This window comes from Microvirga arvi (assembly GCF_016892765.1).
Taxonomy (GTDB): Bacteria; Pseudomonadota; Alphaproteobacteria; order Rhizobiales; family Beijerinckiaceae; genus Microvirga; species Microvirga arvi.
This window is the reverse complement of sequence record NZ_JAFEMD010000019.1, coordinates 56703-112630: the sequence shown is the minus strand read 5'-3', so window position 1 is coordinate 112630 and position 55928 is coordinate 56703. Positions and strand designations below refer to the sequence as shown.

59 protein-coding genes (2 of these 59 cut by a window edge) are annotated in these 55928 nt (G+C 58.6%); 34 read left to right on the top strand and 25 right to left on the bottom strand.

Annotated features, from left to right (window positions below; all coding sequences use genetic code 11):
* Positions 1-1011 carry the 3' portion of an IS256 family transposase gene (locus tag ILT44_RS14075; protein ID WP_204240224.1) on the top strand. The gene continues 189 nt to the left of window position 1, outside the view, so only the last 1011 of its 1200 coding nucleotides appear in the window; its start codon lies off the left edge, out of view; the stop codon is at positions 1009-1011.
* Positions 1012-1735: 724 nt separating this feature from the next.
* Here ILT44_RS14075 and ILT44_RS14070 read toward each other — a convergent pair.
* Positions 1736-2443: a GntR family transcriptional regulator gene (locus ILT44_RS14070; RefSeq protein WP_204240223.1), complete on the bottom strand. Its 708-nt coding sequence runs from the start codon at positions 2441-2443 to the stop codon at positions 1736-1738.
* A gap of 195 nt (positions 2444-2638) precedes the next feature.
* Here ILT44_RS14070 and ILT44_RS14065 point away from each other — a divergent pair, with 195 nt between their 5' ends.
* From ILT44_RS14065 to ILT44_RS14015, 11 genes are all read left to right on the top strand, one after another.
* Positions 2639-3298 carry an aspartate/glutamate racemase family protein gene (locus ILT44_RS14065; protein WP_204240222.1) on the top strand — a complete coding sequence of 220 codons (660 nt, stop codon included), beginning with the start codon at positions 2639-2641 and terminating at the stop codon, positions 3296-3298.
* Positions 3295-4659, top strand: coding sequence for a dihydroorotase (locus ILT44_RS14060; RefSeq protein ID WP_204240221.1), 1365 nt, complete (start codon positions 3295-3297; stop codon positions 4657-4659). The genes ILT44_RS14065 and ILT44_RS14060 overlap by 4 nt, the downstream gene beginning before the upstream one ends.
* 11 nt (positions 4660-4670) lie before the next feature.
* A complete protein-coding gene (locus tag ILT44_RS14055; protein WP_204240220.1) occupies positions 4671-5069 on the top strand; it encodes a VOC family protein in 399 nt (132 codons plus the stop codon).
* A 47-nt stretch (positions 5070-5116) separates the two neighbouring features.
* On the top strand, positions 5117-6685 hold the full coding sequence (locus tag ILT44_RS14050; protein ID WP_204240219.1) for an ABC transporter substrate-binding protein: 1569 nt from the start codon (positions 5117-5119) through the stop codon (positions 6683-6685).
* Positions 6686-6775: 90 nt separating this feature from the next.
* On the top strand, positions 6776-7741 hold the full coding sequence (locus ILT44_RS14045) for an ABC transporter permease (RefSeq protein WP_204240218.1): 966 nt from the start codon (positions 6776-6778) through the stop codon (positions 7739-7741).
* 7 nt (positions 7742-7748) lie between these two features.
* Positions 7749-8621, top strand: coding sequence for an ABC transporter permease (locus ILT44_RS14040; protein ID WP_204240217.1), 873 nt, complete (start codon positions 7749-7751; stop codon positions 8619-8621).
* A gap of 20 nt (positions 8622-8641) precedes the next feature.
* The gene (locus tag ILT44_RS14035; RefSeq protein WP_204240216.1) at positions 8642-9622 is read left to right on the top strand and encodes an ABC transporter ATP-binding protein; all 981 of its coding nucleotides are present in this window, start codon (positions 8642-8644) and stop codon (positions 9620-9622) included.
* The gene (locus tag ILT44_RS14030) at positions 9619-10647 is read left to right on the top strand and encodes an ABC transporter ATP-binding protein (protein WP_204240215.1); all 1029 of its coding nucleotides are present in this window, start codon (positions 9619-9621) and stop codon (positions 10645-10647) included. The genes ILT44_RS14035 and ILT44_RS14030 overlap by 4 nt, the downstream gene beginning before the upstream one ends.
* The gene (locus ILT44_RS14025; protein WP_204240214.1) at positions 10647-12116 is read left to right on the top strand and encodes an ABC transporter substrate-binding protein; all 1470 of its coding nucleotides are present in this window, start codon (positions 10647-10649) and stop codon (positions 12114-12116) included. Before ILT44_RS14030 ends, ILT44_RS14025 begins: the two co-directional genes overlap by 1 nt.
* Positions 12113-13558 (top strand): amidohydrolase family protein, encoded by a 1446-nt coding sequence (locus ILT44_RS14020; RefSeq protein ID WP_204240213.1) that lies wholly within the window; start codon positions 12113-12115, stop codon positions 13556-13558. Before ILT44_RS14025 ends, ILT44_RS14020 begins: the two co-directional genes overlap by 4 nt.
* An 11-nt stretch (positions 13559-13569) precedes the next feature.
* Positions 13570-14499 (top strand): dihydrodipicolinate synthase family protein, encoded by a 930-nt coding sequence (locus ILT44_RS14015; protein ID WP_204240212.1) that lies wholly within the window; start codon positions 13570-13572, stop codon positions 14497-14499.
* Here ILT44_RS14015 and ILT44_RS14010 read toward each other — a convergent pair.
* The 6 genes from ILT44_RS14010 to ILT44_RS13985 all read right to left on the bottom strand — a co-directional run bounded on the left by ILT44_RS14010 (position 14491) and on the right by ILT44_RS13985 (position 19441).
* A complete protein-coding gene (locus tag ILT44_RS14010) occupies positions 14491-14697 on the bottom strand; it encodes a transposase (RefSeq protein ID WP_372441164.1) in 207 nt (68 codons plus the stop codon). The two genes, ILT44_RS14015 and ILT44_RS14010, sit on opposite strands and share 9 nt — an antisense overlap.
* Positions 14698-14884: 187 nt before the next feature.
* Positions 14885-15601 (bottom strand): ABC transporter ATP-binding protein, encoded by a 717-nt coding sequence (locus tag ILT44_RS14005; protein ID WP_204240210.1) that lies wholly within the window; start codon positions 15599-15601, stop codon positions 14885-14887.
* Positions 15601-16317, bottom strand: coding sequence for an ABC transporter ATP-binding protein (locus ILT44_RS14000; protein WP_204240229.1), 717 nt, complete (start codon positions 16315-16317; stop codon positions 15601-15603). The genes ILT44_RS14005 and ILT44_RS14000 overlap by 1 nt, the downstream gene beginning before the upstream one ends.
* A complete protein-coding gene (locus ILT44_RS13995; protein WP_204240209.1) occupies positions 16295-17248 on the bottom strand; it encodes a branched-chain amino acid ABC transporter permease in 954 nt (317 codons plus the stop codon). Before ILT44_RS13995 ends, ILT44_RS14000 begins: the two co-directional genes overlap by 23 nt.
* Complete coding sequence (locus ILT44_RS13990; RefSeq protein WP_204240208.1) at positions 17245-18129, bottom strand: branched-chain amino acid ABC transporter permease; 885 nt, start codon at positions 18127-18129, stop codon at positions 17245-17247. Before ILT44_RS13990 ends, ILT44_RS13995 begins: the two co-directional genes overlap by 4 nt.
* Before the next feature lie 121 nt (positions 18130-18250).
* A complete protein-coding gene (locus tag ILT44_RS13985; protein ID WP_204240207.1) occupies positions 18251-19441 on the bottom strand; it encodes an ABC transporter substrate-binding protein in 1191 nt (396 codons plus the stop codon).
* 226 nt (positions 19442-19667) lie between these two features.
* Between ILT44_RS13985 and ILT44_RS13980 the strand changes: the two genes are divergently transcribed.
* Positions 19668-21059 carry an amidase gene (locus ILT44_RS13980; RefSeq protein ID WP_204240206.1) on the top strand — a complete coding sequence of 464 codons (1392 nt, stop codon included), beginning with the start codon at positions 19668-19670 and terminating at the stop codon, positions 21057-21059.
* Positions 21060-21169: 110 nt separating this feature from the next.
* Here the strand turns inward: ILT44_RS13980 and ILT44_RS13975 are convergent, their stop codons facing one another.
* Positions 21170-21682, bottom strand: a complete 513-nt coding sequence (locus ILT44_RS13975) for a DUF6641 family protein (protein WP_307826498.1) — start codon at positions 21680-21682, stop codon at positions 21170-21172.
* A 403-nt stretch (positions 21683-22085) separates the two neighbouring features.
* Between ILT44_RS13975 and ILT44_RS13970 the strand changes: the two genes are divergently transcribed.
* The 10 genes from ILT44_RS13970 to ILT44_RS13925 all read left to right on the top strand — a co-directional run bounded on the left by ILT44_RS13970 (position 22086) and on the right by ILT44_RS13925 (position 30789).
* Positions 22086-22769, top strand: coding sequence for a GntR family transcriptional regulator (locus tag ILT44_RS13970; RefSeq protein WP_204240204.1), 684 nt, complete (start codon positions 22086-22088; stop codon positions 22767-22769).
* A gap of 73 nt (positions 22770-22842) precedes the next feature.
* Entirely contained in the window at positions 22843-23823 is a 981-nt protein-coding gene (locus ILT44_RS13965) for a sialic acid TRAP transporter substrate-binding protein SiaP (RefSeq protein WP_204240203.1), read from the top strand.
* A 51-nt stretch (positions 23824-23874) separates the two neighbouring features.
* The gene (locus tag ILT44_RS13960) at positions 23875-24366 is read left to right on the top strand and encodes a TRAP transporter small permease (RefSeq protein ID WP_204240202.1); all 492 of its coding nucleotides are present in this window, start codon (positions 23875-23877) and stop codon (positions 24364-24366) included.
* Positions 24367-24381: 15 nt separating this feature from the next.
* On the top strand, positions 24382-25662 hold the full coding sequence (locus ILT44_RS13955; protein ID WP_204240201.1) for a TRAP transporter large permease: 1281 nt from the start codon (positions 24382-24384) through the stop codon (positions 25660-25662).
* Between the two features lie 12 nt (positions 25663-25674).
* Entirely contained in the window at positions 25675-25989 is a 315-nt protein-coding gene (locus tag ILT44_RS13950; protein WP_204240200.1) for a UxaA family hydrolase, read from the top strand.
* Positions 25986-27185: a UxaA family hydrolase gene (locus tag ILT44_RS13945; protein WP_204240199.1), complete on the top strand. Its 1200-nt coding sequence runs from the start codon at positions 25986-25988 to the stop codon at positions 27183-27185. The genes ILT44_RS13950 and ILT44_RS13945 overlap by 4 nt, the downstream gene beginning before the upstream one ends.
* Positions 27186-27197: 12 nt before the next feature.
* On the top strand, positions 27198-27851 hold the full coding sequence (locus tag ILT44_RS13940; RefSeq protein ID WP_204240198.1) for an RraA family protein: 654 nt from the start codon (positions 27198-27200) through the stop codon (positions 27849-27851).
* Positions 27852-27853: 2 nt separating this feature from the next.
* Positions 27854-28963, top strand: coding sequence for an enolase C-terminal domain-like protein (locus ILT44_RS13935; RefSeq protein ID WP_204240197.1), 1110 nt, complete (start codon positions 27854-27856; stop codon positions 28961-28963).
* A gap of 40 nt (positions 28964-29003) precedes the next feature.
* Positions 29004-30011 carry a zinc-binding alcohol dehydrogenase family protein gene (locus ILT44_RS13930; protein ID WP_204240196.1) on the top strand — a complete coding sequence of 336 codons (1008 nt, stop codon included), beginning with the start codon at positions 29004-29006 and terminating at the stop codon, positions 30009-30011.
* On the top strand, positions 29998-30789 hold the full coding sequence (locus ILT44_RS13925; RefSeq protein WP_204240195.1) for an SDR family NAD(P)-dependent oxidoreductase: 792 nt from the start codon (positions 29998-30000) through the stop codon (positions 30787-30789). Before ILT44_RS13930 ends, ILT44_RS13925 begins: the two co-directional genes overlap by 14 nt.
* A gap of 314 nt (positions 30790-31103) precedes the next feature.
* Here the strand turns inward: ILT44_RS13925 and ILT44_RS13920 are convergent, their stop codons facing one another.
* The 9 genes from ILT44_RS13920 to ILT44_RS13880 all read right to left on the bottom strand — a co-directional run bounded on the left by ILT44_RS13920 (position 31104) and on the right by ILT44_RS13880 (position 39316).
* The gene (locus ILT44_RS13920) at positions 31104-31940 is read right to left on the bottom strand and encodes a fumarylacetoacetate hydrolase family protein (protein ID WP_204240194.1); all 837 of its coding nucleotides are present in this window, start codon (positions 31938-31940) and stop codon (positions 31104-31106) included.
* A gap of 23 nt (positions 31941-31963) precedes the next feature.
* Entirely contained in the window at positions 31964-32695 is a 732-nt protein-coding gene (locus ILT44_RS13915) for an SDR family oxidoreductase (RefSeq protein ID WP_204240193.1), read from the bottom strand.
* A gap of 18 nt (positions 32696-32713) precedes the next feature.
* Positions 32714-33166 (bottom strand): MaoC/PaaZ C-terminal domain-containing protein, encoded by a 453-nt coding sequence (locus ILT44_RS13910; RefSeq protein WP_204240192.1) that lies wholly within the window; start codon positions 33164-33166, stop codon positions 32714-32716.
* 365 nt (positions 33167-33531) lie between these two features.
* A complete protein-coding gene (locus tag ILT44_RS13905; protein ID WP_204240191.1) occupies positions 33532-34074 on the bottom strand; it encodes a MaoC family dehydratase in 543 nt (180 codons plus the stop codon).
* Between the two features lie 20 nt (positions 34075-34094).
* The gene (locus ILT44_RS13900) at positions 34095-35237 is read right to left on the bottom strand and encodes a CaiB/BaiF CoA transferase family protein (protein WP_204240190.1); all 1143 of its coding nucleotides are present in this window, start codon (positions 35235-35237) and stop codon (positions 34095-34097) included.
* A gap of 12 nt (positions 35238-35249) precedes the next feature.
* Positions 35250-36431 (bottom strand): ABC transporter substrate-binding protein, encoded by a 1182-nt coding sequence (locus tag ILT44_RS13895; protein WP_204240189.1) that lies wholly within the window; start codon positions 36429-36431, stop codon positions 35250-35252.
* Between the two features lie 19 nt (positions 36432-36450).
* A complete protein-coding gene (locus ILT44_RS13890) occupies positions 36451-37749 on the bottom strand; it encodes a TRAP transporter large permease (RefSeq protein WP_204240188.1) in 1299 nt (432 codons plus the stop codon).
* Positions 37746-38276, bottom strand: coding sequence for a TRAP transporter small permease (locus ILT44_RS13885; protein WP_204240187.1), 531 nt, complete (start codon positions 38274-38276; stop codon positions 37746-37748). The genes ILT44_RS13890 and ILT44_RS13885 overlap by 4 nt, the downstream gene beginning before the upstream one ends.
* A gap of 56 nt (positions 38277-38332) precedes the next feature.
* Positions 38333-39316 carry a C4-dicarboxylate TRAP transporter substrate-binding protein gene (locus ILT44_RS13880; protein ID WP_204240186.1) on the bottom strand — a complete coding sequence of 328 codons (984 nt, stop codon included), beginning with the start codon at positions 39314-39316 and terminating at the stop codon, positions 38333-38335.
* A 130-nt stretch (positions 39317-39446) separates the two neighbouring features.
* Here ILT44_RS13880 and ILT44_RS13875 point away from each other — a divergent pair, with 130 nt between their 5' ends.
* Complete coding sequence (locus tag ILT44_RS13875) at positions 39447-40307, top strand: IclR family transcriptional regulator (protein WP_204240185.1); 861 nt, start codon at positions 39447-39449, stop codon at positions 40305-40307.
* A 36-nt stretch (positions 40308-40343) separates the two neighbouring features.
* Positions 40344-41129 (top strand): SDR family NAD(P)-dependent oxidoreductase, encoded by a 786-nt coding sequence (locus ILT44_RS13870; protein ID WP_239468223.1) that lies wholly within the window; start codon positions 40344-40346, stop codon positions 41127-41129.
* Between the two features lie 347 nt (positions 41130-41476).
* Here the strand turns inward: ILT44_RS13870 and ILT44_RS13865 are convergent, their stop codons facing one another.
* From ILT44_RS13865 to ILT44_RS13835, 7 genes are all read right to left on the bottom strand, one after another.
* On the bottom strand, positions 41477-42256 hold the full coding sequence (locus ILT44_RS13865; RefSeq protein WP_204240183.1) for an SDR family NAD(P)-dependent oxidoreductase: 780 nt from the start codon (positions 42254-42256) through the stop codon (positions 41477-41479).
* Positions 42257-42276: 20 nt separating this feature from the next.
* Entirely contained in the window at positions 42277-42774 is a 498-nt protein-coding gene (locus tag ILT44_RS13860; protein WP_204240182.1) for a 2,4'-dihydroxyacetophenone dioxygenase family protein, read from the bottom strand.
* A 17-nt stretch (positions 42775-42791) separates the two neighbouring features.
* On the bottom strand, positions 42792-44288 hold the full coding sequence (locus tag ILT44_RS13855; protein ID WP_204240181.1) for a tripartite tricarboxylate transporter permease: 1497 nt from the start codon (positions 44286-44288) through the stop codon (positions 42792-42794).
* 6 nt (positions 44289-44294) lie between these two features.
* Positions 44295-44768 (bottom strand): tripartite tricarboxylate transporter TctB family protein, encoded by a 474-nt coding sequence (locus tag ILT44_RS13850; RefSeq protein WP_204240180.1) that lies wholly within the window; start codon positions 44766-44768, stop codon positions 44295-44297.
* A gap of 100 nt (positions 44769-44868) precedes the next feature.
* Positions 44869-45840 carry a Bug family tripartite tricarboxylate transporter substrate binding protein gene (locus ILT44_RS13845; RefSeq protein WP_204240179.1) on the bottom strand — a complete coding sequence of 324 codons (972 nt, stop codon included), beginning with the start codon at positions 45838-45840 and terminating at the stop codon, positions 44869-44871.
* Positions 45764-46582: a FadR/GntR family transcriptional regulator gene (locus ILT44_RS13840; protein ID WP_204240178.1), complete on the bottom strand. Its 819-nt coding sequence runs from the start codon at positions 46580-46582 to the stop codon at positions 45764-45766. The genes ILT44_RS13845 and ILT44_RS13840 overlap by 77 nt, the downstream gene beginning before the upstream one ends.
* 7 nt (positions 46583-46589) lie before the next feature.
* A complete protein-coding gene (locus tag ILT44_RS13835) occupies positions 46590-47237 on the bottom strand; it encodes an RraA family protein (RefSeq protein ID WP_204240177.1) in 648 nt (215 codons plus the stop codon).
* A 119-nt stretch (positions 47238-47356) separates the two neighbouring features.
* On the opposite strand from ILT44_RS13835, the gene ILT44_RS13830 reads away from it, so the two are divergent.
* Complete coding sequence (locus tag ILT44_RS13830; RefSeq protein WP_204240176.1) at positions 47357-48274, top strand: dihydrodipicolinate synthase family protein; 918 nt, start codon at positions 47357-47359, stop codon at positions 48272-48274.
* A gap of 208 nt (positions 48275-48482) precedes the next feature.
* On the opposite strand, the gene ILT44_RS13825 is transcribed toward ILT44_RS13830, so the two are convergent.
* Positions 48483-49268, bottom strand: a complete 786-nt coding sequence (locus tag ILT44_RS13825) for a GntR family transcriptional regulator (protein WP_204240175.1) — start codon at positions 49266-49268, stop codon at positions 48483-48485.
* 280 nt (positions 49269-49548) lie between these two features.
* On the opposite strand from ILT44_RS13825, the gene ILT44_RS13820 reads away from it, so the two are divergent.
* The 8 genes from ILT44_RS13820 to ILT44_RS13780 all read left to right on the top strand — a co-directional run.
* Positions 49549-50244, top strand: a complete 696-nt coding sequence (locus ILT44_RS13820; protein WP_204240174.1) for a fumarylacetoacetate hydrolase family protein — start codon at positions 49549-49551, stop codon at positions 50242-50244.
* A gap of 4 nt (positions 50245-50248) precedes the next feature.
* Positions 50249-51136: a polysaccharide deacetylase family protein gene (locus tag ILT44_RS13815; protein ID WP_204240173.1), complete on the top strand. Its 888-nt coding sequence runs from the start codon at positions 50249-50251 to the stop codon at positions 51134-51136.
* 3 nt (positions 51137-51139) lie between these two features.
* On the top strand, positions 51140-52000 hold the full coding sequence (locus ILT44_RS13810; protein ID WP_204240172.1) for a branched-chain amino acid ABC transporter permease: 861 nt from the start codon (positions 51140-51142) through the stop codon (positions 51998-52000).
* Positions 52000-52962 carry a branched-chain amino acid ABC transporter permease gene (locus tag ILT44_RS13805; RefSeq protein ID WP_204240171.1) on the top strand — a complete coding sequence of 321 codons (963 nt, stop codon included), beginning with the start codon at positions 52000-52002 and terminating at the stop codon, positions 52960-52962. The genes ILT44_RS13810 and ILT44_RS13805 overlap by 1 nt, the downstream gene beginning before the upstream one ends.
* An 18-nt stretch (positions 52963-52980) precedes the next feature.
* Positions 52981-54240: an ABC transporter substrate-binding protein gene (locus ILT44_RS13795; protein WP_255549723.1), complete on the top strand. Its 1260-nt coding sequence runs from the start codon at positions 52981-52983 to the stop codon at positions 54238-54240.
* A 71-nt stretch (positions 54241-54311) separates the two neighbouring features.
* Complete coding sequence (locus tag ILT44_RS13790; RefSeq protein ID WP_204240170.1) at positions 54312-55070, top strand: ABC transporter ATP-binding protein; 759 nt, start codon at positions 54312-54314, stop codon at positions 55068-55070.
* Entirely contained in the window at positions 55063-55767 is a 705-nt protein-coding gene (locus ILT44_RS13785; protein ID WP_204240169.1) for an ABC transporter ATP-binding protein, read from the top strand. Before ILT44_RS13790 ends, ILT44_RS13785 begins: the two co-directional genes overlap by 8 nt.
* A gap of 31 nt (positions 55768-55798) precedes the next feature.
* A protein-coding gene (locus ILT44_RS13780; RefSeq protein ID WP_204240168.1) for an aldehyde dehydrogenase crosses the window boundary here: on the top strand, positions 55799-55928 show its start. The gene runs 1367 nt beyond the window's last position; only the first 130 of its 1497 coding nucleotides appear in the window; the start codon lies at positions 55799-55801; its stop codon lies beyond the right edge, outside the window.

The following is a 55928-nucleotide window of genomic DNA, read 5'->3' as shown; positions in this document are numbered from 1 at the left end:
TGGCACACCCGCGCCGGCACGGTGGAGCTGCGCATCCCCAAGCTGCGCACCGGCTCCTACTTTCCAGGCTTTCTCGAGCCGCGCCGCATGGCCGAGAAGGCGCTCACCGCCGTGATCCAGGAGGCCTACATCCAGGGCATCTCCACCCGCTCGGTCGATGATCTCGTCAAGGCTTTGGGCATGACCGGCATTTCCAAGAGCCAGGTCTCGCGCCTGTGCGAGGAGATCGATGAGCGGGTCAATGCCTTCCTGGAACGGCCGATCGAGGGTGAGTGGCTCTACCTGTGGATCGATGCCACTTACCTGAAGGTGCGCCAGAACGGTCGCATCGTCTCGGTGGCGGTCATTGTAGCGGTAGGCGTCAACAGCGATGGCCGGCGCGAGGTGCTGGGCCTGGACATTGGCCCCTCGGAGGCGGAACCCTTCTGGACCGCGTTTCTGCGCAAGCTCACCCGGCGGGGCTTGCGCGGCGTGAAGCTGGTGATCTCGGACGCGCATGAGGGGATCAAGGCCGCCGTGTCCAAGGTGCTCTGTGCCACCTGGCAGAGGTGCCGGGTGCACTTCATGAGGAATGCCTTGGCGCATGCCGGCAAGAATGGCCGGCGGGTGGTGTCGGCCTTCATGGCCACGGCTTTTGCCCAGAACACGCCCGAGGCGGCTCGACAGCAGTGGCGGCAAGTCGCCGACCAACTGCGTCCCAAGCTGCCGAAGCTGTCAGCCCTGATGGATGAAGCCGAGACGGATGTGCTGGCCTACATGGGCTTTCCTGCTCCGCACCGGACCAAGCTGCATTCGACCACCCCGCTCGAGCGGCTCAACGGTGAAATCAAGCGCCGGACGGATGTGGTGGGCATCTTCCCGAACGAAGCGGCAATCCGGCGACTGGTGGGCGCGATCCTGCTGGAGCAGAACGACGAGTGGGCCGTGCAGCGCGCCCGCTATCTGACACTGGAAACGATGGCGCCGATGAGCGATGATCTCTTGGTCAGCTTGCCTGCCGTGGCAATCTGATCATCCCGGCTCTGGCCGGGGATCGTGGTGATCCGACTTCAGTTACACCACGCCAAGGGACACGATCCAGCTGGTGCCCTTGGCACAGGCGGCTGGTCTACACCAAGCCGCCCAGGGGTGGGACGAAGACCGGGAAGGGATTTGTCGTTCAGAAGCTTTGGTAACCACTGCAAGACAGGAATGCCGGTACCGGTGTCCTGCGCTTTGCCTAGCCAGACGCTAACCCGGCCGGCAGATATCGGTCCAGCGGGCTCCGGCTGAGGATTCAAGAGCGGCATGGCTGCGCTTGGCGCATGCCAGCTCAGCTTTCGGCCGGGTGACACACGCCAGTTCGGCTCACCATCTCGGTGAGGACGCGACCATTCCTCCCGCTCGCGTCGTTCCCTCTGGAAGGACGTATGTCCCACCTTCGGGCCGCTGATCCATCGGCGGCCCTTTTTCTTAGTCCGGCTCGACATCGGTAACCAGGCTATCCGCTTCACATACGTTGCGGGAGCAGGACATTCTAACTTTGCGGCTACAAAGGCAAAGACCGGTAACAAAGATTAAGGAACTTAGGTTTATATAATTCTTTGTTCCCGAATGATTTCAGAAGTTCCAAGACGCCAGGTTTATGGAACTTGGTCAGACGTATCCGGCCGCAACGATCAATTCAATTCTCGAATGACATTCGGTTTACTTCCAAGAAGTGCCACCTCTAGACCTTGAGTCATTGTCCCTTACGTCAGATAGTGAGTGCAGTAGTATTGCTTGAGATCAGAGCTTTTAGAATACCCTGTTGTGTATGCTCGCTGTGCTCCACCATGGCCGCCCGTGCCTGCTCCGGATCACGTAGGCGCAAAACGCCCACGATGTGCCGGTGGTCGTTACTGGTTTCAGGGTTCACGTCACGGCTGAGCGCGCCGAGATAGAAGAGTCGTGTACACTCGTCGAGAAAGGCGGCGACCATCGCCAGCAGGCGCGGGTTGTTGGCACCTTCGGCAATAGCAATATGAAAATCGCGATTGGCTTTCAAGAATGACTGCACGCTCTCACCTTGGGAGGGATCATACCGAGCCTCCGCCAGCGTCTCCAGCCGGTCGAGATCGGCGGGTGTTAGGTTCAGCGCTGCCATCGACGCAGCCGTCCCCTCAGTCATGGCACGAATGGCAAACAGGTCATTGATATCCTTGACGGTCACTGGAGTGACTCTGTAGCCCCGGCGCGGAAACGCTTCGATCAACCCTTCGGCAACCAACCGTCCGAGAGCCTCGCGAACCGGCGTCTTGCTCATCGAGAGCTGATCGGCAAGTTCCGACTCAGAAAACTCGGCACCGGGGCGCAATTCTCCTGAGAGCACCCGTGCCCGCAAGGCTTGGTAGGCTGTCTCAGTCAGCGACAGTTTCTTGCTAGGGGCACCTGTGCCATCGCGCATGGAAATGAGGGTCTGCAACCTGGCGCACTCCTACCGTCGAAGCGTGCGGACCGCATTCAGCACATTCGCTGCAACAGCCCTCCCCGCTTATCTCATCCTTCTCCCTCGGATTTGTTCTTCATGCAAGAGAGTGACACTCGACATGACATATTTTGTAGTATATCACTAGAAATATCACCGGGATCGGACCGAAAACTTCGGTTGGAGGGGCGTTTGGCAGAAGTACTCGTGATCAACCCCAACAGTTCGAAGGCGGTTACCCGATCCATGGAGGGATGCCTCGGTGTGTTTGATGGCAATGGACATCGAATCCGCTGCATGGAGCTGGAAAATGCGCCTCCCGGTATCGAGACCGACGATCATGTGTCCGAGGTGATCCCCCTCCTTCTTGATGCCGCTGTCGATGCCCGCGCCGACGCCATCGTTATCAGTTGTTTCTCGGATCCCGGCATAGGCCGGGTCCGCGCCGCGACACCGTTGCCGGTAATCGGCATCGCCGAGGCCGCCTACTTGGCGGCGCTTGGTCTCGGGGATCGTTTCGGCATCGTTTCCCTCGGGCCCTCGTCCATTGTTCGGCACCGCCGCTATCTCGAAGCCCTGAAGCTCGAGCACCGGCTTGCAGGCGACCGCTCCCTTGACATGACAATCGTCGAGCTTGTCGCGACGAATGTGGTGCAACGGGTCGCGCGCATCGGGGCGGCGCTCCGCGATGAGGACGGGGCCGATGTCATCATCCTGGGATGTGCCGGTCTCGGCGCCTATCGCGCCGCGCTGCAAGCCGAGCTCGGCTTGCCCATCGTCGATCCGGTTCAGGCCGGCGTCGCACTCGCCTGCACCCACGCCGAACTCGGCTATCTGGGGAGGGGCAAATGAGCGTCGATCTTGTCATTCGAGGGACGGTCGTCACCCCTGATGCCACATTGAAGAATGGCTGGGTCGCCATCGAGGGCTGTACCATCCATTCCGTCGGTACTGGAGAAGCTCCAGATGCAAAGGACACGCACAATGGCGGTGACGCCTATATCCTTCCGGGTGTCATCGATGGGCAAACCCATGCTGGCAGCTATCTGGGACTGCCCGGCATCGAGCCTACGACGCGCTCGGCCATTGCGGGCGGTGTCACAACGCTCGTCGACATGCCCTACGATAACCCGGAGCCTTTGAGTTCGAGCACGCAACTCTCCGCGAAGATCGAGGCGATCCACCGCTATGCCCACGCGAACGTGGCCCTTTACGGCACCGTCATGCCCGGCCAGCCGCTGGACGAGGTATTACGACTAGCGGAATGCGGTGTCATCGGCTTTAAGATATCTGCCTTCGAGAGCAGTCCGACCCGGTTTCCTCGCATCGACGCAGCCATGACCCTCGATCTGCTTGAAGTGCTCGCTGCGACCGACTTGCCACTCGGTCTTCACAACGAAGACCAGGAAATTGTCCGCGCTCGCGTGGCGCGGGCCCGCGCGGCTGGAAGCAATGGCATCGCTGCCCATTCGCCAAACCGGCCGCCGGCCGCCGAGCTGGCCTCAACAGCCCATTTCCTTGAGCTCGCCGCAAGCGCTGGCGCCCACGCGCATATCGTTCACATCAGCGTGCCGCGGGGCTTCCAGTTAGTCGATCACTATGCCCGTGACGGATATCGGGCGACAGGCGAACTCTGTGTCCATTATCTTTGGTTCGATCCGGAGCGCGATGGCGAAGAGCTTGGGGCGCGCATGAAGGTCAATCCGCCTATCCGCCCTGGCCAGATCGACGCTCTCTGGCAGGAGTTGGTCGAGGGGCGGGTTGCCTTTGTCAGTTCGGACCACTCGAGCTGGCCCATCGACAATAAATTCACCGACAGCATCTTCGATGCCGGCGCTGGAGTGCCAGGCATGGAAACACTGCTGCCAGCTTTTTTCACGATAGCCAAAGACCGTGGTGCCGATCCCGCTCGAATGACAGCCGACCAGCTCTCGGCACGTCCAGCCCAGTTCTTCGGACTCTACCCGCGGAAGGGTGTGCTCCAGGCCGGTGCTGACGCTGACATTGCGATCTTCGAGGAAGCTGAAACGGTGTGGGACTCCTCGCGCGCCAAGGATGGGCTGCACTGGAGCCCATACGATGGACGTCGCTTTGCCGGACGGGTGGCACGCACCTATCTCGGCGGCGAACTCGCCTATGACGGCAAGTCTGTCATCAACACGCCCGGTGCCGGTCGCTTTGTCGCTCGTGGCACTTCCAGATGGTTTCAATAGGACAAAGCCCGATGAGCGAAGCTACCCTCAGCCGCCCCGATAACGGCGTCGTGGAGAAGGCGATCACCTTCCTCTACTACGTCGACCTAGACAGGGCCTTCGCTTTCTACACGCAGGTGCTGGGCTTTCCGCTGGAGATCGATCAAGGTTGGTCGAAGATCCTGCGCATAGCGGATCATGCCTATGTAGGGCTCGTGGACGAGACCCGTGGCATGCACCGCGCCCATCCCGTCAAGCCCGTGCAGATCTGCATCCGTGTGCCGGACGTCGACGCTTGGCACCACTACCTCTCCGCCCACAAGGTCGCGGCTCTGACCGAGCCAAAGGATAGCCAATCTCTCGGGATCAGAGCATTCGTGCTCGAGGATCCCGAGGGCTACCAGATCGAGGTGCAGACCGCACTTCGATAAATTCCATCGTAGGCAACAGATCGACAAATCAACAAAGGGAACTGAAAATGTTGAACTTACGCATGATCAACGGCCGGAACGCTCTCTTTGCGGCCACCGTATTCCTCGCTTCCACGGCGCTGACCGGCATCGTCGACGCCAAGGCTCTCAAGGTCGGGCTGACATCGGATGCGGTGAACCTCGATCCGCAGGCCGGTGAGGAGCTGTCGAGCAACATTCTCTTCTATCATATCTACGATCCGCTGGTTCGCCGGCAGGCCGACCTGTCGTTCGGGCCCGGCCTGGCGGAAAGCTGGGAGCTGACGGACCCGACCACTTGGGTATTCAAGCTCCGGAAGGGCGTGAAATTCCACAATGGTACGGAGTTCAAGGCATCGGACGTGGTGTTCACGCTCGACCGGCTCAAGAAGTCGTTGATGGCCAACCTCGGCGCCAACATCTCAGCTTTCAAGGCACTTGACGACTATACGGTCGAAATCAAGACGCCCCGTCCCTACGCTGTTCTTCCGAACGATCTTGCCGCTGTCCTTATCCTCAGCGAGAAATACGCAAAGGAAGTTGGCAACGAGAAGGTCGACCTGAAGCCAATCGGCACCGGCCCCTACAAGCTGGTCGAGTGGATCAAGGAAGATCATATCACTCTTGAAGCCAACAAGGACTATTTTGCCGGTGCTCCGAAGATCGATACGGTGACGTTCCGTCCGATCACCAACGGCGCCACCCGCACCGCAGCCCTCTTGACTGGCGAGGTCGATGTTATCCAGGACCTCAACGTGCGTGACGTCAGCCGCGTCAAGTCCGATGAGCGCTATAAGGTTCTCACGCAGCCGAGCCTCCTGAACGTTGTTATCTCGATCGACAACCGCCCCAAGAGCCCGACCATTTCGCTCGACAAGAACCCGATGATGGACCGCCGCGTCCGCGAGGCGATGATACGCGCCATCGATACCGGTGCGATCAACAAGATCATCATGAATGGCCTGTCGACCCCGTCCGACCAGTATGTTCCGGCATCCCATACCGGCCATGTGGATGGCGAGAGCTTCCGCAAGATGTACCCCTTCGATCTCAAGAAGGCGGGTGAGCTGATGGCTGAGGCGGGCTATGCCGATGGCTTTACAGTCACCCTGGACACGACCAACAACCGATACGTGAATGACCAGCAGATCGCCCAGGCATTGGCCTCGATGCTGGGCAAGATCAAGATCGACCTCAAGCTCAACCTGATGCCGAAGTCCAACTTCTTCGGCTACATTCGCGTGCCGAGCAACCAGTCGAGCCTGATCATGAGCGGCTGGGACGTCCCGTCCGGCGACGGCGGCTCGATGTACAGCGTGATGTTCTACTCGCGCGGCAAGAAGGAAGGCTATGGCCAAGTCAATCGCGGCTCCTACTCGAACCCAGAGGTCGACGCCCTGATCGACAAGGCCGACGGGACCGCGAAGCTTGAAGAGCGCGATGCGCATCTTCAGGCGGTCACGAAAATCCTGATGCGGGACATTCCGATGATCCCGATCCACTACGAGCAGGATCTATATGCCGCCAAGAAGAACGTCGATCTGACTCCTCGCGCCGATAAGTTCCTCTGGGCTTACGAAATCGACGTCAAGGAATAAGGCCCGCTGCCTTTTCCATCACATGCGCCGCCGGCCACTCTCGCTGGCGGCGCCTTGTCTTTCCTCTCGGCAACCGATGGAATTACCGTCTTGATTGGTTACCTGATAAAGCGGCTCCTGCAGATGGCGCTGGTACTCTTTGCAGTATCCGTCATCGTCTTCCTGATGATGAGTTTCACCGGCGATCCCGTGTTCATGGTGATTCCGATCGATTCAACGGCGGCTGAAATCGAGCAGGCACGGCGCCTTCTCGGCTTGGACCGTTCTCTCCTCAGTCAATACTGGATCTTCGTGACCAATCTTCTGCAGGGCGACTTCGGTCGTTCATATGTCTTCCGGCAACCTGCAATGGACCTCATCCTCGAGCGCCTGCCTGCGACTATCGAAATGGTCCTGGTGGCAATCACACTGGCAACGGTCATTGCCGTTCCTCTTGGCGTCTTTGCGGGCGCAAATCCGAACCGTCCAATCTCACGCGGCATCATGGCCGGCTCGCTGCTCGGCATTTCCCTTCCGGGCTTCTGGGTCGGCATGATGCTGATATTTTTCTTTTCGGTCCGGTACCAGTTCCTGCCTTCCTCCGGACGCGGCGAAACGGTCCAGTTTCTGGGATTGCGCTTGTCCATTCTAACCGGCGACGGCTGGTCTCATATTATTCTTCCCGCCGTCACCCTTGCCCTAGCGACCCTTGCCATCATCTTGCGCATCACCCGCGCCGGCATGATGGAAGTGATGCGGCAGGACTACATCCGTTTCGCCCGCGCGAAGGGTGCCTCGCGGTGGCATATCCTGTTTGGCCACGGCTTGAAAAACGCGCTCATCCCTGTGGTGACGATCTTCGGCCTTCAACTCGGCGACCTGATCGCTTTTGCCACCATCACCGAGACTATCTTCGCCTGGCCTGGCACCGGCAAGCTTCTGATCGACTCGATCTATCGCGGCGACCGTCCGGTGATTGTGGTCTATCTGATGCTGACCGCCTTCATCTTCGTCGCCATCAATTTCATCGTCGACATCGTCTACACGATGATCGACCCGCGCATCGCCGTGAAGTGAGGATGACATGACCCCGTTCCTCTCCTCGGAATTTGCCTTCAACTATCGCAGAAACCTTCCGGCGGTCCTCGGAAGCGCCCTGTTGGCCGTTTTTGCCCTCATGGCCGTTCTTGGCCCGCTGCTCGTGCTCCAGGACCCCTACGACGTGTCGCAGCTTGAGCTGATGGACAGCTTCAAGCCGCCAGCTTGGCTGGAGGGGGGCGATGGCCGCTACCTTCTCGGGACGGACGGTCAGGGCCGAGACGTATTGGCGTCCATCGTGTACGGCGCGCGCATCTCCGCATTCATCGGGCTCACCGCGATGGCCTTATCTTGCATGATCGGCACCACTCTCGGATTGCTGTCGGGATACTACGGCGGCACGGTCGACAGCGTGATCATGCGCGTTGCCGACATCCAGCTCTCGTTTCCCTCAATGCTGATCGCGTTATTCATGATGTCGGCCTTCGGCACCGGAATCGTCATGGTCTTGATTGCCCTGACGGCCGTTGGCTGGGTGGTCTATGCCCGCACGGTTCGGGGATCGACATTGAGCGAAATCCAGAAGGAATACATCCAGGCCGCCCGCGTCGCCGGGCTCAGCGATCTGCAGATTATCGTGCGGCACGTCCTGCCGAACGTCATGACGCCGCTCATCGTGGTGTCCACCATCCAAGTCGGCACCTTCATCCTCATCGAAGCCTCCCTGAGTTTCCTCGGCGTCGGCGTTCCGATCACCGAACCCTCGTTGGGACTGTTGGTGAAAGAAGGATTCGACGTCCTGTTCTCCGGGATCTGGTGGACCTCTGCCTTTCCTGGCCTGTTCATCATGTTTCTCGTTTTCGGCATCAATCTGTTCGGCGATTTCCTGCGCGACGAACTCAATCCCCGTCTGCGGTGAAGGATGAAGAGAGATGCGCGATGAGTGAAACGCTGCTCGATATCCGTGGGCTGAAAACCCATTTCCATACCTTTAGCGGCTTGGTGAAGGCGGTCGATGGCGTGAGCTTCGACGTGAGGAAGGGCGAGGTCGTCGGCCTTGTCGGTGAGTCCGGTGGCGGAAAGTCGGTAATCGGTTTCTCGATCCTGCGGCTGATCGAGCCGCCTGGCCGGATCGAAGCCGGCGAAATCCTTTTCGACGGCGAGGACCTTACCAAGAAGAGCGAGGTTGAGATCCGCGCGGTACGCGGTGGCGAAATCGCCATGGTGTTCCAGGATCCGATGACATCCCTCAACCCGGTCTACACTATCGGGCGCCAGATGGATGAGATGCTCCAGCTCCATACCGAGCTCGCAGAACCCGCCCGCCGGGCGCGCTGCATACGCATGCTGGAGGACGTTGGAATTTCCGAAGCGGAAAGCCGGCTTAATGCCTATCCGCACCAGTTCTCCGGAGGCATGCGTCAGCGTGTTGTGATCGCCATTGCTTTGTTGGCCGGCTCACGGCTGATCATTGCCGACGAACCGACCACGGCGCTTGACGTGACCGTGCAGTCGCAGATCCTCAAATTAATGCGGCGCCAGATCTCCGAGCGGGGAGCTGCAATGATCCTCGTCACCCACGATCTCGCCGTGGTGTCGGAAATGGCCGACCGGATCGTGGTTCTCTATTGTGGCAGGGTGGTTGAGCGGGGCCGCACCGAAGACGTAATCGCCCATCCGGCTCATCCATATACCCGCGGCCTGCTGGACAGCATTCCCCGCATCACAGACCGCCAGCATCGACTGCGGCAAATCCCAGGCACGGTCCCTGACATCCGCGAGCTTGGATCGGGATGCAGTTTTCGGGAGCGCTGCTTCCGTGCCCAGCCACTCTGCGCGGAAAAGACGCCGGAGCTTGCCCCGGTTCGGCAGACGCTTGACGCCGCCTGCCATTTTCCACTTGAGGAGACCAAGGCATGACGACACCCGTTTTGGAGGTTCGGGGCCTTGTGAAAGCCTTCCCCGTCGGCGGGGGAATTTTCGAAAGACTGCGCTTCAGAAAAGGGCAGCTATTGGCGCCTCAAAAGATCCTTCGTGCAGTCAACGGCGTGAACCTGTCGATCGCACCCGGGGAGGTGATGGCGCTGGTGGGGGAGTCAGGCTGCGGTAAGTCGACGGTCGCCAAAACCATCGCGCGGATCTACGAGCCGACGGCTGGCGAGATCCGCATCGACGGCCAGGATGTGTCGCATCTGGGTTTCCGGGAGATGCGTCCCGTGCGCCGCAAGCTGCAGATGATCTTCCAGGACCCCTATGCTTCCCTCGATCCCCGTCAACGAGTGAAAGACATTGTGATCGAGCCCCGGCGGGCTCAGACTGGGCGCACGATGAGCCGCAAGGCTCTTGAGGAAGAGGCGGTGGCGCTCCTTGCCCGTGTCGGCCTCAACGCCGAGCAGGCGAACCGATACCCGCATCAGTTTTCCGGCGGACAGCGGCAGCGCATCGGCATTGCGCGGGCGCTCTCGGTGCGTCCAAAGCTCATCATCGCCGATGAGCCCGTTTCCGCGCTCGACGTCTCGATCCAGGCCCAGATTCTCAACCTGATGATGGATCTTCGGGACGAATTCGGCCTGTCTTACCTGTTCGTCTCCCATGACCTGTCGGTCGTTCATCATATCGCCGACAAGATCGGCGTGATGTATCTCGGCTTTATGGTTGAGACCGCCAGCCGCGACCAGTTGTTCAACCAGCCGAAACATCCCTACACGAAGGCCCTTCTTTCGGCCGCGCCGACAGTTGACAAGGCTCTGCGCAAGCCGGAGATCGAGATCACCGGCGAGGTTCCAAGCGCCCTGCGCCTCCCTCATGGCTGTTGCTTCCGCACCCGTTGTCCACTCGCTTTCGACCGCTGCGCTGCGGAGCGCCCTGCCCTCCAGGCACAGCCCGACGGCAGTTCCGTCGCCTGTCACCTCCACGACCAGACATCCGTAGCTCGGAGTGCATAATGACCCCCACCGTCACGATACTTCAGCCGCGCCTTCGATTAGACGATCCCCATGACTGCACCGACGCGAACGACGTGCTCGCCGTCTTCGACGCGATTTTCGACGGGTTGGTTCGACACGGTCATGATGGCGGCTTCGTTGCCGGATTGGCAGACAAGTGGCAGGTGAGCGCTGATGCCCGGCACTGGACGTTCACCCTCCGAGACGGGCTGACATTTCACGACGGCTCTCCGTGCGATTCGGAAGCCGTTTGTCTTTCCCTGCGCCGCATGGCCCGTCCGGACAAGGGTTATACCCTTGGCGCACCCGGTGTCTGGCACCAGTACCTCGGCAATGCCGCTATAGAGGCGCCTGACCGGTTGACCGTCGAGATCCATCTGTCGAAGCCGATTGCCGACCTGCTCGATGTTCTGGTCTACGGATATGTGGTCGCTCCGTCGGCGTTCGGCCATTACGAATCCGACGATACCACGCTGCCGGTCGGAACCGGGCCCTATCGCGTGACCGAGGTGGTCGAAGGCCAGGAAATCCGGTTGCAGCGCTTTGACGGCTGGTATGGCGTTGCGCCAGCCAATGACTCGATTTGCTTTAAGCTGGAGCCGGATGCCTCAAAGCGCCTTGCCTTGCTGCAAGCAGGGGAAGCCCAGGTCGCAAACAGTCTTGATTTTCGAGCCTCCAAGGCTCTGGAGGATCATAGTGGCTTCACGCGAACTGTGTCGCTGGTCCCGGTAGCGATCATTTATCTCTTCAACGCGGCACGTGGCCCCCTCGCGGATCTCCGGATCCGTCAGGCGCTCAATCTTGCAGTCGACCGGCACACTCTGATCGCCAACGTCGTCCATGGTGCAGCCCAACCGCTGACAGGCTTCGTGAGCCCTGCTCACTTCGGAGGCATGCCACCGGCCGATGCCGGCCCCGATCTCGAAGCAGCGCGGCGCCTCATCGTAGAGGCCGGCTATGCGGATGGTCTTGTCATCGAAGTCGATTGCCCGACACGACTGCCCGATGAGGCCGTCGCTCTGACGGCCGCGGTAGGAGAGCAACTATCCACCATCGGTGTATCGCTGAACGTACACTTCCATGAAGATCGCGAGGCTTATGCCCACGGAGTGCGGCGGAAGAAGGTGCGTGACATGTGCGTCTTCGATTCAAGCCCGTTGAGCACCTTCCGGGTGCTGGCCGAGAAGATCGATGCCCGCGTGGAGGGCTCCTGGTGGCTCGGTTTTCACAACGGTGAAGTCGAAGGGTTGCTCGATGAAGGTCGGCGGACGCCCGACGATGCAGCGAGGGAAGGCATCTACCGTCAGGCTTACCAAGAACTTCAGGCCGATCCGGCTTGGCTGTATCTCTACAATCCCCTGCGGGTAACAGGATTGTCTGGATCTCATCCTGACTGGCGAATGCGCTCGGATGGTGTGCTCGACGTTACCGCCCTGCCCGCCTTCGCCCATCGGGAGACGCAGGTATGATCCAAGTTGATTTGGTTATCACCGGCGGAACAGTCATCTCGATGGATGCTACGCGGCGGATCATCGACCGAGGTGCCATGGCGATCTCCGGCGACCGGATCGTAGAGGTGGCCGCAGCTGACGAGATCGCCGCTCGCTACACTGCGCCTAAAACCATCGATGCGTCCGGCAAGGTCGTTATACCCGGCCTCATCGACGTGCATGCCCATGCCGGCCATGGGCTGATCAAGACCATGGGCATGGAACAGGCCGGCGATTGGGAGGACATTTGCAACGCTGCCTACACAACAGGTTCGAACCCGGAGTTTTGGTACGCGGAAGCAAAGCTCGCGGCGCTGGAACGCCTACATTTTGGCGTGACAACCGGCGTATCGCTGCTCGGTGGCGGCGACACCATTATGCGCACCGACGATATAGCCTATGGCCGCGCTCATTGTGAAGGCGTGACCGAGATAGGAACCCGGTCCGTCGTAGCCGTAGGACCCACGCGCCCGCCGCATCCCCTCACCTATGGAACCTGGACCGAGGGACATCGTTCCAACCGCCCAATCAGCTTCGAAGACCAGTTCGCGGTCAGCCGCGCCCTGCTTCGTGAATGGCACGGTACCAGCCGCATTCGTATCGCGCTTCTATCCCCTGTGCTGCGCGACGAGCATGAAGACAAGATGTCTGCAGAGGACTATGCGCAGGCAATCCATCAAACCCAGATTGTACGCGGACTTTCCCGTGAGGCAGGCGTCGTGTTCACCCAGGATGGGCACTGGCGGGGCTCGGTGAAACGGGCTCACGCTATGGGCATTCTAGGGCCTGACGCGCTGCTCTCGCATGCTATCGACATCACGCTGGAAGAAGTCAGGATCATTGCCGATACAGGCACGCGTATTGCTCATAATCCAAGCGCTATCGCATCGATCATGGGACGCTGCCCTGCGGTCGAGTTGATCGAAGCCGGTGCTATAGTCGCTATCGGCTCCGATGCCACCGCTCCGGACCGCTCCGGCGATATGTTCCGCCACATGCAGCAATGCATGCATTACCACCGCACTCATTTCCGGGATCCGAGAGTGTTGCCGCCAGGCAAGGCCTTGGAGATGGTGACGATCGATGCAGCAACAGCTCTTGGTCTCGATGCCGAAATCGGGTCACTGGAAGCGGGAAAGAAGGCGGATATCGTCTTGGTCGACATGGCGCGGCCTCATCTCGCGCCCTTCCATATGCCGGCGTTCCATCTCGTCTATTTCGCCAATGGCAACGATGTTGACACTGTGATTGTCGACGGCGAGGTGCTCCTGGCGGGAGGTCGGCCGCTGCGCACCGACACTCGCGCCGTTATTGATGAGGCCAATCGTGAGGCCGAAGCTCTGGTCGCCCGCATGGGGCTCCAGGCAGTGATTGGCCAGCCGGATGGTTTTTTCAGCCATAGCCGTTATCCGACACACTAGAGGAGGCAGGAATGCCCAGACTGACCGAGGACGCCAGGGGCGTCTATGTGATAGCACTCACCCCCTTTACCGAGAATGGCGCCCTCGATCTTGAGAGCACCGACCGCATGGTCGATTTCTACCTCGAGCGAGGCGCGTCCGGCCTGACCGTGCTTGGCATGATGGGCGAGGCACAGAAGCTCACCATCGAGGAGTCCCAGACCTACGTTCGACGCATCCTGAAGCGGGTGAACGGCCACGTTCCCGTGGTCGCTGGTGTATCATCTCCGGGCTTCGCCCAGATGAAGGCCCTGACAGAGATGGTGATGGACGATGGCGCCTCTGGCGTCATGATCGCGCCGCCATCCTCTTTACGCAACGATCAGCCCATACTCAACTATTACAAACAGGCTGCCGAGGTCATCGGCGAGACACCCTTCGTCCTGCAAGATTTTCCGCTGGCGACGAGCGTCACCATCCCAGTTTCGGTCATCCAGGCCGTCATTGAGCAGATCCCCACATGCGTTTGCCTCAAGCATGAAGATTGGCCTGGGCTTGCGAAGATCGCGGCGCTCCGTGCAATGGCCGCGAAGTCCGGCAGTCGGCGGATCTCCATTCTATGCGGCAACGGCGGCATGTTCCTGCCCGAGGAAATGGGCCGAGGTGCGGATGGCGCCATGACGGGGTTTGCCTATCCTGAGATGATGCGCGATGTCGTACACCATTACAATGTGGGAGACCCGGACAGGGCGCAGGACCTGTTCGACGCCTACCTGGCCCTCGCCCGCTATGAGCAGCAGCCGAGCCTTGGCCTGTCGATCCGCAAGTACATCATGGCCAAGCGCGGAGCGATTGCCTCACCCGCTTTACGCAAACCCAGTGGCGAGCTGTCCCGCGACGACATTGCGGAAATTGAGCGCTTAATTGCACGCCAAACCAAGCGTTTGGAGGAGCTAGGCTGATGGACCTCGGACTGCAGAACAGAAAAGCGTTGGTGCTCGGGGCACCCGCAGTGTCAAGGCCGTTCTGATGGTCAGAACCGAATAGCGGGATTGACCGCCTCGGGTCGTGCGGGGCTCGGCATTCCAAGCTGCGATTGCTTCCTCAGTGACCCACACCGTGAGGCTGCCCCGGTGGCTCAGGGCCGCATCGTACGCCATCCAGTTTGTTATCCGGTACCGCTGCTTGGGGATGCGGTGACGGTGAGCGGCATCAACCTTGAAGGGCATGGCAGGGATCTTTGCTTAGAAGCCGAATAGGCCTCTACGCTACCCAGCCGCGGTTGCCACCACGCTCATCCATGCAACAAAGCGTTTGCCTGTGGCTCTTGCGCCCAACACTCACAGATTACAGGCCGAGATAAGCCTTACGGATCATCGGGTGCCCCTGTAACTCCTCTGACGGGCCATCGAGCACCTGCTTGCCATTCTCAAGCACGTAAACGCGGTGACTGACAGCGAGCACCTGCTTCACGTTCTGCTCCACCAGCAGGATTGGAAGGCCGGTCTCGGCAACCCGTCTGATCGCTGCCATCACCTCTTTGACGAAAAGCGGCGACAGACCGAGGCTTGGCTCGTCCATAATCAGCATTTTGGGCCCGAGCATAAGAGCACGCGCAATAGCCACCATTTGCTGCTGTCCACCGGACAGCTGACCAGCCATCGCGTCGGCGTAGCGAACAAGGTCCGGGAAGAGAGTTTCAACCTTCGCCATGTTCTCGTCCCGGACAGCCTTTGCTTCAGGCAAGTAGGCCCCCAGCATCAAATTTTCTCGCACGGTCATATTCGGGAACAACTGACGACCCATAGGCACATGGGCCAATCCCTTACGAGCCATCTGATGAGGCCGTGCTCCCTTGATCTCCTCGCCATCGAATAGGATGCGTCCGCTCCACGGAGCAATCATGCCCGAGATCGCCCTAAGGATCGTCGATTTGCCGCTCCCATTTCCCCCAACGAGGCCCACCAGTTCGCCGCGGCTCACATGAAGAGATGCACCGAACACCACCTTCAGCGCGCCGTAACCAAGGTCGACATTGTCAACCTGCAGAATTGCCTGCCCCATCAGTCGGTCCCCAAATACGCTTCGATCACGCGCTCATTGCTCGTTACCTGCTGCGGAGTGCCTTCAGCGATCTTCTCGCCACTGGCGAGCACGATAACATGATCGGACAGCTCAATGATCGCCTCCATGATGTGTTCGACCATCAAGACCGCGAGACCCTGCGCGCTTAACGATCTCACGAAAGTGATCATCTCTCGTAATGCAGGGGGATTTAGACCTGCCATGATCTCGTCGAGAAAGATCACTTTCGGCTTTACCGCGAGCGCCTTCGCTAATTCCAGCCGCCGTCGGCGCGCAAGGTTGAGATCCAGTGCGGGCTGGTGAGCGCGATCCGCCAGCCCTACCTGCTCGAGCACACTCATGGCGAGGTGCTCCGCCTCGCTCCGCCGTACGACCGTCAGGAATGCGGCAATGAGCACATTCTCCAGTACCGTCAGCTCCTCGAAAGGCCGTTCAGTCTGAAAAGTCCGGCCAAAGCCCAGACGCGTCCGCTTAAATGCCGGTAACGCCGTGATATCCCTGTCTAGCAGGGTAATCCTGCCGGAATGCATGGGGGCAAAGCCCGTCAATGCATTGAACAGGGTGGTCTTGCCGGCCCCATTCGGGCCGATCAGCCCAAGGATCTCGCCGGAGCCAAGGGACAGGGAAACGTTGTTGACAGCTGTGACCCCGCCGAATTTGACGGTAATGCCGTCAGCCCTGAGCACGTTTGGCATAGAGCCTCCGAATATGTCTGCGGGCCAGCTCCCCAACAATGCCACGGGGAACGAAAAGCACGACCACCAGGATCAGGATCCCATAGATCAGCATGTTCGCCTCGGCGAACGTGGTGCGGAACATCTCCCCCGCCCCAATCAGCACAAGTGCGCCGACAGCGGGTCCCCATATCGTCCCGCGCCCACCGATGATGGCTGTGAGGGCGATCTGCACCGACAGGAGAAGGGCAAAGATGACGTGCGGCTCGATGAAGGCGAGTACGACCCCGTAAATTCCGCCACCGATTGAGGTGAGCGCAGCGGACAGCATGAATGCCTTCAGCTTCGTCGCCGTCGGATCAATGCCCGCAGCCATCGCCGAGTCCTCGTCCTCGCGAACAGCCCGGAGCTGATAGCCGAAGCGGGCCCGAGAGATCACGATGACGGTCGCAATCACCACGGCTGCGAAGGCGAGCGCCATATAGAATTGGGCAGTCCTCGAGAAGAGATCGATGCCAAACGGCTCCGGGAGGGTTGCGATGAATACGCCCGTAGCGCCTCCGCTTAACCACTCCTCGTTGATGGCGACCAACCGGAGGATCTCCGCGACTGCGATCGTGGAGAGCGAAAAGTACGGCCCGCGCAGGCTGAAGGTCAGCCATCCCCAAAAATAGGCGAGGATCGCCGCAAAAGCGGCTGCCATGGCCATGGTCCACCATGGCGCAAGTCCGAACTGGCTCTGGCCGATGGCGACAAAATAGGCCCCAAGGCCCACGAACGAGGCATGACCAAGGCTCACCTGGCCGTTCCATCCACCGAGCAGGTCCCAGGATGTGGCCCAGCCGGCGAACAGCAGGACAGAGATCGCAATCGTGAGATTGTTAGGGAAGATGGCCGGGTAGGTCATGCCGACAGCGAGGAGCACACCTAATCCAATGAGATGCTTTGTCATACGCGCTTCACCGTCCGTCCGAACAGGCCCTCGGGCCGGAAGAGCAGGATCAACAGGAACGCGATCAATCCGTAAGCCTCGCGGTACTCGGACATGAAGTAGGAAGCGCCCAGTACCTCGACCACACCCAGCAGAATGCCCCCGGCGATCGCCGCACCGACGTTCCCCAACCCACCGAGGACCGTCACGACGAAGGCCTTCAGGGTGAACACGGCTCCCGTGTTGGTCGGGGTCGCGAACAGGAGCGGGATGAGCGTGACGCCCGCCATGACTGCCAGCATCACGCCAAGGCCAAAGACGATGCTATGGATCCGCCGTGTGTCGATGCCAACGAGCTCGGCGCCAAGCCGGTTTTCCGCAGTGCCGCGGATAGCACGGCCAACTTCGGTCCTGTTGAGCAGCACATAAAGCGCCGCGATCATGATGACCGTGGCGATCCCAGCAAGGAGCAGGACCATAGAGACGTTGACCCCGGCGATTGAGAAGGTCGATGAGGCATACGACACCTGCACCGAGCGCGGCTCGCCTCCAAAGGTGAGCAGGATCGCGTTGCCGATGATCAACGAGATTCCGAGCGTCGCCAGAAGTGCTGACTCTGGCGGTGCATCGATAACACGTGAGAGGATGAAGCGCTCAACAATGACCCCAGCAAAGAAGCCGATCGGCATCGCAAGAAGCAGCGACAGATATGGATCCCACCCGAGCAGGGCATTGAAGAGGACGGCACTGTACATGCCGAGCACGACGAAATCGCCGTGTGCGAAGTTGATCGTGCGCATGACCCCGAACACAAGGGTCAAGCCAATTCCAATGAGGGCATAAACGCCCCCGATCAGAACGCCGTTGGCGATGTTCTGTAGAAAAATGTCTAAACTGGCCATTCCTGTTCCTGATTGCTGTCACGTGTTCATCCGCTGCAGGCAAATGCGCGGTTGCGAGCCAGTCGTCATGTGTGACTGCCGTTTCGGTTGGGCCGGCGGCTGTGCCGCCGGTCCAATTGTGTTAGCGGGTTGACCATTCCGGCGTGGGATGCTGCGCCTGCTTCGCAGCGAGATCATCCGGGAATACCGTGACGTGCTTGCCGTCCTGGATCTGCAGGATAAGGCTTCGGATTGGGTTCTGACCCTGGAAGCCATCAGCACTCTTGAAGTTCACTGTCGTCACGGGCGTCGTGATGTCGGTGGCAGCCAGCGCCTCGCGCACTGAGTCTCGCGACTTCGGGTCGGCACGACGCAGCGCATCGGCAGCGACCATCAGCGCGAGGTACCCTTCTGCCTCATAGAACGAGGGTTCACCGCCGGCCTTGGCCTTCAGGCGCTCATAGAGCTCCTGAGCACCGGGATACTTCACGTCCTGGCTCCAACTTACGGCTGTTGCAACATAGTCAGCCGATTTTCCGACTTGCTGAACGAAGCTTGGAAGAGCCGCGGATGTATCGATGGCGATGACCTTGGCATTGAGGCCAACCTCACGCATCTGCCGGGTGATCGCGACACCATCCTCTGCATAGGATACGATATAGAGGATATCCGGATTGGCGCCGCGGAAGCGGTTGAGGATCGGCCGAAAATCAGTGACGCCCTGATCATAGGATTGGTCACCAACGACCTTGTACCCACGCTCCGTGGCGAGACGCTTGCCTTCCTTCGCCAGTGAGGTCGGCCATGCACCGTTACCGTACAGCATGGCGACCGTCTCAAGAGGCACATCTTTCTTTGTATTCTTGAGATGGTCGAAATAATCGAAGTAGGCCTTCCCGACGATCGTCGAATTGTGCTTGGCACGGAACACCCACGGCGAACCCGGCTTCGTGATGCTGTCGTCGGCGCTGCCCAGAACGATCATCGGAACCTTCTGGCGCGTCAGGAACTGAGCAAGTGGTCCTGTAATCGATGAGGCGTAGGAGCCGATGACAAGCGGAACGCCTTTGCTGGCAAAGCTCTCAGCTGCGGCAAGCGCGCTCTTCGCTTCGGACCGGTCATCCTGAATCGTTAGGGTGAGCTGCTGACCTTTGATACCTCCGTTCGCGTTGATCTCGTCAAGTGCAACCTGAAGGCCTGTGCGATACCGTTCGCCAAATGCTGCAAAATTCCCCGAGAGGCTGTTGATAACGCCTACCTCAACCTGCGCCTGAGCCGGGGCGCCGGCGATGGACAGAGTAGCTGCCAAGGCAGCGGCGATAGCGATCTTCATTTGTTTCCTCACCTTTTTATTGGCTTCACTAGGAAGTCTTTTGCTGCGAGAAAGAAACCCTTCTGCAGCGAGTGAAGCCTAGTGCGCGTGTTCGAGCACTGCCAAACACTTTTTTCTCGACAGAGCTCAGCTGGATATTATCCTCACCGGCGAAATGACATCTGTCATGGTTCGCATACCTGCGCTGCGGAAAGCGGCCATGTTCTAATATTACGAGGGACGCTGAATGGTCGTGTTGGAGGATGATCCACTTGGTCAGGGAGGGCTCGCTGATTTCGCCCGACGGTTTCGAGCCGGCGAGATGACATCCGAACGGGCGACGCGGGCTTATCTCTCCCGCATTGAACTGCTCGACCCACGACTCAGGGCATTCCAGCATGTTGCCGCTGAGCAGGCGCTTGAGACCGCACGCGCAATCGATGCGCTCTATTCGGCCGGCACGGATCTTGGTCCGCTCATGGGTGTACCGGTCGCCGTGAAGGATCTGTTCGTTGTTGAAGGTATGCCCACGACAGCGGGCACCAAAATGAACATCGACGACATCGCCGGTTTAGAGGGTCCCCTGGTCAAGAGTTTGCGTCAGGCAGGATGCGTTATCCTTGGTAAGACAAAGACCGTCGAGTTCGCCCTCGGCATTACGGGGGTGTCCAGCGCCCACGGAACACCGATCAATCCATGGGACGCACAAACGCCGCGCCTACCTGGAGGCTCAAGCTCTGGTTCAGGCGTTGCAGTTGCCGCCGGTTTATGTGCCTTCGCCATTGGGTCGGATACGGGCGGCTCAGTCCGCGTCCCCGCCGCGTTCAATGGGATATTCGGGCTCAAGACGACACCCGGTTTCTTCTCGACTGATGGCGCCTTCCCCCTGGCCCCTCATTTAGATACGCCTGGCTTGCTAACGCGCAGTGCCCGAGACGCTGCGATTGCTGTGGCTACGCTCACTGGTGAACCGGAAGCACGCCCTCTTCCGGTCGACGCGCTCCGGCTCGGCGTTCCGCAGGAGTACTTCTTCGACAACCTCGATCCGGTTGTCGAAGCGCAAATCAGGGGTGCGATGGAAGCTCTATCGGCTGCAGGGTGCCGGTTGAGGCCTGTGTCTGTTCCCGAGGCGAGCGAACGCGAGCGTTATTTCCCTGCTGTTCTCCCGGCCTGCCTCATCGCGACCCTTGGCCGAGATCGCTTCCTTGCCGGTCGCGACCAGATGGATCCAATTGTTGCGAAGCGCGCGACGTCTGGCCTTGATGTGACCGCAGCAGATTATCTGGCTCTTGAGGCAAAGCGAACCAAGTCCCGCCAGAGCGTGTCCGAAAAGTTCTCAGGGTTCGACGGTTGGGTCACTCCGACGACCGCGACGCCTCCACCTTCTGTGGCTGACCTGGATGATGAACAGAAGGCCCTTGACGTCGCTCTGGGCATGACCCGCAACACTCAGCCTGCGAATTATTTCGCATGTCCCGCCGTGAGCATTCCCCTGCCGCAGAAGCCCGGGAATCTCCCAATAGGACTGCAAATCATATGTCCTGAAGGGGCTGATATGCAGGCACTGTCGGTTGCACTAGCGATTGAAGAAGTGCTCGGCACTCCTGAGGCTCCAAACTTGACCAATTTCCTGGGCTAACCAAGTCCACGATTAGGAAACGACGCTTCCTTGGAGTATCAGTCCCCATCGGGGGACTGATACACAAACCCAAGCTCCCTTCCTGGAGCCGGGAGCTCACCAGTCTAATTTCAGCTGGCGCTTGGCTTTCCATTGCGGTTTAGAATTCGTCCCCTCTCAGCCGCAGCAGTAGCGATGGCCGAATCCAGCTCTCCAGCACGCACGGCCTCAATGAGACTGTCGATCAGCGTAGGGAGCTTGGGGAGAGGACCAACCTCGATGGCCGTCTTGCCTTTCGCAATTTCCAGTGGCCGACCGCCGTACTGCATGATGAAGTGCGTCGTGCGGCTTCCGTCTTCGAACCAGCCTTTGCGGACACGCCGAGGCACCTCCACCCGGACACGAGCCCCTTCCCCGTTTGTGCGCATGATAAAGTGCTTCGGCGGGTCGAAGACCGTTCCAGCGATCGTTGCCTCGGCAAGCTGCTTTTGAAGGGCAAGGTTCTCGACGAGCTTCTCGCGACCTCGCTCAACAGGCGTCTTAGCCTGCGCGGCGGGCTTTGCATCTGACAACTTCAGCGACTTCAAAACCGACATGTTCTCTCCCTCGTCATCGCCCTTTGGGCGCCGATGTCGGGACGATATTGCCGTTGTTACTCTGTTTCAACCGAAGATTGCCGCAGCCCGCAGCCTTTCTATCTCGAGGATCCCCCTGCTCCGGTGTCCGGTAGCTAATCAAGCCACCTCTGAAAGGACCGCGAACGAGGCAAAGATGCAATGCTCTGGATGCGCGTCAGGTCAACTGGATAGCGAGAGACAGAACGTAAACACTTCCCATCAGATTGCGTCACAGGGCACGAGGACCGAACTCATCGACAACGCGAATGGCAGACTTGGAGCTTCATTTAAGAAGTCTCACAACAAAGTAACGTATCATAGCCCACCTCAGTAGACGCAACCAACATAAAGCCGAGCCAGCTCGTCAGAACGTTGACATCACAAATATCTTGGAGGATGCTGACTGAAATTTTTTATTTCACGGCACATAATGTCCCTACCCACTCTCGCTGAGCATGCCTACAAAGAGTTGCGAAAGCGGATACTCCGCTTTGAGTTGTCGCTTGGAGAGCGTCTCCACGTTGACAAGATCGCTGAGGAACTCCAGGTCAGCCCATCTCCTGTTAAAGAGGCGCTCAAGCAGCTTGAGTCTGAAGGTTTGGTCGAGATCAGAGCTCGCCGCGGAACGACGGTCAGAGAGTTCACTCCCGACGATGTCAGAGATATCTACAAGGTGAGGGAACTGCTCGAACCCGCTGCTGCCGTCGATGCTGTCAACCTAGGGGCGATTACACCTTCTCTGCTGAACGAACTTTCGGATACTATTAAGCGCTTGGAAGACGCCAGCCACGGTACCAAATTCGAGAATCCGGTTGCAGCAATTGAGGCAGACAGCGCCTTCCATCGCACCATCGTGGCCGCGACCGGCAATAAGGTTCTGACGGGAATCCATTCGTCTCTCACCAGTCAGGCGCATCTCCTGCGCATTTTCTCGACTCGCTCCCCACGCGCCGCAGACACAATACGTGAGCACCAGGAAATCTGCGATGCACTTGCCGCACGCGACGTTGAGAGGGTCCACAGTGCCTGTCTGCGCCATCTCGTTTCAGCGCGGGAGGTCCTGCTCAAGCAGATCAAGAGTGAGCAACAGCGCCGACCAAATGACCCGCAATGAAAGTATCCGCCGGCGTGAAACATAGAAATTCTCAGCCACTACAAACGGCGAGATGAAGAGGGAGTGGAAACCGATGAATGCTCAAGGAATCAGAACGTGGCTTCGGGGGATCGCATTAGCGCTTGCTCTCGTCCCCAGCGCGGTGAACGCCATCGAGTGGAAGCTCGCCAACATCATTCCGCCTGATCACCCAGCAAACCATGCTGTGACGGCAGCCGCGAAGGAGATTGAGGAAAAGACCTCAGGCCGCATCCAGATTAAAGTCTATCCGGCTGGCCAGATCGGAAGCGCCAAGGAAATCATTACTGGGATGACGGTGGGAACCGTTCAGATGGCACTCGACGGCCCCGGGATCTTGAGCCAGTGGAGCAAGCGCCTCTCTGTTCTGGAAGCTCCGTATCTAGCTAAAGACTTCGCCCACCTGCGTCGGATCGTTGACAGCCCAGAGGGGCAGAAGCTCTATGACGAATTGCGTCAGCGTCACAAGATCAGGCTGCTTGATGTATGGTACTATGGATCGCGGCATCTAACGAACAGCAAGCGGCCTATCGACAGCGTGGCGGATACCGCGGGGCTCAAGCTGCGCGTTCCTGAGATTGCGCTCAGCCTGGAGTGGGCGCGAGCTCTCGGTATGTCCCCAACCCCGATGGCATTCCCGGAACTTTATCTCAGCCTGCAGACCGGCGTCGTGGATGGACAGGAGAACCCCCTCCCGACCATCAATTCGGCAAAGTTCTACGAGGTTCAGAAGCATCTCGCCCTGACCGGACACCTCGTGTCGATGATCTCGCCGCTGGTGGCCGAAGATTCCTGGAGCGCTGCCAATGAGGCTGACCGGAAGGTCGTGATCGAGGCATTCAAGGCAGCCGGCGTCAAGTACAACGCTCAAATCGATGCTCTCGAGAGCGAGCTTGTGAAGTCGCTCGAAACCAAGGGAATGCAGGTTACCCGGCCTGATCAGGAGGCCATGCGCAAGGCCATGGCTCCCGTCTATGCCAAGTTCGAGGAAGCTTGGGGCAAGGGCACGTACGCTGCACTCGCGGCCATTCCGTGACCCCACCAAAACTCCATCGCTTGAATCAGGTGTAGGATGAATTCTGATCATATGCGGAAGACGGCTGCCGTCCTTGAGTTCTGCGAGGAATTTCTCCTCGCAGGCTCGATCGCCGTGACCTTTGCGGTCTTGGTTCTGCAGGTATTCAGCCGATATGTGTTTGACCTCCCGTTGACGTGGACAGAAGAGCTCGCGCGATACCTCTTCGTATGGAGCGTATTCGTCGGGGCTTCCCAGGCCATGCGTTACGGCGAGCACATCGCCATCGGGATGCTGATCGACCGGCTTCCGAAGCCTCTGGCCAAGATCATCGCCCTTTGGATGAACGCTCTTATGGCGCTGTTCCTTCTCGTTCTAATCGTCAAGGGAGCCGACCTGGCCTTCAAGGTCGCAGAACTGCCGTCAACGGCCTTGGAAATCTCAATGGCCTTTGTCTTCGCCCCTCTTCCGTTGGCGGCCGCGGCGATGCTGCTTCGCACCCTCTGCATAAGCATACGGATCCTTGTTGCGGGTCCTGAACCCATCCAGCACCGGTCACTCTAAGGTTAAGAGACAATCATGGGACCTCTGTCTGTAACCTGGGCCGTCTTGCTGGGGCTAGGGATGCCCATCGCGTTTACGCTGGGCGTCGCCGCACTCCTCTTCATGTGGTGGAATGACATGCCGCTTGTGGTGATCCCGCAGCGGATGGTTGGAGGAATCGACTCCTTTCCGCTGCTCGCAGTGCCGTTCTTCATCCTAGCTGGCAACCTCATGAACACGTCCGGGATCACCGACCGGATCTTTCACTTCTCGCATTCTCTGATCGGGCATATGCGCGGCGGGCTGGCCCAAGTGAACGTCCTTGCCAGCGTCATCTTCTCCGGAATGTCGGGTTCAGCGGTTGCTGACGCGGGCGGCCTGGGTGCCATGGAGATCAAGGCCATGCGGGAGGCAGGTTATCGCCCTGCCTTCGCTGGAGCCGTGACCGTCGCATCCTGCATCGTTGGTCCTCTCATCCCACCTTCCATTCCTATGGTGATCTACGGTGTTCTCGCGGACGCGTCCATCGGGCGGCTCTTCTTGGGCGGCGTGGTTCCGGGGCTCATGACAGCAGGATCGCTGATGGTGATGATCACCTTGATGGCGAGGAGGCAAAACTTCCCCACGGAGCCCAAGGCGACGTGGTCCGAAACCGGCCGAGCTTCCCAGAAGGCGTTTCTCCCGCTGATGACCCCCTTTATCATCATTGGCGGTATCATGCTCGGTATCTTTTCCCCAACCGAAGCGGCGATCGTAGCCTCCCTGTACGCGCTCGTGCTCGGTGTCTTCGTGTATCGAGAGCTGAGCGCGAAGGACCTCTGGACCGTAATCCTTCAGACCGGCCGTACGACAGCATCCATCTGCTTTATCATCGCGACGGCCACTGTCTTTGCCTGGGTGATCACGACCCTCCAGGTGCCGCAGCAGGCTGCCGCTTATCTGGTGGGCCTGACGCGGGATCCGCTGTTCCTGCTCCTAATCATCAACCTCGTGGTTTTCATTGCCGGTTTCTTCCTCGAAGGATTGGCGATTATGATCCTCGTGGTCCCGGTCATGATTCCGACGATGGCGCAGGTGGGGATCGATCCCGTGCACTTCGGGGTCGTTCTTGTTTTCAATCTCATGATCGGGCTCATGACGCCGCCGATGGGCATCGGACTGTTCGTGGTGTCGGGCGTTGCAGGCATCAAGCTGGAAGACCTCATCAAAGAAGTTTTCCCCTTCCTGATCCCGCTTCTCATCGTCCTGCTCCTGCTCATTTTTATCCCATCGCTGGTGACGGCTCTCCCGGATTTCGTCCTCGGAGCAGATCGATAGAAGGCCATGCTCATGCACGACAATCGTCTGCTGCTCCTCAACCCTACAGACAACGTGCTGGTCGCGCGTACTCGTATTCAGGCTGGGGAGAGGGTTCAACTGGAGGCTTCCTCGCCAATCCTGTCGGCTGATCTTGGGATCGGGCACAAGATAGCGCGGCAGGCGCTCCGCGCCGGAGACAAGATCGTGAAGTACGGTGCGCCGATCGGCTCGGCGACCTGCGACATTCCTGCGGGCGCGCACGTGCACTTCCATAACGTCGCAAGCGATTACATCCCGACCTATACCATCGCGCCGGATCTAAGCGCGGAAGGGCACGTCGCATGAGCAACTTGCAAGGATACCTGAGGTCCGACGGGCGCAAGGGGATACGCAACACCATAATTGTCGCGTACTTGGTAGAATGTGCTCACCATGTGGCCCGCGAAATTGCGTGGCCCCTGAGAGATCGTGACGTTCACGTCATCGGCTTTCCCGGATGCTACCCAAATACCTATGCCGAACGGATGATGGAGCGGCTGTGCACCCACCCCAATGTGGGTGCAGTTCTTCTCGTCTCACTAGGGTGTGAAAGCTTCAACAAGCATCGCTTAGCCCAAGCGGTCGAGCGAAGCGGCCGGCCGGGGCACACCATCATCATTCAATCGGCTGGCGGAACCCGCGCCTCCATCGCGGCGGGGCAGGAATGGGTGGCAGCCCGTAGACGTGAGCTAGACGCCCAGACGACAGTTCCGATGGGCATTGACGAGTTGATCGTTGGAACGGTTTGCGGCGGCTCTGACGGAACGAGCGGCATTACCGGAAATCCGGCCGCAGGTCTGGCGTTCGACAAGCTTATCGCAGCCGGCGCCGCCTGCATCTTCGAGGAGACCGGCGAGCTCATCGGCTGCGAGCACATCATGGCAGCGCGTGCCCGCACACCGGAACTCGGAGCCGAACTCAAGGCCAGTGTCGCGAAGGCCGCGCAGTATTACGCTACTTTGGGTTACGGATCTTTCGCGGCCGGCAACGCGGATGGCGGGCTGACAACCATCGAGGAGAAGTCGATGGGTGCCTATGCCAAATCCGGTTCATCGCCAATCAGCGGGCTGCTTAAGCCAGGCGACGTGCCGCCAACCTCTGGCCTTTATCTGCTCGACGTGGTGCCGGACGGCGAAGTGCGGTTCGGATTCCCTAACATCAACGACAATGCCGAGATCGCCGAGCTGATCGCCTGCGGGAGTCATGTGGTTCTTTTTGTCACCGGGCGGGGATCGGTAGTCGGATCCGCTATTTCTCCAGTGGTGAAGATCTGCGCCAATCCCGAGACCTACCGTCGTCTCAGCGATGACATGGATATTGATGCGGGCCGCATTCTTGAGGGGCGCGCCACCCTCAATGAAATCGGAGCAGAAATCCGCGACCACGTCATCAGTCTTGGTGAGGGCCACCGAACAAAGTCGGAGCTCCTGGGCCACCAAGAATTCGTCCTCACCTACAAGACCTTCTCAGCTATTGGACCCGCTTGCCTGCCGGCAGCCTAAAAAGGAGCTCCCATGTCTACCGACGATATCTCCGCTCGACTGGAGAACTGCTACACGGGCGTCGTTCACGATGTGATGCGCGCCATGGGATTGCGGGACTTCACGCTCCCGGTGGAGTTGAGGCCGCTCATGCCGGAGCAGGCGATGGCTGGGCCGGCCTTCACAATCGAGGGCCGGGTCGATCGCAACGCCGACCCGCATGAGACTCTCCTGGCTTGGACGGGGCTGCTCTCGAAGGCTAAGCCTGGCCACATCTGGGTGTCGCAGCCGAACGATCGCGTTGTCGCACATATGGGCGAGCTCTCGGCTGAAACCCTAAAGAACAAGGGGCTCCGCGGCTGTGTAGCCGACGGCTATGTCAGGGACGTCAACTTCCTATTGGGTATGCGGTTTCAGACATGGTCCCGGGGCTATACTCCGCGCGACATTGTCGGGTACTGGCTTCCGCGCGCGTTAGACGTCGACATCAAGATCGGCGATGTCGTCATTGCGCCGGGCGACTATATGGTCGGGGACCGCGATGGGCTAATCAGGGTCCCAATGGACCGGGTGATGGATATCATCGACGCCGCTGAGGTTGCAATCAGTACGGAGAATCAGGTGCGGTCGGCCATCCTATCGGGTGTCGATCCCCAGGAAGCGTACCTGAAGCACGGGAAGTTCTGATCATGAGGATCGTCGATGTCGAAATGCGGTGCTGCCGCAAGAAGCCTGAGCAATTCGAAGCCGGCGCCTTTCGAACGGGAGATTTCCAAGGGTTTGAGTTCCTGGTTGTGACTGTCAAGACTGACGAGGGCCTCTCCGCCTCTATGTTCGGTTTTGCCGGCCGGTCTGCCGAAGGGGCGGGCAAGCTCATCGCCGACAGTGTGCGCCCGTTCCTGATCGGCCGGGATCCCCGCGACCGCGAGAAGGCTTGGCACGAATTCCGCACTGCCGACAGATGGTGGGGACATCTTCCGATCTACGCCTATGGCCCATTCGATACCTGCCTTTGGCTGCTATCGGCGCAGGCCGCGGAACAGCCGCTGTACAAGTATCTCGGTGCCTACCGCGAGTCGGTGCCGGTGTACGGCAGCTCCATGATCCTTTCTGAACCTAAGGACTATGTCGCTGAGGCCCTGCGGGCGAAGGCGGAAGGGCTGCGCGCTTACAAGCTGCACACGCCAGGAAACGATATCGACGAGGACCTCGAGGCGCATCGATTGGTCCGAGAGGCAGTTGGACCTAATTTCCGCCTAATGTCCGACCCGGTGTCTGTCTACAATCTCGAGCAGGCCATCAGATTCGGGAGGGTTTTGGAACAGCTTGATTACTATTGGTTCGAGGAGCCCCTCTATGACGAGGATGTCCACGCACTGAGGGAGCTGTCGCGAACCTTGGAGATCCCCATTGTCGGTACAGAGGTACTGGCAAAGCACCCGTACAGCATCGCTGAGTGCATCGCGACCCGAGTGGTCGACCGGGTTCGGGCTGACGTCTCCTGGACCGGCGGCGTCACCGGGGTGATGAAGACGGCTCGGCTCGCGGAAGCCTTCGGAGTGAACTGCGAAGTCCACACTTCGATCTTCCACCCTTTGGAAATCGTGAACCTTCATTGCTGCGCGGCCATGAAGAATTGTGACTTTTTCGAGCTTCTATATCCCGTGGAGGGATTCTCATTCGGACTAGCAGAGCCGTTGCAGATCAAGGACGGCCTAGCCACTCCGCCGAATCGGCCAGGCCTGGGTGTTGAGCTTGACTGGGATGACATCGACGCCTGCACCATGAAGGTGGTTTGAGGTCGCTATGAAAGCAGTCTTGATCGAACGTCCAGGCACGATGGCGATGGTCGACATCGATATGCCGCGACCGGCTCCCGGGGAGGTCGCGGTTCGCATTGCTTATATCGGATATTGCGGCTCGGACCTGAACAGCTACCGCGGTACAAACCCCCTTGTCTCCTATCCCCGTGTTCCCGGACATGAAATCTCAGGCGTGATCGTCGAAACTGGCCAAAATGTCCCACCCACGCTTGAGCCCGGCCAGAGGGTCACGATCCTTCCCTACTTCAACTGCGGGTCCTGTAATGCTTGCCGGATGAACCGACCCAACGCCTGCAAGCACAACAAAACCTTAGGTGTGCAGCGTGAAGGCGCACTGACTGAGTTGGTCTGCGTACCATACGGCAAAGTTGTTGCGGTAAACGGCCTAGAAACGCGTGCCCTGACGTTGATCGAGCCACTCGCAGTGGGCTTCCATGCGGCACGACGAGCGGAAATCGTGCCAGAGGAGCGGGTGGTTGTTCTTGGCTGCGGCGTGATCGGCCTCGGGGCTATTCTGGGAGCCCTGAGCATGGGCGCACACGTCATCGCCGTCGATCTGAGTCGCTCCAAGCTCGACCGCGCGGTGCGGCTGGGAGCGCATGCAACGATTGATGCGGCACAGGAGTGTGTCGATCGAGCCCTGCAGGATATGATCGGAGAAGACGGCCCAGAAGTTGTCATTGAGGCCGTCGGAGCGGAGGAGACGTTCCGGCAGGCGGTCGACATTGTGGCGTCCTGCGGTCGCGTGATCTATGTCGGGTATGCCAAGAACCCCGTCCTTTATGAGACGCGACTTTTCGTCATGAAGGAGATCAATATCCGCGGCTCCCGCGGCGCGCTACTGTCCGATTTCCACGACGTCATCGAGTACCTCAAGCGCAATCCTGCTGCCAGTGACGTGATCATCTCGCGTGTAGTGGGCTTAGAGGATGCCTGCTCCGCCATGGCGGAGTGGAGCGCTGACCCGGGCGCACTCACCAAAATTCTCGTGCAGCTATCGGAGGATGTCGATGAACGAGCCTAATATCAGATCGACACACGATTTTCCTAACGCCTTCAGCCTGGAGGGCCATCATGGATTAATTACTGGCGGAGGCAGCGGCCTCGGTCTGGCAATCGCACGTTGCTTCATCGCGGCGGGCGCCCGCGTGACGATCACCGGCACTAATGAGCCAAAGCTGCAGGCCGCCCAGGCTTCCCTAGGAGCCCAATGCAGCACCCTGCCATTCGACGTCCGTGACACCGATCGGGCGCAGGCATTCGCAGACTCGATCGAGCAGGCATTCGGATCAGTGTCTATTTTGGTCAACAATGCCGGCAATACGGTGAAGAAGCCGATCGCTGACATGTCGGTTTCCGATTTTACAGCCGTAATGGACGTCCATGTCACCGGCGCTTACGCCCTGTCCCGCGCCTTCCTTCCGCAGATCGAGCGCGGTGGCAATGGGTCCCTGCTGTTCACCGCCTCGATGAGTTCTTTTCTGGGCATACCTATGGTTACAGGGTATGCCGCGGCCAAGGCAGCTTATGTTGGGATGATCCGTAGCATGGCTACAGAACTGGCGCCGAATAACGTGCGTGTAAACGGCGTTGCTCCTGGATGGATCAACACACCTTTGTTTCGCCAAGCAACCTCCGCAGATCCCGCACGGAGGCAGAAGATAAACGACCGGATCCCCATGTCGCGATTTGGAGAAGAGTCCGATATCGGTTGGGCCATGACGTATCTAGCTTCTAAAGCTGCCAATTACGTTACTGGGCATATGCTGGTTGTCGATGGAGGTGCACTGCACGGGTTTTGATCTGGCACGGGCGGTCGATGAAGCAGCACCATTATTTCAGCAGCTGGCCGTTTCCATGCATCAATGGGTGTAAGGGCCCAGTTTCAAGCTCCCTCCGAAGAATGTCTTGGGACTTCTGGCTGCTAACCAGAGGGTCGGCTTCGTGCAACTGCTGTCGCTACAGTCTGCCAATCAAGCTCGCCGGCACGAACCCACCTTGGTGAGCGTGCCGTGAGTGAATGTAAGTTGGACGGACACCGTCCACCTCAACGGTCATCTCAATCTTCACAATTGTTTAGGCGCTAGGGAGGGCCACTTTCTAGGAGAAAGCAACATTAGTCATCTGCCCTAACGTTTTGCTTTTGCGCGCCGAGTCCTTCGATGCCGAGCTCGACGATGTCGCCAGGCTTTAGATAACAGGGCGGCTTCATACCCATACCAACACCAGGCGGTGTGCCGGTACTGATTATATCGCCAGGGCGCAGAGACATGAACTGGCTAAGATAGGAGACAAGGAAAGCCACCCCGTAGACCATGGTTTTTGTCGAGCCATTCTGCATCGTCTCACCATTGACTGTCAGCCACATAGGGAGCTTCTGCGGATCCGGCACCTCATTCTTGGTTACAAGCCAGGGGCCGACGGGACCGAAGGTGTCGCAGGACTTGCCTTTCGTCCACTGGCCTTGGCGCTCCGTTTGAAACGCGCGCTCAGATACATCGTGTACGGTGCAATAACCGGCCACGTAATTGAGGGCCTCTACCTCACTCACGTACTTTGCCGTCCGGCCGATCACGACGCCGAGTTCGACCTCCCAATCCGTTTTCTCGGACCCACGAGGAATAACCAGATCCTCATTGGGGCCGACAATGGCTGAAGTCGCTTTCATAAAGATGATAGGCTCGGGTGGAACCGTCGCGCCGGTCTCAGCCGCATGGTCGGAGTAGTTGAGACCGATGCAGATGAATTTACCGGTGCCTGCGACGCAAGGGCCAATGCGTGGGTTGCCCTGCAGGGACTCTGGATTGAGTTCAGTTAGCTCCTGAAGGAAGCTAGGGTCCAACATTCCCCCAGAAAGGTCATCCACATGGCCTGACAGATCACGGATGTTGCCGGCATTGTCCAACAGGCCCGGTCGTTCAGAGCCTGGCTGCCCATAGCGTAACAGCTTCATTGTTTTGGTCTCCCTTTTTGAACTCAGATCGTCCAGCCGCCGTCGATAGAATAAGCTTGGCCGGAAGTGTAGGTGGCGCCGGCCAGATAGACTGCGAGATCTGCAATCTCTTCCGGCGTTCCGAGACGCCCCATGGGCTGACGAGCAATAAACGCAGCCCGCGCGGTCTCGTAATCACCCTGTGCCTCTAGCCGCTCGACCAGCGACGGGCTCTCGACAGTGCCGGGACAGATTGCGTTGCAGCGGATGCCCTGCGCAACGTAGTCAATCGCTACAGACTTTGTGAGACCGAGGACTGCAGCCTTCGTAACCCCATAAGCAAACCGGTTCGGCACGCCTTTGATGCTGCTGGCGACGGACGCCATATTGATAATGGCTCCATCCCGACGTGCGATCATACCAGGAAGGACAGCGCGGATTGTACGCACCATTGCTTTGACATTAAGATCAAAGGCGAACTCCAGATCCTCATCTTTCATATCCAGGATGGCGCCGGCGTGAACGTAGCCGGCACAGTTGAACAGAATGTCAACCGCACCAATCTCTGTAACGATCTCCTTCACAGCAGCCTCGTCCAGAACGTCGAGGCGGCGCGTGACTATCCCCGCCTCCCCCTTCAGCTCGTCCAGCAGCATCTGATTGATATCTGTGGCATGGACGCGGGCTCCAGCGCGGGCGAATGCGAGCGCCGATGCCCTGCCGATACCCTGTGCAGCCGCTGTCACAAGCACAGTCTTTCCATTGAGGTTAGTCATAACTCTGCCCTTTTCGGCTTATGCTGTCTTAGTGCGGCGTTCGGCGATGATAATGTGATCGGTCACGAGCACGACCTCATTCCGCTGGTTGAGCACCTCACACCGCTCAACAATGCGACCAGCATTCGGGCGCTTAGGGTCGTCCTCCTTTGCCGAAATCGTGACCCGAGTGCGGATGGTGTCACCGATGAATACAGGACGCACGAAGCGAAGCTTGTCGTAGCCATAAGAGAAGGCCACAGGATTGATTAAACTGGCAGTCAATCCGACTCCGATTGAAAAGATCATGGTGCCATGAGCGATGCGCTGCCCGAAGGGTGTCGTCTTGGCAAATTCGGAGTCCATGTGATGTGGAAAGAAGTCGCCTGTATGACCAGCATGAACCACAAAATCCGTCTCGGTGATCGTGCGTCCAGTTGTTAGACGGACGTGGCCAATCTCGTATTCCTCGAAATATATGGTCTGTTCCATATGCAAGATCCCGCCGCAAAAAAGAGTTTTACCGCTGTAGCGCTTTTTGTCTGACCTTGATGCAAGGTATAGTGTTCTATGCATTCATGACGGCAGTCACGCGTTCAGCATTCTCGCCGATTTGATCAGGACTGACTGTGACTCGCTCACGTGCCAAGCGAATAGGCTCAACAGTGCATGGCTTAAGCAAGGGGTCCCACGTTAGCCCCATGATGGTCCCACCACGATAAAAGAGGTCATAGGCTCAGGTGGCGTGCTATCGCCAGTCAGAACCCGCTGGTAGCTTGGGATCTAACAGACCCATTGCACGCAAGACAGTGTTCGTAACCCCCGTGCAGCGATGCTTAAGCCGCTCAGCAATTGGATCAAACATCGGCACTTGTCTCCTCGGTAGGGTGCCCGGCACGCGCTATCTCAGCATTTCGGTAGCGCACTGTCTGCAGATGCTCTGTATAGAGCACAAGCTCGCCTTCGTTTTTGAAGATCTCGTAGCTGCACACGACAAGTCCCATCTCAGGGTACTTCGGCTGCTTCCGTAGCCAGGTCCGAATTCCATAAATAGTATCACCGATGAAAACCGGTTTTACGAAACGCAGCTTGTCGTAACCGTAGCTAAATGTCTGAGTATTGTTATGTGCAAACAGGCCCAGGCCATAGCTGAACACCTGAGCACCTGATACTAAGCGTCGACCAAATACCCCCTCCTCCTTGGCGAATATTTCGTCTCCAACATAGGGATGCATGTCCAATACAAGGCTGTTGAACAGCATCGCCTCGCCTTCGGAGATAGTGCGCCGAATGGATCGCTTTCGCTCTCCGACCTCCAAGTCCTCGAAGAGCCACGTCTCCATGTTCCAGACCGGGATTGATTTGTGGCTGGAGGGATCGGGATTGGGGTTCTTGGTCATCGATATCTCTCCTTGGACAGCTACAGCCCGAAGGCTGCATCAATCTCAGTCGTATGCTCGCCTATCTTCGGAGCACCTAGGGCAGAACGCAGGCGATCGCCGTTGATGGTGATTGGGCAGCGGGTGGTGGTAAGACGAGCCCCGCTCGAACGCGTGACTTCTTGGAGGAAGTCGAGTCGGTGGAAGGCGTCGTGCTCCAGAAGCTCGCTCCAGGTCATCACAGGAGCGCACCAGTAATCTGCTGGAACCAGACGGTCCAGCCAGTCCTGTGTCGACCGGGTCTTCAAGTGCTCGGCTAGGATGGCTTTGATTTCGTCACGATGCGTAAACCACGTCTTTGGGTCGGAAAGTGCGGTTAGCGGCTCGCAATCAAGCAGTTCCCCAAGGCGAGTGACCGATCCCATCGCGACGGCCAGGTATCCGTCGATAGTCCGATAGATACCGTATGGCGCTCCAAGGTAGGCATGAGCGTTGTTTACATTGCTCCGTCGTGGCTCCTGACCACCATCGTTGAGGTGGGTTGTTAGGACTTCGAACTGGAAGTCCAACATCGACTCGAGAAGGCTGACCTCGATGTGACCGCCTTGCCCTGTGATTCCACGCCGGACCAGGCAGGCGAGAATTCCTTGAACGAGGTGAGCGCCGCTCAAGATATCGGCTATTGCGATGCCGCAAGGGACCGGGCCATCGTCAGAGTCACCGTTCAACCAGACAAAGCCTGAGCGGCTTTGAGCGAGGAGATCTTGTCCGGGTAGATCAACCCAAGGCCCATCCGAACCATACCCCGTGACGCTGCCGTACACGATGCGGGGATTGACCTTAGAAACTGCTTCATAGCCAAGGCCGATACGATCTATGACACCCGGGCGGAAATTCTGTATGAGGACGTCTGCACGTTCGATCAACTTCCACAGCTTTGCCAGGTGCTCAGGGTTCTTCAAATCTGCGGCATAGCTACGCTTGTTCCGGTTAATGGTATGAAAGAGCGTGCTATCCCCATCTAGCTCCAGATTTGAGATATATAGCTGTCGGCAGAGATCCCCCTTGTCCGGACGCTCTACTTTGATGACGTCGGCCCCAAGATCAGCGAGGCGGAGCGCGGCACTGGGACCTGAAAGGAACTGGCTGAGGTCGAGGACAAGCAAACCTTCTAACGGACGCATCGCACAACTCCTTCAGCTATCCGCACCAACGCGAGCGCGGGCTTGTGCCGCGGAGAACTCAGTGTTGAGCCATGTGAGCAGTGATGCGTCACTGATGTCGCCACGCAAACATGCTGTTATTCGATCTCCAGCTTCCTCAAAGAACGGGATCCAGCCGTCGAACCGGGGGCGCACGTGAGCTGTCTGCAGCGTTTCCAATGTATCCTTGAAGAACCCACCGCAGAGGGCATCGTTGTGGGGATCTGTCCAGGCGCTTAGGCTACCGGGTTGCCCCCCAAGGCGAACGTATTCGCCTCTTTGATGCTCGATGCTTGCGAGCCAGCGAGCATATGCAACTGCCATGTCGTGGCTCTTTGAGAGCGCACTCACCGCAATTCCGGTTCCGCCGAGTTGGGTTCCGGCACATCCGCGAGTGCCATGGGATGGAGCATTGGCAAAGCGAAGTCGCGGCCGATCGGCTTCTCGCGCGTAGTTCGTGTAGCCGTAAGCATACGCGCAGTAGACGATGTCATTACCATTTACCATGGCCTCATATGCCTGGATGGGGTTCATAGTCGTTGCATGGGGATGGGCGACATCCACTAAGGCGTGGAAGCGCGAGATAACTTCCCGCCCAAAATCGTCCGGCAGGAACGTTTCTGTCTCGTCTACAATTGGGTGACCGAGGTTGGCTGCAATCGAAATCACGGTGCTGATTGCATCCGTTGGAAACGCCGTGGTTACGATCCACTGCCCCTGCGCTCGCGCTCGCCGTCCAAGGGTCAGCACATCGTCGAAGGTCTTGGGAACTTCATCTCCCATTTCCGCAAGCAAGTCAGGTCGGTAGGAGGAGACCTGTGTCGCTGCATCGAGAGGCAGAGCCCAGATTCCGTTTCGGTACGCATAGGACGACCACGTGCCGCCTACGCTGTCCGAAGCGAACTTCTCTTGCTCGTCAGCCGAGAGGATCTGTGTCCAATCAACGAGGTAGGGATGTGCCGCGGCAAAGCCAACAAAGGGGTGATCGATGACGATAAAATCATATATCTCGGCGTAGCGCTCAAGTGGTGCCTCGCCAAACTCACGCAGGCTACGCTTGTCCCACTGGATCGTCACACCGGGGTTAGCCGCTTCGAAGGCAGCAGCCCCACGAGCAAGGGGATCGAAGCCACGAGGGTGGTTCCAGGTCATGCCCCTGAGCACGATGTTAGACACGGGCAGGTCTCCATTCAATTCAGTTATAGAAGTAGTTGGGCAGCCACAGAGTCAGGCCGGGAAAGGCGCTGAGAATAATGAGGAGTATGGACATGACCACCAGAAACGGCATCACTTCAACGGCGTAGTTCCGCATGGTAACATTGAGCACGCGCGATGCGATGTACATCATCCCGCCTACGGGCGGCGTCACTCCCGCGATTGTAAGATTGGTGACCATCACGATTCCGAAATGCACGGGATCAATACCGGCTTTCTGAATGATTGGTAGGAGGATCGGGGTTAACACGATCAATGCCGAGGAGCCTTCGATTGCAGTCCCAATGACAATGAGCAAGGCGTTGATTGCGAGAAGCAAGGTGAAGGGATCCCACTGATATCTAGTGAGACCCTCGGCCATTAGGTGTGGAACCTGCTCCCAGGCAAGATAGAAGCCGAAGGCTGACGCTGCGCAGATCATGATCATGACGGCGCTCGTATCAAGAACTGCGTCCTGGATGATGGCTGGCATGTCCCGGATAGAGAATGAGCGGTATACGACAAGACCAATGAAGAGAACGTAGACCACTACGACTGCACCGGACTCCGTGGTCGTGAAGATGCCATAGCGCGTTCCAAACAAAATGACGAACGGAATCGACAATGCCCACAACCCATCAAGGACCGCATGTCTGAGCTCGGACAGACTCGGTGATGTCGTCCGCTGAGGCGCATAGCCGCGACGTTTGGCGACAAACCACGTCGTAACCATCAGGCCGGCTGTCAGGATAATTCCCGGCACGATGCCGCCAGCAAAAAGCCGTCCGACAGATGTCTCTGTCAGATAGCCGTAGATGATCAGCCCGATTGACGGAGGGATGAGGGCTGTGATGATTGATGAGCACGACGTGATAACAGCAGCGAAGGCCGGCGAGTAGTTTCGCCGGGTCATTTGCAGCCCGATTGTCTTTGCTAGAATGGCTGCATCAGCATTTGACGAAGCTGTCAGCCCGCCGAGCAATAGCGAGAGCACAATGCACATCTGGGCTAGGGCGCCGGTCATATGACCAACAAGCACTTCAGCCACGTTTAGCAAGCGCCGCGTGATGCCAGCAGCGTTCATGATCGAGCCTGCCAAGACGAAGAATGGCAAGGCGAGCAGTGTGATCGATTGCGTACCCTCTGTTAGCTCCTGCGAGAAGGTTGAGAGTGGCACGTCCTGTCGATTGATAACGAAGAACAGTAACGCAGCGATTGCCATCGCCCAGGTTATTGGCGTCCGCAGTGCGAACAGGACGAACATCAGGATCGAGGGAAGCCAGGGTAGCAGATTGCTCATGTGATATTGGCCTCGCGAACAGCACCAGCAACAAAGCGGTCAGGGTTGCGCCAGACCTGAACATGTCGGACCAACATCAGCGCGGTCGCGACAGCGAGGGGAGCGTAGATCACGGAGCGCGGAAGGTTTAGTGCGATGGTAACAGAGCCGTGAGCATCGATTGAATGGATCACGAAGAACACTGCGAGTGCTGCGAAGAACACTGCAATTAACCAGTAGTTAAAGATGGCAATGGCTCTCTGCCATTGTTCTGGAAAATATGCGACCAGCACATCGATATCGGAATGCAGCCTATACCGTACGCCTCCTGCCGCGCCGAAGAATACGAGCCAAGCAAAGCCAATCGTGGCAACCTCGTAACTCCAGGCGGCGGGCTGAGGGAACACATAACGTGTTAGCACGCCCCATAGGACTGACCCGATGACAACCACCATCGCCAGGCCAGCGATAATATCTTCGATTTGGTCGAGAAGCAGGCGTCGCAGATCGAGCCGACCGGCGCCAGCGCTTAAGGACAAGCTAGCCATGGAACACTCCGTATAGGCGTAGCGTGCGGCACCTGTGCCGCACGCGCTCAATACGCTTAGCTTCCGCTCATCGCGGACTTGGCCTTTTCAACGAAACCCGGTGTGAGGTTCGGCATGGCCTGATACGCGCTGGCGCTCGCCTTCTGGAAGGCCGGGATATCAACATCGGTCACGATCTGGACGCCGGCCTTTTGTAGCTGCTGGGCGAAACGATCATCCTCATCGACAGTGGCCTTGGTCAGATTTGCAGCCGACGTTTGCCCTTCCTCAATGAGGATCTTCTGAAGATCTGGCGGCAGCGACTTGAATAGGTTCGCGCTCGTCACCCACGCAGTGAACATGAGCTGGTGATTGGTTTTAGAGACGACCTTCCGCACCTCCTGCAGCTTTGACCCCCAGATGGCGCCAAACGGAGCCTCAGCACCATTTACGACGTTGGACTGCAGTGCGTTATATACTTCACCCCAGGCAATTTCAGTCGGACGGGCACCGAAAGCCTTGAATGTCTCCACCATGATGGGGGATGGCGGCACCCGCATCGTAAGACCCTTCAGGTCCTCTGGCTTTTTGATCGGCTTATCAGCGAGCATATGGCGTGCGCCGAACAAGCCATTTGCCATGACAATCTTGATGCCCTTCTGCTCAAGGCGGTCTGATAAGTCCTTAAACACCGGCGACTTGAAGAGACGATCTGCTTGAGCAAGGTCGCCGAAGATGTAGGGGCCTGCGAGAACGCCAGCATCTGGCAGAAACTGACCTAACTGTCCGTAGTCAGTCATATTCATCATATTGGCCCCCGAGCTGATCATCTCGTTGACCTTCTTCTGGGCTCCGAGCTGCTCTCCTGGAAAAAGCTGAAGGTCAAGCTTACCGCCTGAGCGCTCCTTCACACGCTGGGCAAAGGCCTGCATCTCCTTGAAAGACGCTTCCTGAGTATTCGCGACCGAGGTCGCAAAGCGCAGCTTATATTCCTGGGCTGAGGCAGAATTTACAAGCGTGGCAGCGAAGGCGATGGCTGACGCTATCATAACTAGGCGCATGGAACCCTCCAGATTTGTGCAGACATTATGTCTACGTGACTGCTGCCAGAACCAGCTATCACGGCGTTTCCTACCTTCACTCACTTTTTCCGTGGTGAATTTTGTTTTTCTATGTGAAAGTTAGATCGCTATGAAGAGCTCTGTCAACACGAAACTCATCGCGTCTGCCCCAGCTAATCCCGAAGAGGGGAGCGACAGCGGCCGGCTCTACTCTGTCCCGGCTCTCGAGAAGAGCCTCGATGTTCTAGAGTTTTTGGCGGTACAAGAGCGACCGATCACACTGACCGGGATCTCGCAAAGCCTCGGACGCTCGCCAAGCGAGCTGTTCCGCATCCTCTCTGTTCTCCAGAGACGGGGCTGGATCTCACGCCTCCAGGATGACAGCTATCAACTTTCTGCTCGCCTGTTTGAGCTCGCCCATGGCTTCCCACCAAGCAAGAAGCTAGTCGACGTGGCGCTCCCCATAATGCGCTCACTGGCGAACGACCTTCGGCAATCATGCCATCTCTCGATTGCAAATGAAGGGGAGCAACTTGTCATCCTTGCAATCGAGTCTCCTGGACCGGCTGGCGTTTTCGTCCGGGCAGGCACGCGCTTTCCATTAGCCACGACAGCATCAGGCCGAGTGATCATCGCCTTGAGCCCTGACCTCCAAGTTCCTCAGAAAGTTCGGGCTCCGACCCCAGAAGGCGCCGAACGCCAAGTGCCGAGGGATCTTGACCAACGGCTCGAACTGATCCGTCAACGCGGCTGTGAGGAGATTGCAGGCGAATGGCTCGATGCTGTTGTTGATATTTGTTGGCCGATCTTTGACGTGCGCGGCGAGGTCGTGGCCGTGCTGGCCGTACCGTTTCTTGCAGCCTCGCATCCGAACCCGACTATGGATATCACTCGAAAGAAGATCAGAGCCGCCGCCGCCGAAATCTCCAAGTCATTAGGAGCGGGCGATTATCAAACTTGGCTCGACCGCGCGAAAGGAAGGGAGCTCTGAATGGCAACTCAGGACTTGGCTAGGTCCGAAGCATCTATGCACAGCCTTAGGCGGTACGGCTTCGATGATCTTCGGGACAAGACCGTGCTCGTCACCGGCGCCAGCACAGGCATCGGGGCCGCGGTGGCTCGTGCATTTGCAAGCTGCGGTTCAGTAGTTGCCGTTCATCATAACCAAAGCGTTGAAGCAGCTCAAACGCTGGTCGCCGAGATCACGCAGGCAGGGGGACGAGCGTTCACAGAAGCTGCAGACCTCGCACGGCCGGGTGCGGGCGCTCCACTAGTCCGGCGGGTCGCCGAACGAGCTGGAGGTCTTGATATTCTCGTCAACAATGCTGGCCATCTGGTTAAACGAAAACCGGCAAGCGAAACAGATGATGATGACTACCGTCGCATTATCGACTTAAACCTGACCTCAACGTTTGAATGCTGCCGTTCCGCCAGGCCGTTTCTCAAGAGCAGTGGAGCCGGTGTTATTATTAACACCACATCGATCGCAGCACGGATGGGTGGTGGCCCTGGGTCTGGCATCTACGCGGCTGCCAAGGCAGGCGTGAGCACACTCACACGAGCCCTCGCGCGTGAGCTAGCGCCGGAGGGCATCCGAGTGAATGCCGTCTCCCCAGGGTTCATACGCACACCGCTGCATGATCAACTAACCTCTCTGGAGGCCATGAACACAGCGGAACAAATGATCCCGTTACGACGAATTGGTACACCTGAAGATTGCGCAGGCACTTATCTCTTCCTCGCTAGTGGACTCCTCTCCAGCTACATTACTGGGCAAATCATCGAAGTGAACGGGGGGCTTCTAATGCCGTAAGCGAGCTGATGACTCAGAGTGTACCTATCTCTGGAATCAAATGAGACTCGCTAACAAGCCCCCGCCGTAATCTCAAGGAGCCTTTGGATTTCCACTGCGGTTCAGCCGCCGCCCTCGGCTTCGGTGCATTAACATTGGCGGTTTAGACAATAGGACTACCTCCGCGAAGACCGGAGGCTGCCGACCGCGTCTGTTTAAGGGGGAGCAGATCCAAGACATTGTGACGATATTCAACGTGGAGTGGGAAGCGTTAAGTTTTCCGCCAATCCGGCCCTTCTGTGAGCAGACCGCCCGCTTCACAATGTTGGCCTGCGTCACCTGGCCGTCTCATAGTCAGAGAGGCTTGCTCAGAAGATCGCATAGCCCCCATCAACGGGCAGAATAACCCCTGTCACGAAAGCGGCCGCTGGGGAGCAGAGATACAGGACGGGGCCAGCGAGGTCATAGGGTTGACCCCAACGTTTCAAAGGAGTCCGGTCCAGGATGGCGCGGCTACGGTCTTCATTCTGGTGCAGGGCGGCGGTCAGGGGCGTTTGAATCCACCCGGGAGCTATGGCATTGACTCGGATGCCGTCCGCCGCGAATGCAATAGCCAGCGATTTCGTAAGCTGCGCGATGCCGCCTTTACTCGCAGAGTAACCCGGCACCAGCCCGCCGCCGAAGAAGGACAGCATCGAGGCCAGGTTCACGATCGCCCCTTGCGAGCGAGCAAGAAGCGGTCGAGCGGCCATGCACACGCGCATAGTGCCCGCTAGATTAATATCGATAACGTCTTCGAAAACGGCGGGATCAAACTCATCGATGCGCCGGATCACTCCGGCGCAGTTGACCACGATGTCCAGAGCGCCAAGACCGTCGACCAAAGTTCCAACGGTCTTGCCATCCCGCACATCGAGTACCCTGCAGTCGGCGTTCCCTAAGATTTCCCCTGCCCTATCAACCTCAGCCTGGGTAACTCCCGTAGCAACAACCTCGGCGCCTGCTTCGAGAAACCCTCGCACGATGCCGGCGCCGATCCCCGAGGTTCCGCCTGTGATGAGAACTCGCTTTTCGGAATACCACTGCGCTGCCCACTGCCCGGAGAGTGCTTCGGGGTTCCGTGCTCCGCCTGATGGACTATCAGTCATTCCATATCCCTGACTTGATATCAGCGCACAAACTGGTCGACATAATCGGCACCAAGACCGACTTCGGTATAGTGCTTCCGGCACATGTCGATTTTGGTGAATACGTCCTCGAATCCCACGTGCTTGTTGTCCTGATCGACGTAGTACATGCAGCCGCTGATGTTGAAGAAGGTGATCATCTCTGGCACGTCATCCGGGACGACGAGGGTGTGTATCTCACCGGGCGGCTCGAAGACGTACGAGCCTTCGGTGGCCACCCAATCGTGCTCGAGATAGCGCCACGAGCCTTTCAGGACGAAACCATGGACCGGGCTCGGATGCAGGTGCCGCGAGAGAACCCCGGCGCGCCTCACGCGCAGGAGGTTGCACCATTGTCCCTGGAGCGTATTGAGCATCAGCGGACGGAACCAGACGTTGGGCGCCTGGGGGACCCAGACGCGCTCGTCCTCCGGGATCGCCGTCACGGCGATCTCGTGAGGAGCGAGAACATGGGTCGAGCCTTTCATGGCTTGGTACATAGGATGGTCTCCTGCGCTCAGACGGTGGTTGCGGCATGTTTCGGTTTCCGGGCTGCCCAGATGGTCCAGACCATCATGCCGATGGTGATCGCGGCCAGCACCCCCGCAATGGGGCGGTCCACGAGGCCAATGGGGTTGCCGTCGGCTTTGATCATCGAATTGATGAAGTTCTCCTCGAGCAACGGCCCCAGCACCACCCCGAGGATCGTCGGCGCAACCGGGAAGCCGTTCTCCTCCATAAAGAAGGCCAGGATGCCGAAGCCGAGCATCAAGCCCACGTCGAACAGCGAGTTGTTGATAGCGAAGGCCCCGACAATGGCGAAGAGCAAGATGATCGGCATGAGGATGTCGCGGGGGACACGCAGGATCCGGGTTGCAACCTTGATCATCGCCCAGCCCAGCGGAAGCATCAGGAGGTTTGCGAGGACGAACACCAGAAAGAGCGCATAGACGTTCTGCGGGTTGTTTACAAAGATCGTCGGTCCCGGCGCCATGTTCTTCATATAGAGAACGCCGATAGCGATGGCTGTGATCGAGTCCCCAGGGATGCCGAAAACCAGGGCCGGGATCCAGGCGCCAGCGAGCGAGCTGTTGTTTGATGCCCCAGCTTCAATGAGACCTTCCGGATGCCCGGTGCCAAACTTTTCCGGCTCCTTGGAAAACCGCTTACTCAAAGCATAGGACATCCACGCTGCCATGTCCGCGCCGCTGCCAGGCTGGATGCCGATAACCGTTCCAAGTGCGCTGCCGCGGATGAGCTGCCAGGGATATTGCTTGGTCAACTTCCACATATTGGCAAAGATCGGTCCGATATGGCTGACAGCGATCTGAGCCTTCGCCTGTCTCGAAACCATGTGCCGTAAAACTTCGGACACCGCGAACATCCCGACCATCATGGGGATCAGTGAGATGCCACCGAGCAAGCCGGTTGTGCCGAAAGTGAACCGGGGCTGGCCTGCCGGGTTGTCCATGCCGATCAGCGCGATGGCAAGGCCCAGCAGGAGTGCGATGCAGGCCTTCAGGGGGCTTGAGGAGCCGATGAACACAGCGCCGCCCAGGCCCATGGCCACAATCCAGAAGAACTCGACTGAGCCGAAGCCCAGCGCAAACTCGGCGATGGCCGGCGAAGCCACCATCATGACGGCCGTCCCGAACAAGCCGCCAATCACCGAAAAGTACAATCCGATGCCGAGCGCCAGCTCCGGCTTCCCCTTCAGAGTCAGCTGATAGGAGTCCTCGACATAAGCCGCCGACGCGGGTGTCCCGGGAATCCGCAGGAGGCACCCGGGAATGTCGCCTGAGAAAATCGCCATGGTACTGGTGGTGACAATGGCGGCTACGGCCGGCACTGGCGGCATGAAGAAGGTGAGCGGCACGAGAAGGGCCGTCGCCATCGTGGCCGAGAGGCCGGGGATGCAGCCCACGACGAGCCCGTAGATCGCCGAGGCAAAAATCACCGCGAGCACGTAGGGCTCGAACACCATTCCAAAGGCTGTGAGATAAGCGTCAAGCATGAAACATCACCAGCGCACGGGGTCCATGATCCCCCAGGGAAGCTGCACGCTAAGGCCCACGTAGAAGATCGTGTGGACGAGAATGGCCATGCAGACGGACAGAATGGCGGCCCGCAAGGGGCGCACGTGACCGGACAGGAACAGCACGAATAGGATCGCCGATGCAGTAGGAAGGAATCCAACAGCCTCAACGAACGTCACGTAGGTGAAAACAGCTGCAGGCACGAGGAGGAACCGGACGATGAGCCCCGGTTCGCTCGTCCAGTCAGAAAGGGCAAAAAGCGGCGTATCGCCGGCGGATCGCAATCCACCGGCCATCAGGATGACCGAGCACAGGGCGAGCAGGGTGGCGATCACGAGTGGAAAGGTCGACGGACCGAAGATCTGCTCTCCAGGATTGGGGAGGTGCCACGCTCCCACTCCCAGCGTGATGGCTAGAATCAGGAACAGGACACCGCCTGTCACATCATTGATCTTCATGAGAAGCCCCCTTGGCAGAGATGCGGGCAGCAGCACGGTAATCCGATCGTTGCCCGCATCGACACTTGAAGCTCCGGCATTGCCAGACGTAGAGGACCGCCTACTGACGCAGCTTCAGACCGAGATCGGCCATGACCTCGCCGTTGTTCTTATGTTGCTCCGCGAGGAAGGTCTTGAAGGCCTCGCCTTTCTCGAAGGCGTAGCCAAAGCCACGATCGTTCAGGAAGCCTTTGTATTCGGAACCCGTCGCCACCTTCTCAACCGCAGCGATCAGGCGGGCCGTTACCTCTGGTGGAAGACCGGCGGGCGCTGCGATGCCGCGCCATGTTCCGCCCGAATAATCCTTGCCGATGGTTTCCTTGACCGTAGGTACGTTTGGAAATGCCGCGATCTTTTCCTTGGCCAGGACTGCAAGCGACTTCACCCGGCCGGCATCAATCATCGGCTTGCCTTCCGGCAGCGAGGACGGAACGATCTGGACGCCCCCAGAGGCCAGCTCCTGGAAACCGGGAGCCGCACCCTGGCTCGGCACGACGGTCACGCTCTTGGGATTGATGCCCTCGAGCTTCAGCAGGCCCGCAAAGGCTAGGTGATAGGCAGCGCCGGCGGCCATGCCTGAGAGCTTATAATGTCCAACAGGCTGCTTGCGAATGTCTTCAAGAGCGGCCTTGAGGTCCTGCCAGGGACTCGACGAGGAGACGTTGAAGGCAGAGGCATCGAAATTGACGAGTGCAATCGGCGTCAGTTGCTCATACGTGAACGGAGCCGTATTGGACCAGTAATAGGTTGTGACCTCAGCTGTCGCGAGGCCGATGGTATAGCCATCGGGCTTGGCGTTGACGATCTCTGTATGGCCGACAACGCCGCCTCCACCGGTACGGTTGACCACGTTGACGGGCTTGCCGAGTTCCTTTTCGAGCCCCGCGGCTACGATGCGGGCCACCGCATCCGTACCGCCGCCGGCAGCCCATGGCACGATGAGCGTGATCGGGCGCTCAGGCCACGCCGCCTGAGCGGGCAGGCTTGTCACGGCGGCCACTGCCGCGAACGCGAGGATTTTCTTGAACGTCATGTCTGTTCTCCCTTGGGTTTGTATTGTTCCGAACAATCTTGTTCGTCTTGTCTGACGCGGGGCTCAGATGATGAAGCGTGTAGCCCAGTAGCTGCTCCATCGATCTTTGGGCTTCATCAGCGTCTCCCCGTGCGATGGCGTGCGCGACGGCCGCGTGGTTGCCGAGATTTCCCTCAAAAGCTTCGACGGCGACATCGAATACAGCGCTCAGGATGGCATCAATCGCGCCGCGAAAGCTACGCAGGACAGGATTGTGGGTCGCCTCCAGGATCGACAGATGGAAATCCTTGTCAGCCGCAATCGCGGCGGCCCGATCGGAACGCCCGTGCTCCATTGCATCGAGCGCTGCCATAATCCGCCGCACATCTTCGGGCTCAGCTCTTCGGGCAGCGAGGGCTGCCGCCGCAGGCTCGATGATGGCGCGAGTTTCCTCGAAGGCTAGGAGTAGAGTGCGGTCGAGCCCCTGGTCTCCTGCCAGCCATCCCAGAAGCTCCCGGTCGAGCAGGCTCCAATCATGGCGAGGCTTGACATGAGTCCCGAAGCGCGGGCGGACGCTGATGAGCCCTTTGGCTGCCAGCATCTTGATCGCCTCGCGGATAACACCCCGGCTGGCGCCAAAACGCGCCTCAAGCTCGTGCTCAGGAGGGAGCGCCTGACCGGGAAGGAATGCTCCGCGTATGATCTCCGAGCCAAGCCCGGACACCACAGCACCGATCTTTCCCGGTTTCGAGCCCTGTACCATCACCGTCTCAGAATTTGCCGTATTGGAGGTAAGCTTCCTGGGGATCTTGCCCACCACGGATCGCCTGGCGCAGAGCTGATTCCGTCCGGATGACCTCCTCGGTCTTGGCGATTACGTTCTCTGCATCATCCTTCGGGATAACCACAATGCCGTCGCGATCCGCCAGGATGTAGTCGCCTGCATTGATCACCACATTAGCGATCGTCACTGGCTCGTCGAACGCCTCGGGAATCCAGCCCGCCACAATGTCTATGGGTGTCGTGTAACGGCAGAAGACGGGAAAGCCTTCGGCTTCTATGAAGCTCGTATCTCGGCAGCCACCATCGACAATGTAGCCGCGAACGCCGCGAAGCTTCAGGGTCTCGGCTGAAAGCTCTCCCATGAGAGCCCTCAGATCGTCTTGCGGCTGGCATACGACGACATGGCCTGCAGGCGCCTTCGACAGCAGCCCCGTCCAAGCCAGAAGAGATTCATGGGCGCTCACAGTGTTGTCTGGACGTCCGCGAACGGTGAAGACCGGGCCTGCCGCCTTCATATCCTTGGTAAGGCCAAGAATGCTGCGCGACAGCACGCGCGGCGCGAGGCCCATATCGCGCATGACGTCATAGACTGCGCCCGAATAGCACTCCTGCAGCCGTTCTGCGAGAGACGTCATTTTCTTCTCCTTATACAACCCGTCTTTAGCGGGCTTGACAGGATTAAGCCGCGTTACGATGGTTATAGCAACGAACATATGATGTTTAACATCATACCTTTGTCGTAAGGGAGGAAAACTTGGACCAGTATGCCTTTCACGGGGTCTACCCCGTTCTCTATGCCTTCTTCGGCAGTCATGGTGGCCTCGACGCAGAGGCCATGCGGCTTCAGGTCGAGCACTGCATCGAAGCCGGTGCGCACGGGCTGATGGCACTGGGCCTCGTGACAGAAGTGAACAAGATGGATGTGCGCGAGCGCATGGAAGTCGTCGAACTTGTCGGGTCGCTCAATCGAGGACGCGTTCCCTATGCCGTGACCATCGGCGAGCCGTCGATCGCAGGCCAGATCGCCTTCGCACGCGAGGCCAGGGCCGCAGGCGCGGATTGGGTCATCCTGCAGCCGCCTCCGGCGCGAGGCGGCGGCGAGCTGGAGCTGATCCGCTTTTTCGGACAGGTCGCCGATGCACTCGATTGCCCGGTGGCAATCCAGCACAACCCCTTCAACCTCGACGTCTGGCTGTCCGTGGACGGGATGGTGACGCTGCATCGCCAACACGCTAACATCACGGTCCTCAAGGGCGAAGGCACGGCGGTCGAGACGGAGCGCCTGATTGCCGACACTGATGGAAAGCTTGCAGTGTTTGGCGGCCATGGGGGGATTGAGTTCCTGTCAATCCTCAGAGCCGGAGCGGCGGGCCTGATCCCCGCTCCCGATTGCCTCCCCGTCCAGGTGAAAATCTACGAACTGTTTCGCGACAGTTCTCCCGAGGCCCTTGCCGAAGCAGAGCGCCTCCACAAGGAGCTTCTACCCCTCATCGTTTATATGATCCGGTCCATCCCAGCCCTGCTCTGCTACGGCAAGCGCCTGATGGCCGAGCGACTGGGCTTAAGTGAGGTTATTGATCGCGCCCCCGCCATCAGCCCGACAGAGTTCGGTCTTCTGGAAATGAGAAAATTGCTTCGCGACCTCGAGAGGCTTGAACATCAAGTATCATGAACGCTTGCCGTGGAATCCGGAGTCGGGGCGACCTCGTTCCGACAGAACTCAGGGTTCCGTTGCACTAACCTTGGCGGTTCTGATGGGGTGGACGCCCCCCAACGGCCTTGGTGTGCCAAAGTGGAGGTGTTGAACACCACTTGAGGGAGGCGTCCACCCATCAGTTCTTGTTCCGACCCCTTCTTGTTAGAGGTCGCACCGGAAACTGTCACTTCACTCTTCTGATTTCTCGGGAGGAGACCCCTTTTGCGGTACGTGAAGAGACAGCGCCATCAGGAGACGTGGCCTCGCGCGAGAAGGATCGTATGAGCGAAATCTTCACTGTTTCCACATGATCACGCATCAAAAGCTCCGCGCGGCCTCCATCACGATACAGGATGGACTCGTAGATGCGGTGATGATCGTCATGTCGGCGGCGGACATCCCGGAGTTCGAAGGCGATAACATTGCGATGCGATGACGGGGCGACCTGCTGGGACACTCGGAGCATGTCACGCAGCATGCGCGATTGCCCGGCCCTGTGTATGGCGCTGTGAAAGGCGGCGTTTATTTCGCCATAGATGCTACGGTCGTCAGCAGAGAGTTCTTCCTTCTGCAGAAGCAAATCTCCTTCACGCAAAGCCCTCTCTATGATGTCGCGATCCTCCGCATTCAGCCCAAGCTGTGCAGCGCGCTTGGCGCACAGACCCTCAAGGGTTGCCCGGATCTCGTAAGCCTGAACGATCTCATCAACCGAGAATTCCTGAACATAATAGCCTCGATTGGGGATATGCCTGAGCAGCCCCTCGCCCGCGAGAGATTGGAGCGCGGCCCGTATGGGAGTGCGAGATACCTTCAGCTTCTCTGAGAGATTGACCTCATAGATTCGTTCGCCGGGCTGAAAGTCACCAGCGAGGATTCCGCATCGCAATTGCTCGGTAATGGATACACTTCGCGTCGGGGCGTCCAACTCACCCGTGCGGGCGCCGTCCTGAAGGTCACTCTGTGAATGCACTGGTATCTTCCTGAGCTGTTTGTGGCTAACTTACTACGTGACAATCCCTTTTGCACCTCCCTTTAAATGGATCGCTTTGCGATAGGGCTTCTCCAACCGTGCCGTAGCGGATCTCTAATCCTTAAGTGAAATGTATACATTCCTTCTTGACTGGGGTCCAAATGGATGTAGCCTTCCGTTGTCATAAAGCTCGGGTTAGCCGCCTGAGTGGCCCCTGGAACAGGAGAACAAACCATGCGCAGGATCACGCCACGCCCCTTAAGTATGGCCGCTCCCTGAAATGGCTCTGGTTTTTCCTCACAGTGTCACGACACTCGCCATCATCGGTAGTGAAGACCGCTTCCCGGTGCGCCGCATTTATTGCGTAGGCCGCAACTATGTGGAGCATATTCGTGAGATGAAGGAGGGCGACGAGCGGGATCTGCCATTCTTCTTCCAGAAGCCGACCGACTCCATCGTTTCCGAGGGTGAGGTTGTTCCCTACCCGCCGGCCACAGAGGACTTCCAGTACGAGGTTGAGCTGGTCGCAGCCATCGGTAAGAGCGCGCGCAACATTCCTGTTGCCGAAGCGCTGGACGTTGTTTTTGGATATGCCGCAGGCATAGACCTGACCCGCCGTGACCGTCAGCGCGAGTCCTTCAAGAAGGGTCTCCCGTGGGAAATCGGAAAATCCTTCGATCATTCGGCGCCGTGCGGCCCTCTGCACCCCGTAGATTCCGTCGGACACCGGCTCGAAGGCAGCATCACCCTCAGCGTCAACGACGAGGAGCGCCAGCGTGCTGACCTCCGGCAGATGATCTGGAACACACCCGAAATCATCGCAAACCTCTCGACACAGTACAGCCTGGAGCCTGGCGACCTCATCATGACAGGCACACCCGCCGGGGTCGGGCCGATCGTTCCCGGCGATCGTCTCGTTGCTACCGTCGAGGGCTTGGCGCCCTTCTCGTTCTCCATCGGTCCTAAGAAGGCGTAATGTCATGCTGCCAACCGAACGCATCACATACTCAGCCATTACCGAACGCCCTCCCCTGAAACTGCCGGGCAAGGCTCGGATGGTGGTATGGGTGATCGTCAACATCGAAGAATGGGACCCAAAGGAAACCATGCCTCGTACGGTGTTGACACCACCTGCGGGCGGCTCTCCCTCACCGGATATTCCGAACTGGGCCTGGCACGAGTATGGCAACCGTGTTGGGTTTTGGCGCATTCTCGAGGACCTCGACAATCACGGCATCAAGGCCGTTCTTGCTATCAACGGCAAGGCCATCGCCACCTACGAGGCCATTTCCCGCGCAGCTCTTGATCGGGGCTGGGAGTTCATGGGCCATGGCTTCGGCCAGAAGAACATGCAGAAGGTCCCCGACGAGCGCGAGGATATTCGCAAGACTGCGGAGGCCATCAAAACCTTCACCGGCAAGGCACCCCGCGGCTGGCTCGGACCGGGATTGACTGAAACCTGGGAAACCCCCGATCTCCTCGTCGAGGAAGGCTTCGAATATGTATGCGACTGGGTTCTCGACGATGAGCCGGTCGTTCTCAAGACCCGCACCAAGCCCATCGTCAACATTCCCTACACGCAGGAATGCAATGACGTCGCCATGATGTTGATTCAACATCATAAGGCAACCGAGTACCACGATCGGGCGATGGATCAATTCGAGCAGCTCTATCACGATAGCGCCAATTCTGCGCGCGTAATGGCGCTTGTAGTTCACCCCTACATCATGGGCGCCCCGCACCGAGCCAAGCACTTTCGGCGCATTCTGGAAAAGATCAGTCGCCTCCCCGACGTCGTGTTCTGGACCGGCGAGCAGATCCACGACTGGTATCTCAGCCAGCGTCCCGACGCCCTTAAAGGGTACTGAGTCTTGTCCGGCCTCAATCTCATCCAAATTCTCAATGGGCTAACATTCGCAGCCCTTCTGTTCATCGTTGCTTCGGGTTTTACCCTGATCTTCGGGCTGCTGCGGATCGTCAATCTAGCCCACGGCGCACTCTATCTCTTCGGCGGTTATATTGCTTATTCCGTCACCGGAATGACCGGCAACTTCGCGCTCGGAGTCCTGTCCTCAATGCTTTGCGTGGCGTTGATGGGGGTGGTCCTTGATCTGGGGCTCTTGCGTTTCGTGCGTGGCTTCGAGCTGCGTCAGGTCCTGCTGACCCTTGGTGTCGCCTTTGTGCTCAACGATCTCGCCCTCGTCATATGGGGCGGCGACACTTTTTCGATGCCTGTCCCGGAGATGCTCCGCGGCGCGGTTCGGGTCGGCGGCGGGTTTTATCCGAAGTACCGGCTGTTTGTGCTCGTTCTCGGTCTGGTCGTGTTCCTGGCGCTCTGGCTTCTGCTCAACCGCACCCGTCTCGGCGCGCTCATCCGCGCGGGAGTGGACGACGCCGAGATGGTCGAAGCCATGGGAATCAATATCCGCAGGGTCTTCCTCGCGACCTTCATGCTCGGCGCTTCCCTGGCGGGGTTGGGCGGCGCAGTGGGCGGAGCCTTCCTTACCCTTTACCCGACGGCCGACGCAGAAATTCTCGTATTCTCTCTGGCTGTGGTCATCATCGGCGGGCGGGGCAGCCTCGTTGGTGCTGCCGTCGGCGCGCTCCTCGTCGGTCTCCTCAATTCGATCGGCCAGGTGATGTTCCCCGAACTCGCCTATTTCGTCATCTTCGGTCCTATGGCGGCGATCCTCGCATTTCGCCCGCTTGGATTGTTCGGGAGGGCTGCCTGATGGCGTCCGCTTATAGCCCTCAACGTCGCATACCAATCCCGGCTCTCGCCTCGATCCTGATCATCTTCGGCGCGTTGCCCCTATTCGCCTCAAGCTACCAGATCAGCGTCGCTAATGAGATCCTGATCTTTGCGCTGCTTGCCATGTCCATCGACGTACTGGCAGGCTATGCAGGGCGCACCTCCCTCGGTCATGGTGCTATCTTCGGCGCTTCCACGTATATTGTGATCTACTGGATCTCTGTGGCTGGAGGATCGCCATGGATTGCGTTGCTGTTGGGTGTATTGGCGGCCACGATGCTTGCTTCGGTCTTCGCCCTGCTCGCCGTCCGGGTCAGCGGCGTATATTTCCTGTTGCTGACGCTGGCACTCGGTATGATTGTCTGGGGCGTCTGCCTGCGATGGACGAGTGTGACGGGCGGAGAAAACGGCATTCGCGGCGTAGGCCGGCCTGAAATCATCGCCGATCCGCTGGTCTTCTTTTATACCACGCTCGTTACGGTGCTGATTTTTAGCTTCATCATCTGGCGCTTCGTGCAGTCACCATTCGGACTCACGTTACGGGGCATTCGCGATAGTGAAAGCCGGATGAGCAGTCTCGGATATAGCACGGCCTCCCACATGTTCATCGCGTTCACCATCACCGGCATATTTGCCGGAGTTGCCGGCGCGCTTTACGCCTTGTTCAACAACTTCGTCAGCCCATCGACAGTGCAGTTGTCACAATCCGTCGAAGGACTCCTGATGGCGATTGTCGGCGGCATCGGCACCCTATTCGGCGCTTTCGTGGGCTCCGCCGCCATCATTCTTCTTGAGAACTTCGTCAGCGATTTCACACCTCGCTGGCCGATGGTTCTCGGCTTCATGTTCATCGGCACCATGATTTTCGCCCCCGAGGGCATTCTCGGTGCAGCGAGCAAGTTCTTCCGTTCTGGATGGAAGAAAAATCGAATAAAACCATAATCGAAAAGAGGGAAAGCCATGGATCGCAGACAGTTTCTGAAGACATCCGGTCTCGCGCTGGCGGCAACAACGACAGGCACGATATCGGCCCCGTTCGTGGCACGCGCCCAGTCAGGTCCGATCCGGATCGGATTGATGGCCCCGCTCAGTGGCGTCGTCGCAGCCGGCGGTCGCGAGATCGTCGAAGGCTTCAATATGTACTGGCAGGAAAAAGGCAAGTCCGTTGCCGGCCGAGCGATTGAGATCATCGAGGAAGATGATGCTGGCAACCCTGATACGGCGCTTCAGAAGGCTCGCCGCTTAGTGGAGCAAGCCAAAGTCGATTTCCTATTCGGCAACCTGCTTGCCAATACCGGCCTTGCGGTCGCCAACTACGTCAAGACCAACGGCGTTCCGTACTTCATCCCGGTCATTGCCGCTGACGATCTGACGCAGCGCGACCGGGTGCGGAACGTCATCCGCGTTGCAGGCTATACCGCCAGCCAGATGCCTCGCCCACTTGCCGACTGGGCGCTCAAGCAGGGGTACAAGCGGATCGCAACCATTGCACAGGACTACAGCTTCGGCCATGAGCAGTGCGCTGGCTTTGCGCAGGTGTTCACCCAAGGCGGAGGCCAAATCGTGGGCCAGCTCTGGAACCCGCTGAACACCGCAGATTTCAGCCCCTATATCGGCCAGCTCGCGAATATGAACGTGGACGCGATCTTTGCCATGGAGCTTGGAGCCGACGCCACGCGGTTCCTGAAGCAATATTCCGATTTCGGCCTGAAGGGGAATATTCCGCTCCTCGGCGCGCAAAACTTCACCGACCAATCGGTGATCCGCACCATGGGCCCGGAATGCGAGGGCATCATCTCCTCCGCTCACTTTGCGGAAGGCTCTGACAACCCTGACACCCAGAAGTTCGTCAAAGCCTACTCAGAAAAGTACGGCAAGCTGCCGTCCCTGTATGGTTTCTCGCACTACTCCGGCGCGATGTGGGTAGGCCAAGTGATCGAGAAGCTCAACGGCGACATCTCCAACCGCGACGCCTTCATCGATGCCGTGCTGAACAGCCAGCTTGCCAACTCGCCGCTCGGCCGTCCGGTGCGTTTCGACGAATTCGGTAACCCGGTCTATGACGTCTATATCCGCAAGGTCCAGAAAAATGCCGACGGCAAGTACTGGAACGTGCCGATTGAAACATATCCGAACGTCTCTCAGTTCTGGACATATAAGCCCGAGGAATACCTCAAGTCGCCGCCTTTCTCACGCGACTACCAGGGCATCAAGAAGTAAGCAAAGCCTTTGCACGGGAGCGGGGAAGGCAATTGCCCCGCTCCAGAATCGTTCCATTGAAGAGCTGTAACGTGTCACAACCCGCGCTTGTCTTAGAAAACGTCGTTGTCGCCTTCGGAGCTCTGAAGGCAGTCGACGATGTGTCGATCTCAGTGAAGGGCGGCGAGCGCCGGGCGATTATCGGACCGAACGGCGCGGGTAAGACGACGCTATTCAACGCGATCACCGGCGTAAATCCACCAACGTCCGGACGCATCATCTTTGAAGGAGCGACCGTCACAACAAAGCCTGCGCATCTACGTGCACGGATGGGAATGAGCCGGACATTCCAAATCACCAATCTGTTTCCGCGTCTTACCGTTGCCGAGAACATGCAGCTTGCCCTGCGCGGCACCGGACCCGGCAAGTTTTCTCTCTTTGGCTCCGCACGCCTGTCGGCGGAGGAAGAGGAACGGGTTATGTCAGCGCTAGCCATCTCTCGGCTCGGCGAGCGAAACTCGGTTGAGGTGCACGAATTGTCTTACGGCGAGCAGCGCCAGCTGGAGATGGCGATGGCGTTGGTCACGAGGCCAAAGTTGCTACTCCTGGATGAGCCTGCCGCAGGCCTGTCTCCATCGGAGCGCATCATTGTCTCGGATATTATCCGTGCGCTCCCCCGCGACCTGACCATGGTTTTGATCGAGCACGACATGGATCTCGTTCTCAGGCTGGTGGACTACGTTACATGCCTTAACAACGGTCAATTGCTGGCTGAGGGAACGCCGGAGAGCATCAGCGCCAATCAACGCGTGCAGGATGTGTATCTCGGAAAGGCACGCGATCATGCTTGAGGTTAAAAACCTCCATAGTTTCTACGGCGACGCGCACGTGCTGCATGGCACGACGCTTCATGTGAAGCCCGGCGAGGTCGTTGCGCTCCTCGGCCGTAATGGCATGGGCAAGACCACGCTCATACGTTCAATCATGCGACTTGCACAGCCGCAGGTAAAGACAGGCTCATTGCTTTGGAAGGGCGAGGAACTGCTCGGTCTCTCCCCCCATGAGGTCGCCAAGCGTCGAATAGCGCTGGTGCCTCAGGGCCGGAGGCTCTTCCCCTCTCTAAGCGTGACAGAGCATCTGACTATGCTGAAGGCCGCCAGTGTCAAGGAAGGATGGACGGTCGACCGCGTGTTCGAGATGTTCCCTCGTCTGGCCGAGCGCCGGAGTCATCGCGGCAACCAATTGTCTGGAGGCGAGCGCCAGATGCTCGCCGTCGGACGAGCGCTCATGATTGATCCCGAGCTCGTGCTTATGGATGAGCCCTCGGAAGGCCTGGCACCAGTCATGGTCCAGCATCTTGAGACCATTATCGCCAATCTTGGCAAGACTGGACTTGGGATTCTGCTGGTTGAGCAAAACCTCTACAGCGCGCTGGCGGTCGCCGACCGCTTGTATGTTCTCGAGACCGGCAAGGTTGTTCACGAAGTCAGCGCTGCGGAGGTCCGCAACGACCAGAGCCCGCTGATGCGCTTCCTGGGTGTCCACTGATTGGCCACCCTATTTCCTTAGGAGCACTGAAGTGACAGTTCGAACATGGGGTCTCTACATTGAGGGAGACTACCATCCTGCCGTTTCCGGCCGTACCTTCCCTGTCGAGAATCCGAAGGACGGTTCCGTCATTGCCGAAGTCGCCGAAGGGGCGGCCGAGG

What these genes read in the sequence shown, in the direction of transcription:
- ILT44_RS14040 (WP_204240217.1), top strand. Translation starts at nt 7,749, where the DNA reads ATGACCCCGTTCCTCTCCTCGGAATTTGCCTTCAACTATCGCAGAAAC.
- ILT44_RS14025 (WP_204240214.1), top strand. Translation starts at nt 10,647, where the DNA reads ATGACCCCCACCGTCACGATACTTCAGCCGCGCCTTCGATTAGACGAT.
- ILT44_RS14005 (WP_204240210.1), bottom strand. Translation starts at nt 15,601, where the DNA reads ATGGGGCAGGCAATTCTGCAGGTTGACAATGTCGACCTTGGTTACGGC.
- ILT44_RS13905 (WP_204240191.1), bottom strand. Translation starts at nt 34,074, where the DNA reads ATGACCAAGAACCCCAATCCCGATCCCTCCAGCCACAAATCAATCCCG.
- ILT44_RS13945 (WP_204240199.1), top strand. Translation starts at nt 25,986, where the DNA reads ATGAGCAACTTGCAAGGATACCTGAGGTCCGACGGGCGCAAGGGGATA.
- ILT44_RS13845 (WP_204240179.1), bottom strand. Translation starts at nt 45,840, where the DNA reads ATGACGTTCAAGAAAATCCTCGCGTTCGCGGCAGTGGCCGCCGTGACA.
- ILT44_RS13875 (WP_204240185.1), top strand. Translation starts at nt 39,447, where the DNA reads ATGAAGAGCTCTGTCAACACGAAACTCATCGCGTCTGCCCCAGCTAAT.
- ILT44_RS13935 (WP_204240197.1), top strand. Translation starts at nt 27,854, where the DNA reads ATGAGGATCGTCGATGTCGAAATGCGGTGCTGCCGCAAGAAGCCTGAG.
- ILT44_RS13970 (WP_204240204.1), top strand. Translation starts at nt 22,086, where the DNA reads ATGTCCCTACCCACTCTCGCTGAGCATGCCTACAAAGAGTTGCGAAAG.
- ILT44_RS13860 (WP_204240182.1), bottom strand. Translation starts at nt 42,774, where the DNA reads ATGTACCAAGCCATGAAAGGCTCGACCCATGTTCTCGCTCCTCACGAG.
- ILT44_RS14030 (WP_204240215.1), top strand. Translation starts at nt 9,619, where the DNA reads ATGACGACACCCGTTTTGGAGGTTCGGGGCCTTGTGAAAGCCTTCCCC.
- ILT44_RS13785 (WP_204240169.1), top strand. Translation starts at nt 55,063, where the DNA reads ATGCTTGAGGTTAAAAACCTCCATAGTTTCTACGGCGACGCGCACGTG.
- ILT44_RS13995 (WP_204240209.1), bottom strand. Translation starts at nt 17,248, where the DNA reads ATGACAAAGCATCTCATTGGATTAGGTGTGCTCCTCGCTGTCGGCATG.
- ILT44_RS13950 (WP_204240200.1), top strand. Translation starts at nt 25,675, where the DNA reads ATGCACGACAATCGTCTGCTGCTCCTCAACCCTACAGACAACGTGCTG.
- ILT44_RS13815 (WP_204240173.1), top strand. Translation starts at nt 50,249, where the DNA reads ATGCTGCCAACCGAACGCATCACATACTCAGCCATTACCGAACGCCCT.
- ILT44_RS13990 (WP_204240208.1), bottom strand. Translation starts at nt 18,129, where the DNA reads ATGGCCAGTTTAGACATTTTTCTACAGAACATCGCCAACGGCGTTCTG.
- ILT44_RS14000 (WP_204240229.1), bottom strand. Translation starts at nt 16,317, where the DNA reads ATGCCAAACGTGCTCAGGGCTGACGGCATTACCGTCAAATTCGGCGGG.
- ILT44_RS13855 (WP_204240181.1), bottom strand. Translation starts at nt 44,288, where the DNA reads ATGCTTGACGCTTATCTCACAGCCTTTGGAATGGTGTTCGAGCCCTAC.
- ILT44_RS14055 (WP_204240220.1), top strand. Translation starts at nt 4,671, where the DNA reads ATGAGCGAAGCTACCCTCAGCCGCCCCGATAACGGCGTCGTGGAGAAG.
- ILT44_RS13820 (WP_204240174.1), top strand. Translation starts at nt 49,549, where the DNA reads ATGGCTCTGGTTTTTCCTCACAGTGTCACGACACTCGCCATCATCGGT.
- ILT44_RS13805 (WP_204240171.1), top strand. Translation starts at nt 52,000, where the DNA reads ATGGCGTCCGCTTATAGCCCTCAACGTCGCATACCAATCCCGGCTCTC.
- ILT44_RS13925 (WP_204240195.1), top strand. Translation starts at nt 29,998, where the DNA reads ATGAACGAGCCTAATATCAGATCGACACACGATTTTCCTAACGCCTTC.
- ILT44_RS13890 (WP_204240188.1), bottom strand. Translation starts at nt 37,749, where the DNA reads ATGAGCAATCTGCTACCCTGGCTTCCCTCGATCCTGATGTTCGTCCTG.
- ILT44_RS14020 (WP_204240213.1), top strand. Translation starts at nt 12,113, where the DNA reads ATGATCCAAGTTGATTTGGTTATCACCGGCGGAACAGTCATCTCGATG.
- ILT44_RS13900 (WP_204240190.1), bottom strand. Translation starts at nt 35,237, where the DNA reads ATGCGTCCGTTAGAAGGTTTGCTTGTCCTCGACCTCAGCCAGTTCCTT.
- ILT44_RS13940 (WP_204240198.1), top strand. Translation starts at nt 27,198, where the DNA reads ATGTCTACCGACGATATCTCCGCTCGACTGGAGAACTGCTACACGGGC.
- ILT44_RS13980 (WP_204240206.1), top strand. Translation starts at nt 19,668, where the DNA reads ATGGTCGTGTTGGAGGATGATCCACTTGGTCAGGGAGGGCTCGCTGAT.
- ILT44_RS13885 (WP_204240187.1), bottom strand. Translation starts at nt 38,276, where the DNA reads ATGGCTAGCTTGTCCTTAAGCGCTGGCGCCGGTCGGCTCGATCTGCGA.
- ILT44_RS13955 (WP_204240201.1), top strand. Translation starts at nt 24,382, where the DNA reads ATGGGACCTCTGTCTGTAACCTGGGCCGTCTTGCTGGGGCTAGGGATG.
- ILT44_RS13880 (WP_204240186.1), bottom strand. Translation starts at nt 39,316, where the DNA reads ATGCGCCTAGTTATGATAGCGTCAGCCATCGCCTTCGCTGCCACGCTT.
- ILT44_RS13795 (WP_255549723.1), top strand. Translation starts at nt 52,981, where the DNA reads ATGGATCGCAGACAGTTTCTGAAGACATCCGGTCTCGCGCTGGCGGCA.
- ILT44_RS13865 (WP_204240183.1), bottom strand. Translation starts at nt 42,256, where the DNA reads ATGACTGATAGTCCATCAGGCGGAGCACGGAACCCCGAAGCACTCTCC.
- ILT44_RS13965 (WP_204240203.1), top strand. Translation starts at nt 22,843, where the DNA reads ATGAATGCTCAAGGAATCAGAACGTGGCTTCGGGGGATCGCATTAGCG.
- ILT44_RS13910 (WP_204240192.1), bottom strand. Translation starts at nt 33,166, where the DNA reads ATGGAACAGACCATATATTTCGAGGAATACGAGATTGGCCACGTCCGT.
- ILT44_RS13920 (WP_204240194.1), bottom strand. Translation starts at nt 31,940, where the DNA reads ATGAAGCTGTTACGCTATGGGCAGCCAGGCTCTGAACGACCGGGCCTG.
- ILT44_RS13870 (WP_239468223.1), top strand. Translation starts at nt 40,344, where the DNA reads ATGCACAGCCTTAGGCGGTACGGCTTCGATGATCTTCGGGACAAGACC.
- ILT44_RS14060 (WP_204240221.1), top strand. Translation starts at nt 3,295, where the DNA reads ATGAGCGTCGATCTTGTCATTCGAGGGACGGTCGTCACCCCTGATGCC.
- ILT44_RS13915 (WP_204240193.1), bottom strand. Translation starts at nt 32,695, where the DNA reads ATGACTAACCTCAATGGAAAGACTGTGCTTGTGACAGCGGCTGCACAG.
- ILT44_RS14010 (WP_372441164.1), bottom strand. Translation starts at nt 14,697, where the DNA reads ATGGCGTACGATGCGGCCCTGAGCCACCGGGGCAGCCTCACGGTGTGG.
- ILT44_RS13850 (WP_204240180.1), bottom strand. Translation starts at nt 44,768, where the DNA reads ATGAAGATCAATGATGTGACAGGCGGTGTCCTGTTCCTGATTCTAGCC.
- ILT44_RS13835 (WP_204240177.1), bottom strand. Translation starts at nt 47,237, where the DNA reads ATGACGTCTCTCGCAGAACGGCTGCAGGAGTGCTATTCGGGCGCAGTC.
- ILT44_RS14015 (WP_204240212.1), top strand. Translation starts at nt 13,570, where the DNA reads ATGCCCAGACTGACCGAGGACGCCAGGGGCGTCTATGTGATAGCACTC.
- ILT44_RS14050 (WP_204240219.1), top strand. Translation starts at nt 5,117, where the DNA reads ATGTTGAACTTACGCATGATCAACGGCCGGAACGCTCTCTTTGCGGCC.
- ILT44_RS13930 (WP_204240196.1), top strand. Translation starts at nt 29,004, where the DNA reads ATGGCGATGGTCGACATCGATATGCCGCGACCGGCTCCCGGGGAGGTC.
- ILT44_RS13840 (WP_204240178.1), bottom strand. Translation starts at nt 46,582, where the DNA reads ATGGTACAGGGCTCGAAACCGGGAAAGATCGGTGCTGTGGTGTCCGGG.
- ILT44_RS14035 (WP_204240216.1), top strand. Translation starts at nt 8,642, where the DNA reads ATGAGTGAAACGCTGCTCGATATCCGTGGGCTGAAAACCCATTTCCAT.
- ILT44_RS13985 (WP_204240207.1), bottom strand. Translation starts at nt 19,441, where the DNA reads ATGAAGATCGCTATCGCCGCTGCCTTGGCAGCTACTCTGTCCATCGCC.
- ILT44_RS13960 (WP_204240202.1), top strand. Translation starts at nt 23,875, where the DNA reads ATGCGGAAGACGGCTGCCGTCCTTGAGTTCTGCGAGGAATTTCTCCTC.